Raw genomic sequence first — 57,671 nt, forward strand, 5'->3', positions numbered from 1 at the left:
GGCTGCGTATTCTACGCTTTCCCGTCTCGGCGTCAAGTGTTTTTTCAAACTTTCTTTTCGCCTTGAACTCAGTGTTAATAACCACTTCATTCAACCTAACCCGGTGACCGCTTTCGCTGTCTGCCGTGTCAGTGGATGCGCATTATAGGCACCATGAGATTTAGTGCAACCCCTTTTTTGGCTATTTTATTGAAAAAGGGTTTAAGCGAACACTAATCAAACAAAAGCGTGTATATCCGGTTAAAAAGCCAACATAACAGCCAGTATTCTTATCTAGATATGCTTTTCTTGTTGTTGTATTGCCTAGGTTTCGCTGATGAAAGGTTTGCGGTTTAATTATTGATGCGCCGTTAATATGCACCTTTGATTAACTGCGGGCTTCGCTCAATACAACTAACTCTGCCTCCATTGCGCGGTTATTTGTATAACCATGAGTGAGGTTTGATCCAATTGGCATCATGTTTATACACACTCAATAGTACAAAGCTGTTTATCGCGATGAGTACAAAGCTATTTTAAGCGGGATTAACGATAATACTGCGAGAGGATGGTAAAACGCTTGAGACCCTAGGATTTGTTACAGGCCGATGAATAACACTTTTTGTTAGCGCTATTCATCATCAAGATAAAACAACGTTACTGCTATGGGTAAGTGGCTATTCAGCTTTATCTTTAGTCGATGTTGATTCAATGTTGTTGATGTCGCCTTCATCTGCACTGTCTCGTGGCTGCTCATCTTTATTACTGCTTGCGACTGTGTCACCAAGAACGTGTTCTACTTTTAACTTTTTAATGGTTTTAATCGTAATAAATGGCCCTGACAGTGCGTATAGATAAAAACTTAAACATAAGATAATTGCAGGTTCCACTGATATCACGACAAAAATACCCACCAGCAATAGCATCACAATAAAATTAACTTTACCTCGCCAGTCTACTTCTTTGAATGAATGATACCTAAAGTTACTCACCATCAATAACCCGGCCAATGCTGTGATAAAAGCTGCGATATAGCTAATATCTGTTGGATCGACTTCATATTTACTGCCGCTCCAGATACTTCCTGCAATTAATGCTGCAGCAGCTGGACTTGCAAGCCCTTGGAAATAGCGTTTATCAGCGACACCCACTTGAGTGTTAAAACGAGCTAATCTTAATGCTGCACATGCACAATAGATAAATGCAGCGAGCCAACCTATTTTACCTAAATCTTGCAAAGCCCAGTTATACACGAGTATCGCAGGAGCCATACCAAAAGACACCATATCTGCCATGCTGTCGTATTCTGCACCGAAATCACTTTGTGTATTGGTGAGCCTTGCGACTCTTCCGTCGAGTCCATCACAGATCATTGCAATAAAGATTGCTATTGCTGCTAATTCAAAGTGACTATTCATGGAAGCTATCACCGCATAGAAGCCAGAAAACAGGCCTGCTGTGGTAAATAAGTTAGGTAATAAGTAAATACCTTTATTTTTTGCTGTTTGATTTGATGAATTTTGCATACACTTTAAACAATATCTTTTAGATGTTGGATTTATATTCAAGATAGCATATTTTGAATCAATCAAGCATAGCGTCAATTTAGCCTTGGGAACTCACATGGGAATTTTTCGTTTAGTTACTAGTTTAGCCGTACTCGCGTTTAGCTGTTCTTTGTACTCCGTCACTATATATACCTGGGTAGATAAAGCAGGCGTAGTGCATTACAGCCAACAACCGCCAAAAGATGTCGATGCCAAGAAAATTTTCACTGAAGATATGGAACCGGCAAAAATAGGGACAAGTACACCTCAGAGAAAAATGGAACAAAAGCCTGAGGAGTCTGAACTAGCCAAGTCTGCAAAAATCATTAATGAAAAAGATAAACAACAAGCCAATGATATTTGTGAGAGTGCTAAGCACAGCTTAAATGTACTAAAAACGCACACAGATTTAAGCCAACAAAACAAAGAAACCGGTGACACTTCAAAGTTGACCGAAGAGCAAAGACAAGCAGCGATAGCTGAAAACACAGAACGAGTTAAATTGTTTTGTAAGTAACCTAAAATGTTGAACGTTAAAAAATCAAAAGGGAGCGCAAGCTCCCTTTTTGTTTTTACTTTTGTTGCATTTGATATTAGTGATTATTGCTCAAACACTAACTGACCATTAACCACATCAACGTTAATCATCTTACCTGGCAACAATTGACCGCGAAGTAATTTTTGCGCTAATGGATTTTCGACTTCCTGCTGCAATGCACGTTTTAATGGACGCGCACCATAAACAGGATCAAAGCCCGCTTCAGCAATGAATGACAGTGCGGCATCGGATAATTGGATATCAAACTCTTTTTCCACTAAACGTTTGCGCAGTAGTTCAAGTTGAATACTGGCAATATGCTTAATATTGTCTGCATCTAATGGATGGAACACCACAGATTCATCGACACGGTTTAAAAACTCAGGACGGAAGTTTTGCATTACCACTTCCATTACGCTCTGCTTCATTTCATCATAAGTGGCTCGACCAAAGCTTTCTTGAATTCTGTCGGAGCCTAAGTTAGATGTCATGATGATAACGGTGTTTTTAAAATCAACCGTACGACCCTGTCCATCCGTTAATCGTCCGTCATCTAACACTTGAAGCAGGATGTTAAACACATCTGGATGTGCTTTTTCAACTTCATCAAGCAAAATAACCGAATAAGGTTTACGACGAACAGCTTCTGTTAAATACCCGCCCTCTTCATAACCAACATATCCGGGAGGTGCACCCACTAGGCGTGACACGGTATGTTTTTCCATGAATTCAGACATGTCGATGCGCACCAATGCAGATTCAGTATCAAACAAAAACTTAGCTAACGATTTACATAACTCGGTTTTACCGACCCCGGTTGGACCGAGGAATAAAAATGAACCTATTGGACGTTGTGGATCTGCAAGCCCAGCACGACTTCGACGAATTGCATTAGACACTGCATCGACAGCTTCATTTTGGCCGATAACACGTTCATGCAATGCGTCTTCCATGTGCAATAATTTTTCTCGCTCGCCTTCAAGCATTTTTGATACCGGAATACCGGTTGCTTTTGAGAGCACTTCAGCAATTTCAACGTCAGTGACTTTATTACGCAGTAAAGTCATGTCTTGCATTTCAGCTTGTGATGCTAAATCAAGCTGCTTTTCAAGCTCAGGGATCCGTCCGTATTGCAATTCAGACATACGAGTTAAATCACCTGCACGTCGAGCAACTTCCAAATCCATTCGAGCTTGCTCAAGATCGGCTTTAATATGTTGAGTTCCAGCTAATGCCGCTTTTTCGGTATGCCAGATCTCATTCATCTCAGCAGCATTGATTTCGACTTCTTTCAACTCATGTTGTAAAAAATCTAAACGTTTGCGGCTGGCTTCATCAGACTCTTTACTGAGTGCTTGTTCTTCCAACTTAAGTTGAATCGCACGGCGTTCTAATCGGTCAAGCGCTTCGGGCTTAGAATCTATCTGCATTCTAATACTTGAAGCCGCTTCATCAATTAAGTCGATTGCTTTGTCGGGCAATTTTCTGTCAGAAATATAACGATGTGACATCGTCGCTGCAGCAACAATGGCAGGATCGGTAATCTCCACATGATGATGCAATTCATAACGCTCTTTTAATCCACGTAAAATGGCAATCGTGTCTTCAACGCTAGGCTCATCGACAATCACTTTTTGAAAACGACGCTCTAGTGCGGCATCTTTCTCAATATATTGGCGGTATTCATCCAGTGTGGTTGCGCCGACACAATGTAAATCGCCACGTGCTAAGGCAGGTTTTAACATATTGCCCGCATCCATTGCGCCCTCGCCTTTACCGGCGCCGACCATGGTATGCAGTTCATCAATAAAGAGGATGACTTGACCTTCTTCTTGAGACAATTCATTTAATACCGCTTTTAAGCGCTCTTCGAACTCACCGCGATATTTAGCTCCCGCAATTAACGAGCCCATGTCTAATGATAAAACACGTTTGTTTTTAATCCCTTCAGGGACTTCACCATTCACAATACGTTGAGCTAATCCTTCAACAATCGCGGTTTTACCAACACCAGGCTCACCAATTAACACCGGATTATTTTTCGTGCGGCGTTGCAGAACTTGAATTGTGCGGCGAATCTCTTCATCACGGCCAATCACAGGATCTAACTTTCCTTGCTCAGCTCGCTCGGTTAAATCAACGGTAAACTTTTTCAACGCTTGGCGTTGATCTTCTGCGTTAGGATCATCCACTTTTTGGCCGCCGCGCATGTCTTCAATGGTTTTTTCCATTAATTCTTTGCTCGCACCAGAATCTTTTAGCGCTTTTGACAGCGCATCGTTACCTTCTAATGCCGCTAACACAAATAGCTCTGATGAAATGTATTTGTCTTTACGTTTTTGCGCCAGCTTGTCGCACAAGTTAAGTAAGCGGATTAATCCTTGAGATAATTGAACATCTCCGCCTGTGCCATCTACCTGAGGAAAACGTTCTAATTCTTGAGTAACGGCAGAACGAAGCGCGCTAACGCGGATCCCTGCTTGCGTTAACAGTGGATGTATTGAGCCAGAATCTTGATTTAATAGCGCCATCATTAAGTGAATGGGTTCGATAAATTGGTGATCGCGCCCCAAAGCTAATGACTGGGCATCAGAAATGGCAATTTGAAACTTATTAGTCATACGATCGAGTCTCATATAACCTCCTAGGATCTGATACTTATTGAGTGGGAAATTAATTCAGAAATGAATAATCTGTTAACTTAAAGATGGGGGCAATTAATGTGATTTCAAGCTTAAAACTTAATCTAGATCAATAAATCGTTTGTTTTTTGAACTTAAACGCATTGTTAAGGTTTTAGCCAAATAAACGAAGCCATACGGCCGGTTTGTTGATCACGACGATACGAAAAATAGTTAGGGTCATTAAAAGTACACACATTAGCATTGAATACTTGCGACACACCCATTTGCGATAAACGTAGCGTTGCAAGACCAGCCAAATCAGCAAGATACTTATTATGGTTAAGCATAAAGTATCGCGAAGCTTGAAGGTGTTTTTGCATAAAAGCATCACGCACTTCAGCGCCGACTTCAAAAGCATCTGGTCCAATTGCTGGGCCAAGATAAGCGATTAATTCCGCCCGGGGGGAACTAAATAAGGCAACCGTTTGCTCAATCACACCAGCGCAAAGACCACGCCACCCAGCATGCACAGCTGCAACTTCAGTACCTTGTTTATTGCATAACAACACAGGCAAACAATCTGCTGTCATGACGACACAAACATCACCTACTTTATTACTGTAACTTGCGTCTGCTTTGATCGGTGAAAGACTTGTCGAATCGATTAACGATTCATTTCGTGCTAGATGCGGCATATTCACCACATCAACACCATGCACTTGGTCAAGCCACAATGGTTCGGTCGGTAACGCTAGTTGTTGGCATAACGCAGCACGATTAGCTAAAACATGTTGATGATTATCACCAACATGCAACCCTAAATTTAAACTGTCGAATGGCGGTAAACTATAGCCGCCATGTCGATCAGTCATCGCAATTGCGACATTATCGGGTAAGGACCAATCGTGCTTAAGCACTATAAATACTCGATAGGATTTAACAGAGTATCTTCACGCAATGCTTTTGTTAGCTCAACCATGTCATCAGGGATCGGCGCATGCCAAGTCATGATTTCACAGGTAAATGGATGAGCAAGTTCTAAACGTACTGCATGCAGCGCCTGGCGGTTAAAGTTTTTGAGTAGATCAAAAAACTCTGGGCTGGCATTTTTAGGGGGTCTTGGACGACCGCCGTATACTGGGTCGCCAACTAAAACATGACCAATATGTGCCATGTGCACACGAATTTGGTGAGTACGACCGGTTTCAAGACGCAAACGTAAACGAGTATGAGCACGGAATTTTTCAGCAACACGGTAATGTGTCACCGAAGGACGACCACCATGAATTACCGCCATTTGTGTCCGTCTTGTCGCATGACGTTCAATAGGTTCATCAACCGTGCCACCCGCCGTCATAGTGCCAAGAACCACGGCTTCATATTCACGTACGATATCGCGCGCTTGCAATGCTGCAACCAAATGAGTTTGTGCTTCAACCGTTTTAGCCACAACCATCAAACCTGTTGTGTCTTTGTCTAAACGATGGACAATACCGGCTCTTGGTACATGTTCAATATCGGGGCAATGATGCAATAACGCATTCATTAATGTGCCATCGGCATTACCCGCACCAGGGTGAACAACTAAACCCGCTTGCTTATTTACAACAAGAATATGATCGTCTTCATAAATAATATTTAAGTCGATATCTTGCGCCTTAGCACGCACTTCTTCTTCAAGTGTGGCTGCAACTTCTATCAACTGAGACTCGAAAACCTTTTCCCGTGGCTTGTCGACTGTGATACCGTCAACAGTAATTGCACCAGATAGGATCCATTCCTTGATGCGTGTGCGCGAGTAGTCAGGGAACAAACCAGCTAATGCTTGGTCTAATCTCAGACCGGTTTGTGTTGCTGTTATCTCGCTTTTTAGATTAATCTCTTGTGTCATAGGAACCGTACCCCAGTTTAGGGGTCCAAAGTGAATGTGCTATCTGTTACAATCGGATGTTTTCTATTTTACCGTGAAATGGAAAAATTCTTAACAACAACTTAAAAAGAATTGAATTCAAGTATGTATAAATTTGCCCAAGGTGCCGCCCTAGTATTACTTTCACTGGCTTTAACAGCCTGTAGTAGCAGTCCAGAAGAAGATGAATTTGCAAAAAAAGCATCTCCTGATCAGCTCTATACTCAAGCAAGAACATCAATGGAATTAGGGAATTACTCTAAAGCCGTGCGTTCGCTTGAAGCGTTAGATTCTCGTTATCCGTTTGGTCCGCACAAAACTCAAGTTCAATTAGACTTGATTTATGCGTATTACAAAATGGACGACGCTGCCTCAGGAATTGCTAACATTGATCGCTTTTTACGCCTCAATCCAACGCATCCCAATATTGATTACGTGCATTATATGCGTGGTTTGACCAATATGCAGGCAGATAATTATTTATTTCACGATTTAATGAATATCGATCGTACCGATCGCGACCCTAAAAATGCTCAAGATGCATTTAAAGATTTTGATCGCTTGATTAAATCTTACCCAAACAGTAAGTATGCGGCCGATGCACAGCATCGCATGCAGTTTCTGAAAAACCGTTTAGCGCAGTATTCTATTCAGGTCGCTGAGTATTATATCAAAATGAACGCATGGAGTGCAGCTGCAGTGCGTGCGCAAAACGTAATGGAAAAATTCCCTGGTACACCCGCAACAGAACGTGCATTAGAAATTATGTCTGAAGCATATGGTGAATTAGGCCAAGAGAAGTTACAACAACACATTAAAATGGTGATGAGAACTAACTTCCCAAACAATGAAATGTTAACGAACTAATCGAAGTTAACCTTAACATTGAATACTAAAACGCTCTTAGGAGCGTTTTTTTATGTCTGTAACGACATTGCCTTTGTCATAATCTATTCAGAACATCTCGTAAAACAGTCATTTTTATTCCAATGACGATAAATGCTTCAACAAAATATATTTGAATCGTGGAAAATTTTTTTCGTGATTCATACCACACAATGGATAAATTAACGCCGATACGGGCAAAATACGTTCAAACGAATCGATTTTTAAGATAAATAGTAAAAACCAGTTGACTCAACAGGCCAAAACCCTTTAAATTGCGTCCGTCGCCCGAATAGCTCAGTCGGTAGAGCAGAGGATTGAAAATCCTCGTGTCCCTGGTTCGATTCCGGGTTCGGGCACCATATATACATTGGTGGCTAACGCGACTAATAAAAGATTACAAAAAGCCTCGCATTGCGAGGCTTTTTTGTTTTTAGCGATTAATGTTATACCAGTACAACCCAATTACATTGGTTCGATATAATCCACCATCAACTGCACTGTCTGGTTACCACGAAACTCATTCACATCAAGCTTATAAACAACTCTTGCCTGCTGGATCGTTGCGTCTGGCCAAATGGCTAAATCGATATTAAACGCAATACCATCGAGCATTAAGGTGCCACATGGCGTTTCAAGCAGTAATTTTAAATGCTTCTCACCCACAATACGTTGCTGAACCACTCTGAAAACACCATCAAATAACGGCTCTTCAAATGATTGCCCCCAAGGGCCAGCATTACGTAATACAAATGCCGTATCTAAGCTCATCAACTCTACAGCCAACTCACCATCAGACAATAACTCACCGGTTAACTGCTCATAATCTAAAATATCTCGCACGGCATTATCATACGCTTGCTTAAACAGCTCAAATGCATCGGCTTTAAGCGATAAGCCTGCCGCCATAGCATGGCCACCAAACTTAATGATCATTCCTGGGTGCTGGCTATTGATGCGTTCAAGTAAATCACGCATGTGTAAGCCTTTAATTGAGCGAGCCGACCCTTTAATTTCACCTTCACCAGCATCGGCAAATGCAATCACAGGACGATGGTAGCGGTCTTTAATCCGTGATGCCAAAATACCAATCACACCTTGGTGCCAATCTTCTTGAAATATCGCAATGCCCCACGGTAAATCATCTTCATTAAGCGACACATTCTGTAAACTCTTAAGCGCCTCTTGTTGCATGCCGGTTTCCAGTTCACGACGCTCTTGGTTTAAGCCATCAAGCTCAGCAGCCATTCTTCTGGCTCGCATGATGTCATCACATAATAGCGTTTCCACCCCTAAGGCCATTTCATCTAAGCGCCCTGCAGCATTCAAACGGGGGCCAACAGCAAAGCCAAAGTCAGCTGCCACCATTTTTTCAGGACTGCGTTTGGCCACCTCAAGTAACGCAGTGATCCCCACACGACAACGGCCACTTCTTACCCGCTGTAAACCCGCATTAACCAATATACGGTTATTGGCATCTAGCGACACCACATCAGCAACGGTGCCCAGCGCAACAATGTCTAATAGTGTGCCTAAATTTGGCTCAGCAATATGATGTTGTTGATACCAATTGCGTTGTCGTAACTCTGCCCGCAATGCCGACATTAAGTAAAAGGCCACACCGACACCAGCTATAGACTTACTGGCAAACTCACACCCTGGTTGATTAGGATTCACTATCACATCAGCATTAGGCAGTGTTTTACCCGGTAGGTGATGATCGGTTACTACCACCTGCATGCCAAGCAACTTAGCCGCAGCAACACCTTCAATGGATGAAATACCGTTATCCACAGTAATGAGCATATCTGCTGCTTTTGAATAGGCCACAGCAACAATCTCAGGACTTAGGCCGTAACCATAATCAAACCGATTAGGGATTAAATAATCGACTTTTTTAGCGCCCATCATCCTTAACGCCAACATACATACGCTAGTAGATGTTGCACCGTCGGCATCAAAGTCACCGACAATTAATATCGACTTCTCAGCCGCGATGGCATCAGCAATTAACACTGCTGCCTCAGACAAGCCTTTCATGGTTTCAGGACGAAGTAACTTCGTTAACACTAATTCGCAGTCTGCCTCTGTTACACCACGACGAGCATAAAGTTGCTTTAAAAAAGGGGGTAATGCAGAAGGTAAATGCGAATCATCAACCTGAGGACGACGGACTATTTTGTGTGACAAAGAGACAACCTTATTCGAACAATGAATCAATCAGCTCAGTTTTTAATATGATAATTAAATAATAAAATCACGGCTTAGCTTGTCTGACTCACTGACATAAATTGAATTAAAATGAATAACAAAAAGGTGAGCCTAGGCTCACCTTTAATTTTACGCGGTTAATAACGGCAGAATTAAAGACTTGTTTCAATGGTCCGTAACAAGTCAGCAGGTGATTGATATCCTGGCACCATAGTTCCGTTTTCTAACACTAACGCAGGAGTACCATTAATACCAAACGACTGGCCTAACTGATACTGCTTTGTAATATCGATATCACAGCTTGCTGCTTTAACATTGCCACCATTTTTAGCTTCTGTCATCGCTTTAAGCGGATCTTTTGCACACCATACCGCTTGCATTTCATCAGCGTTTGCAGAGGGTACACCCGCACGCGGGTAAGCTAAATAACGAACGGTAATCCCTAAATCGTTATACCCTTGCATTTGGTTGTGTAACTTACGGCAATAGCCGCAATCAACGTCTGTAAATACGGTAATAACATGTTTTTCATCTTTGGCTTTGTAGACCAACATGTCTTTTTCAAATGGTTTAAGCATTTCTAAACGCGGACCGGCTAATGCAGCCTCGGTTAAGTTTTTCATGCCCTGTTCTAAGTCGTACAAGTTTCCGTGAAATAGCTTAGTGCCATCTTTAGTCACATAAAGCACGCCACGGTCGGTCAACACTTGATAAAGACCATCGACAGGAGAAGATTGGATCAGCGAAACATTCACACCCAAGGTGTCGGTCAGTTTCTGCTTTAAAGCAGATTCGTTTGGTACATCAGTTGCGGGTGCAGCAGACACAATAGGTGCAATAACAATACTGACAGCGAGGGCAAATGCTTTGGTTAACTTCATGATAATTCCTAAATTACACGGGTTCAAAATGTATAGACCCGACTTCGTAAGCAAAACTTACAGATTTAATTAAATGAACGCAACAAATACTCAAAATCTTAAATGTAAGGATTTGAAACCTCACAAGGACAGCTAACCACGGGGATGATGCTGACTATGCAGTTGCTGCAATCGCACTTTAGCCACGTGAGTATAAATTTGCGTCGTTGATAAATCACTGTGACCGAGCAGTAACTGTACCACACGTAAGTCGGCACCATGATTCAATAGATGAGTAGCAAATGCATGGCGCAATGTGTGTGGCGACAAATGACACGAAATCCCAGCCCGAGAAGCATAAAGCTTAATACGATGCCAAAAGGTTTGCCGCGTCATCATTTGCCCACGCCGAGATGGAAACACAACATCAGATTGCTTCATATGTAATAATTCGCCCCGAGCAAAACGCATATATTGCTCAACTTCTGCTACCGCTAACTCTCCCAGTGGCACTAAACGCTCTTTGCCCCCTTTTCCCACCACCCTAACTAACCCTTGGCGTAAACTAATTTGCTCCATTGTTAAGCTTACCAATTCGGTTACCCGTAAACCGGTGGCATAGAGCAGTTCTAACATCGCTTTATCACGGCATTCGATTGGGTCGTCACTGCTAGGCTCAGCCAGTAAACTGTCGATTTGAGCTTCTGACAAAGAATCGGGTAACTGACGCGCTAATTTGGGAGATTTGATAAGCGCGGTAGGATCTTCACTGACCAACGCCTTAACCAACAAATAACCGTAAAATCGACGAACACTACTTAACATTCTTGCGGTGCTGCTTTTAGCAAAATTTTGCTCAAACCGTGCCGTTAAATAGTCGCGCAATAAACCTTGGTCGACAGTTAATAAATCAACGCCTTGAGCTAACACGAAGCGCTCAACATGTTGTAAGTCAGTTCGGTATGAAGCCAAGGTATTGTCACTTAACCCTTTGGTTGACCAAAGGTCATCTAAAAATTGGTTAATTAACGGATTGGGCTGATATGCAGGTTTAACCAAAATAAAGTCTCAAACTGGGTAAAAAAAACGACGTTAGATAAAATATCATAACGTCGTCTTATTGTTTGCCTTTATTCACTTACAGTGTGAACGTTGGCCCATGGCTGTCGCTAAATTTTACGCAGTGGCAGCATTGTTTTTAGGTAAAAATAAACACACTAAAGCTGTTAGTGCTGTAGGTAATAACCACGCCATGCCTTCTTTATGCAATGGCATAAAATCTAGGAAACTCATGTCCATACCGGCAGTTTGTAAGCCGTCAAATATACCAAAAAATAGCGCCACACTTAAAATAACCCGATGCGAAAACGCAGGACGAGCAAAACGCTCCGTTAAAAATGTTACTAATACGAGGGCAATCGCCACCGGGTAGATGGTCATTAATACCGGAATACTGATACTGATTAATTGCGCCAAACCAACGTTTGCAACAGTGGCACAAATTGCGCTTAAAACGACGACTAACAGTTTATATGACAAGCTAGGCATGAGTTCATTGAAAAATTCAGAACATGCTGTTACTAAACCTACCGCGGTGGTTAAACAAGCCAAAGTCACCACAATCGACAACATTAACGAGCCGATACTGCCAAAATGATGGGTAACATAGTTTGTTAATATTTGACCGCCGTTATCAGCACCAATCGCAAAATCACCCGCTGAGGCACCAAGATAAAATAGAGATACATAAACAAAAGCCAAACCACCTGCGGCAATAAAAGCGGCTCTGACTAGGTATTTCGTTTGATCCGCCGCGTCGTTAACACCTTTTTTACGCAGCAAATCAATAATCAACATACCAAACATCAACGATGCCAGGGTATCCATGGTGTTATAACCTTCAATAATCCCTTTGGTGAGTGGGCTATTGATGTATTCGCCAACCGGTTGATTAACTTCAAATCCCGGTAAAATAATCACTGAACTGGCTAAACTGACTAATAACAAAATCAAAATAGGTGTCAGCACCTTACCCACGTTATCCAGTAACTTACCTGGAAATAACGACAAGACCATCACGATAGAGAAGAACACTAAGGTGTAGATAAGTTGGGCGATATTAAACTCTTTACCACCTAACATCATGAGTGCATCAGGATTGGAGATAAACGGTCTGGCACCAATTTCAAATGCAACCAAACCCGTACGCGGGGCAGCAAATGCAGGGCCAATAATGATGTAAATCGCAATTGCTAATGTTGTGGCGGCAAAGGTTGGCAATAACGCCATCACTTTACCGTTGGCTTTTGCTACGGCAATCAAACCAATCAGTGGCATACCCACCGCGGTAATCAAAAAACCGAGCATGGCAAACGACATATTCTCGCCTGCTAGCATTCCTGCGAAGGGAGGAAAAATTAAGTTACCTGCGCCTAAAAAAAACGCAAAGGTCATAAACCCTAACCCTAGCGTATCGGTAAAACTCATCTTGGTTGTTTGCACTACTCGCCTCTTTTTATTGTTATGTTTTTTAACAAACCTAATTGATTATGCGTTAATTAGCTACTCCCGAGCGGAATGCCACTCAGATTTGTAAAGTTAAAAATACACTTTTAAATAGTAAAATCTGCTTTAACAATGACCAAAAACGAGCACTAAGCCCAGTTATAGAAGCCACATCCTTGTCAAAATGGCTTAACTTAGACTTTTTACTCAATTTTATTGGTATTAAGTGGCCAAACTAATATCAAACATCGCTAGACCACACAAGCTTTGGCCGCTGAAATAATAAAAATAACCGTTTTATGCTGAATTTATGTCAACACTTGTGTACATAATAGCCAAACCATCATATTTACATCATTTTTGTATAACATAATTTCAACGCTTAATTGTGGTAGATCATTTAACCGACGACATCATAATCCAAAGCGATTATGATCTCAGTTAACGATTTCATTAACCAATCCATTACAGCTTACCTATGTCTTTTACGTTTAAACAATTCCATATCGATGATGAACAATGTGGTATGGCAGTCAGTACTGACGCCGTTATTCTTGGCGCGTGGGCAGAACTCACCCAATCTCAGTATATTCTTGATATTGGTGCTGGCAGTGGCTTACTCAGTTTAATGGCAGCCCAGCGTAGCCCTGAGCAGACTCACATTACTGCAGTCGAGTTAGACACCGCGGCAGCTAACGCCTGTAAACATAATATTGAACAAAGTCCTTGGCCGCAGAAAGTCCAATTATTTCATGGTGCAATTCAAGACTACCAACAACAATTTGATAAAAGTATCACGCCTTTATTCGATCATATCATTTGTAATCCGCCCTATTTTGAACAAGGCACACAAGCCAAAAATAGCGCCCGTGCCGATGCAAGACATACCAATACCTTGTCTTTTGCAGAGTTACAAAAAGCAATCAGTCAGTTGCTTGCACCTCAAGGCAATGCCAGTATTATTTTACCGCAACAAAGTTTAGCGAGTTTTATTCAGCAGCTCGATGGCCATGGTTTGTTTGTCGCAAAGCACCTTGAGATAATCAGTGCAGAAGGCAAATCGCCAAATCGTTCAATTTTGGTGATACAACATGCCTTAACAACAGAGCGACAAACATACGAAAACACCAGCAAAACACAATATCTACAAATGGCGATACGTAATGAACAATCGGGATACAGCCAAACGATGATAGATTTATGCCGCCCATTCTACTTAAAGCTTTAGCCTGTTGATTAGGTCAGTTATAATACTCAACTATTTTTCAGCGAGACCAGCGCATGCAATTTGAAGATTTCCAGCTCGACCCTAGCTTATTAGAGTCACTCAGGGCCATGGGACATAACACCCCAACCACTATTCAACAGCAAACCATTCCATTGGCCATGGATCAGCGGGATATTTTAGCGCGTGCGCCAACCGGTACCGGTAAAACAGCCAGTTTTTTACTGCCAGCGTTACAACACCTTATCGACTTCCCTCGCCGCTTTGAAGGCCAGGCGCGTATTTTGGTATTAACACCAACACGCGAATTAGCCAGTCAAATTCACCGTTATGCGAGCCATTTAGCGACGGGGCTTGATCTTAATATTGTGATTATTACTGGTGGGGTGCCGTACGGCCCACAAGAAGAAGCGCTTGAAGATAACGTTGATTTATTAATCGCCACGCCTGGTCGATTGATGGAATATCTAGACAAAGATAAGTTTGATGCGACTGAAGTTGAAATTTTAATCATCGACGAAGCAGACCGCATGCTAGATATGGGATTCTCATCAGTAGTGCAAACCATTGCGATTGAAGCCCAAGGCCGTAAGCAGAACATGTTATTTTCTGCAACCTTAGAAGGTAATGGTGTTAATCGATTTGCGCGTGAATTGTTAAACGACCCTGTCGTTGTCGATGTTGAATCACCACGCAGCGAAAAAGCTAAAGTGCACCAGTGGATTCACCTTGCTGATGATAATGCACACAAATTTGCGTTGCTTTGCCACATTTTGCGCCAAGAAAACGTTACCCGCACCATTGTATTCGTTAAAACTCGAGAAATGGTTGCCAGCCTAGAAGGCTTATTGCTTAAAGCCAATATCCCTTGTGCTTTTATGCGTGGCGACATGGAACAGAAAAAACGTTTCCAAGCGTTAGGTAAGTTTTCAAAAGGCGAAGTGAATGTGTTGCTTGCAACCGACGTTGCCGCACGAGGCATTGATGTTGACGACATTACCCATGTTATCAACTACGATATGCCGCGTTCAGCTGATGCATATGTACACCGTATTGGCCGTACAGCACGTGCTGGCGCAAAAGGAACGGCGATTTCTTTAGTTGAAGCACATGACATGCGTATTGTGTCTAAAATTGAGCGTTACATTGAACTGCCACTTAAACGCCGTGTGATTGAAGAGCTTCGCCCAAAGCATAAAGAAGCTAAAGTGCCTGGTAAGAAAAAAGCCAACGCTAAAGATGCAAAAGTGAAGTCTAAGAAGTTTAAGAAAAAGTAATTTTTCACACTTAACTCACCGAAAAAAGCGAATTATTAAGTAATTCGCTTTTTTTATACCCTAAGCAAGATATACCACAGTTAACTAGACGCAATACGGCAAAAAAAAGTCAAGAAGTGTCAAGTTGTGCACAAAAAATACCCAACCAAAGAAGTAATCATAACCCCATGATTATTAATATATAACATTATATAAAGCCGCTTAACCAAACAGTAACCCCTTCCAAAAAGTCACTTTAGGAAACCTAAACGCCAAAATCGGTAAAAAACTAAACTTTGAAACATTTTATTTACATCAAACTATTTAGATAAACCTGAGACTCTGTTAATTTAGGTGTAATGAGTAATAAAAATGAATCTGAATGAACAGGTTAGCCAACGTAGTTAACTGTCTTCGGCATTATTTCAGCATGGATAAGCAATAGAAATGATAAAAAAAATTCTAAGAAGACTGTCACCGCTCTTTATTATCGCAGTGTTTGCTGCCGCAGCCTGGTTATTAATTAATACTAAAGAAGCGCCAGAACAAAAAGACACTCCCATCACAGTACCGATTATCGACGTGCAAACCGTTACGCCTCAAACCTTATCGCTTAACTTACCTTCCTATGGCGTGGTGAACCCTAAATATAAAACTCAATTGGTCACCGAAGTTCAAGGTCGTCTGCTGAGTGTTTCAGCTAATTTTGTTGCTGGCGGTGTTGTCAAAAAAGGCGAGCAACTGGCCATTATAGAGCCATCTGATTATGAAGCTGACCTCATTCAAGCAGAAGCGTCTGTCGCGCAAGCAACGGCTGCGCTAAACGAGGAAAAAGCACGTGGTGAAGTCGCTAAAGTCGAATTTAAAGATTTTGGCAATGGGCTACCACCCGAGCTTGGATTGCGTATTCCGCAGTTGAAAAAAGAACAAGCAAACGTCAAATATGCGCAAGCGGCATTAGCACGCGCCCAACGTAACTTAGAACGTACCGTAATCCGCGCACCGTTTGACGGCATCATCAAAGCACGCAATGTCGACTTAGGCCAATACGTCACCTTAGGCACTAATCTAGGTGAACTATACGACACCAGCATTGCTGAAATTAGATTGCCACTCACAAACGAAGACCTCGCTTATTTGGAATCTGTCGACAATCCAGAAACCGCCGTCACTCTCACTGCGTTACTGGCAGGTAAACAAGTGACCTGGGAAGGCAATATTGTTCGCAGCGAAAACGTCATTGATGAGCAAACCCGTATGGTATACCTCGTTGCCGAAATTCATGACCCTTATCTACGTAACAACAAAACACCCGGTCAATTACCGCTTAAATACGGCAGCTTTGTGAATGCCATCATCACCGGAAAATCGGTTGATGATGTAGTCAAGCTACCACGCCATGTGATTCGTAATGGCCAAGCCGCTGTGGTGAACAAAGACAATATTATCGATATGCGCCAAGTGAATATTATCCGCTCAGATGTTGATAGCCTGTACATTAAAGGCAGCTTTACCGCCGGAGAGCGAGTATCTACCACCAGCATTAACAGCCTTAATGCTGGCCAAAGCGTAAAAGTGCTTGGTGAAGAATCAGCAAAGCCCGTAGCTGAAACTGCTACAACGGCAGGTGAATAATCATGGATACCAATAAAGGAATTATTGCCTGGTTTGCCCGCAATAGTGTGGCGGCTAATTTATTGATGGCCGCGTTACTCATAGGCGGTTTATTCAGTGCTGTGATTATTAACAAAGAAGTGTTTCCAACGTTTGAGCTTAATCTCATCAATATCAATGTGGCCTACCCTGGTGCTGCGCCACAAGAAATTGAAGAAGGGATTAACATAAAAATCGAAGAAGCGATTCAAGACATTAGTGGCATTAAAAAGGTCACATCCGTCGCCAGTGACAGTGTTGGTTCGGTGACCATTGAAGTGGAGGATGGTTACGATGTGCAACAAGTGCTTGATGAAGCGAAACTTCGGGTCGATGCAATTGCCACCTTCCCCGACAACATTGAAAAACCCAATATTTACCAAATAAAGCCTGAAAACAATGTTATCTGGGTGTCGGTCTATGGCGACATGACGCTGCATGACATGAAAGAAATGGCCAAAGCAATCCGTGATGACATTACGGATTTACCCGCTGTAACCCGCGCTAAAGTGACGGGTGTACGTGACTACGAAATCGGCATTGAACTGTCAGAAGACAAACTGCGCGAGTACGGCATCACTTTTACGCAAGTGGCTTTAGCGGTTCAAAACTCGTCTATTGATTTACCCGGTGGTTCTATTCGCGCTCAAGATGGCGATATTTTGTTGCGCACTAAAGGTCAGGCCTATACCGCAGATGACTTTGCCCAAATAGTAGTAGAAACACGCGCAGACGGTAGCCGTATTATGCTGCCACAAGTTGCGACGATAAATGACGACTTCGAAGAGCGTTTAGAATACACCCGCTTTAACGGCAAACCTGCCGCGGTGATTGAAATCACCAGTATTGACGATCAAAATGCATTAGATATTTCGTCACAAGTCAAAGCGTATGTGGCAGAACGTAAAAAAACTTTACCCAGCAATATTGAGCTTGATACCTGGGGAGATTTAACCCACTACTTGCAAGGCCGTTTAAACATGATGCTGTCGAACATGTTTTATGGCGCCTTGTTGGTGTTTATTATTTTGGCGTTATTCTTAGATCTCAAACTGGCCTTTTGGGTCATGATGGGATTGCCAGTGTGCTTTTTAGGCACCCTGTTATTAATGCCACTTGAACCATTTAATATGTCGATTAATATGCTGACATTGTTTGCCTTTATTCTGGTATTGGGGATAGTTGTCGACGATGCCATTGTCATCGGCGAAAGTGCCTACACCGAGTTAGAGGAAAACGGCCACTCATTGGATAATGTCGTAAAAGGGGTGCAAAAAGTAGCCATGCCAGCCACGTTTGGGGTATTGACCACCATTGCAGCTTTTATCCCAATGATCATGGTGTCAGGCCCCATGGGCATCATTTGGAAATCCATCGGTATGGTGGTGATTTTGTGTCTAGCTTTTTCATTAGTTGAATCAAAACTGATTTTACCGGCGCATTTAGCCAATATGAAAATTAATAAACGCAAAGCCCCCAAAAATGTGTTCTCACGCGTTAAATTTGCCATCAACGAATGGCTACAACATTTTATTCATCACACTTATCGCCACTTTTTAGAGCGCTGCATTGGCCGCCGTTATAGTGTGGTTGCCGTGTTTATTGGCGTACTTATTATATCGATAGCCCTTGTACAAAGCGGTAAGGTTCGTTGGGTATTTTTCCCAGATATTCCATCGGACTTCATTCAAGTACAGCTTGAAATGGAAGAAGGCAGCTCAGAGCAAAACACCCTAAAAGTGCTGCAACAAGTTGAAGATGCGTTATACAAAATGAACGCAAAACTTGAAGATGAATACGGCTACGCCATGGTGAAACACAGCTATATCGAGCTTAGCTCGCGCAGCAGTGCCTTTGTGTTTATAGAGCTCACAAAAGCTGAAGATCGCGACGTTGATGGCGTTGCCATAGCAGAAGAATGGCGTAAACAGCTACCTGAGTTACTGTCGGTTAAAAAGTTGAACATCAACGCCAGCACCAACGATGCTGGCGGTGATTTATCATTCCGATTAACATCAAGTGATTTAGACCAGTTATCAGAAGCAGCCAAAGTGCTAAAAGCCAAACTCGCCACCTATGAAGGCGTGTACGACATTACCGATAACTTCTCTTCAGGCTCGCATGAAATACGCTTAAACATCCGCCCAGAAGCTGAAGCTCAAGGGCTGACGCTGTCAGACTTAGCACGTCAGGTACGTTACGGTTTTTATGGCTATGAAGCTCAACGTATTTTGCGTAATAAAGAAGAAGTGAAAGTCATGGTGCGCTACCCATTAGAGCAACGTCGTACCGTGGGCGATCTTGAAAACATGTTGATACGCACCCCGTCAGGTGCTGCGGTACCGTTTTCAACCGTAGCCGAGATTGAGTTAGGAGAATCATACGCGTCAATTACACGTGTAGATGGTCGCCGCGCTATCACCATTACGGCTAATGTAAATAAAAACAACGTTGAACCTTCAAAAGTGGTCGCTGAAATTCAGGAAGATTTTTTACCTGAACTCACCGCTCGCTTTCCTAAAGTGGCTTCGGCATTAGATGGCGGCAGCCTGGATGAGCAAAATGCCATGTTGGGCTTAGCACAAGGCTTTTTCTTTGCCATGTTTACCATTTATGCCCTAATGGCCATTCCGCTTAAGTCGTATACCCAACCATTAATCATTATGTCGGTAATTCCGTTTGGTATGATTGGTGCTTTATTTGGCCACTATATGCTTGGATTATCCATGAGTGTATTGAGCTTGTGTGGCATCGTGGCACTGGCAGGGGTCGTGGTAAACGACTCGTTAATTTTAGTCGATTTTGTTAACCGCGCACGAGAAGAAGGTAAGTCGTTATTGCAATCGGCTATCGACTCAGGTTGTTATCGCTTTAGGGCGATTATTTTAACCTCGCTGACCACGTTTGTTGGCTTAGTACCGATTATTATGGAAAAGAGCTTACAGGCTAAAATTGTTATCCCAATGGCAACCTCACTGGCGTTTGGTATTTTATTCTCGACATTAGTGACGTTAATATTAGTGCCAATTTTGTACATCATTCTTGATGACATAAAACGCACATGGCGACGCTTTTTTAATTGGTGGTGGCAACCTAAAGCACCTACTGAACCACTTGGTCTTGATGAGCAACCTTAAGCACCGCCCGCAGTTAAGTTAAGTTAAGTTAAGTTAAGTTAAGTTAATAGAGCCTACGCCAAGCTTAGGCTACAAAAAAGAGCGAATGTCATCACATTCGCTCTTTTTATTTCAATATTTTATTTTGACTGATTGCCATAAGTGCGAGCTAAGCAACAAAGCACCGGCATAGAGTTAGCTACAATAATGCGATGTTATTCTTGTCATGTTAACCATTATGACCACCACACCCCCCACCTTAGTTTATGATATCGGCAACAACCGTTATCTTAATATCACCGCCAGATGTACCTTAAGATGCCAGTTCTGCCCTAAACACAATGGATCTAAACAAATTCATGAATATGATTTGTCATTAAGTAAACGGATCACTGCAGACGATATTATTCCATTGCTTGGGGATGTAAAAAAAGTTGATGAATATGTGTTTTGTGGTTTTGGTGAGCCTACGCTGAACCTAGAGTGTTTATTGCAGGTAGCTCATGCCATTAAGGCGCAAGGCGGCCGCGTGAGATTAAACACCGACGGGTTAGGTAATCACTTTCATCGACGTAATATTTTGCCAGAACTGAGCCAATGCGTTGACAGTTTATCGATTTCACTCAATGCCGATACCCCACAAAGCTATGAGCAACATTGTCAGCCAAAGCTTGCGGGGTCTTATCAAGCATTGCTTGAATTTATTCAACAAGCTCCGCAGTTTATTCCAGAAGTTCAAGTGAGTGCTATTAACGGTCTAGCGAATGTTGACATAACACGTTGCCGCGCCATTGCTGAACAAAATGGCGCTATATTTAAGCAACGAGAATTAGATAAACTGGGTTAACTCTGGATAAATAATTATCCACATCTAGGCGTTTTGCCTGCGCGAGCTTCATGCTAGTATTGCCATTCAGTGAATGCTAAAAAAGTGGCGCAATGTTTAAACGTACAGCAGTGAGTTCTCCTAACTCGTTATTAATCTCATCACAAGCAGCACGTTGGTCTCAACAACATATTCTGTCTCTGTTAAGTCAATTGCTTATACTGTTAATTACAGTGTTTATTGCCACCCATATGGTCGTTAATCTTGGCGAACGTCGCTTGCAAGAAGACTGGGCAGATCAGCGCTACAGCGAATTGCAAACTGTCGCGTCACTGGCATCAGACAAAGCCGCATTTTTGCAGTTTAGAACCCAAACATTTGCCAAAGCAGAATTACTGCGCCAATACCTGCAAACCCCCTCCAAAACTCAGCAACAAAAAGTCACCGAAAGCTGGGACTCTTTGACACAAAATATTCCAGAGTTATTGGGCCTAGCCTTATTTTCTCCAGAAGGTAAATTACGCTTCTCAACCACTGACAGTTTCGACAATATGCAGATCCCCGCAGCATTACTGGGCTCGGGACGTAATATGGGCGGCAGCGATATTTATACATCGCCAATGTCGTTCACACCAATTGACGGCATACTTGAGCCTTACTTCTATCAATTGTCGTGGATAGAAAATCCCGATCAAAGTATTAAAGGCTACTTAGTTACCTACAACTCAATCACCAAGTTGCTTGAGTCAATTAAGCCGGCCTTTTTTAATCATAATTCGCCATTATTGTTGCTCGACACTCAAGGCTTTTTATACGCAGGCGCTAACCAACCAGAGCCACTCACTAATATGCCCGATAATTTAGGCTCGAGTTTAAAACAAACTTACCCTGACTTATGGAAAGACATGGCCATGAATAACTTTGGCCAGTTCTATAGTACAAATGCGACTTTTGTTTATTTGAAGGTAGAGCTGACCAGCCAATATGAAACCAAAAGAGAGTATTTTTTACTGTCTTATATTCGCCACGATGATATTGCAGCGCGCTACCTTGAGTGGCGAATGGTGATCCTTATTGCTGGGGTACTCATCGCATTATTGGCATCGGCTTTAATCGTATTACGCCACTTATTCGTACTTGAACGACGCGCTAAGCACAACAGTTTGCAACTTAGCCATGGCCTATTTAACAGCGAATTAAGCTGCTTGATTATTAATGATAACGGCCGCATAGGCAGTGCCAACCCTAAAGCATCAAAAGCACTCGGCTTATCGATTGAAACCCTAATCGATCGCAGCTTTCAACGAGTATTAAACCTCGATGATGAGCGCGTTAAACAAATCAAAGAAGCTTTAGCACATCACCAACAGTGGCGCGGCGAAATCAGCATACAAAATACCAATAGCAGCACTTTGCAAACCCACATACGCAGTGAAGTATGCCCGCACAGTAAAGAACATTATTGGTTGGTCACATTTGACGACATCACCATTCTTTACGACAGCCAGCGTCAAGCTTACTTATATCAATTACTCAGTGATAGTGCCGTCGCAACCGCGTTAACGGATGCCAATGGCAAACTGATAAAGTGCAACAGTAAGTTTGATCATTTAATGTCGTTAAATGGGGAAACCAATATTGCCATCACTGAGCTATTGGGTAATGAACTTAACAATCAATGGCAAAATATTTGTGCGCAAATCAGCTTACAAGGCGAATGGACAGCGCAAATCATGCCTTTTACTAAAAGTCGCTACAGCCAATGCTTAAAAACCACTTTAGCGGGTCAGTTAGCTTATGACGGAGATATTGAGTACCTGATTTGTACGTTCGAAGAAACGGTACCAACTGTCGAGGTTAATAACAGCAGCAACGTATTTGGTCATCGCAGCGCAATTGTGTTACGACTTAATGAGCTTGAAAATCACTTTAATAATCTCAGTGAGCAAACTAAAGTGGAGTCGAGCTTAATGGTGATGGAGATTAACCCTGAAGGTATTTTCAGCCATATGGGTAATATGAGCCAATTAGAAAAGCGCCAAAAAGACATTGAGTTACAACTCTTAATTGAGCTGCCATTAAACTATCAAATATCGCAATGGCAGCTAGGTAAATTAGTCATTTTATTGCCCGACACGGATGCGACTAGTGCCTATCAATATGCGCTAAATGTTATGCAATGCTTAACTGAAAATAACCTTTGTGAAGGCATCAATATGGGAATTGCAGGTTACGTATCACCACAAACGCTAGAGCAATATTTGGCTAATGCTGAAATTGCACTTAAGCGTGCTAAACAGTCAGTTGATCAAAATATCTGCCAAGCATTTACCCGCCCAGCTCATACAGACCATCTTAACTAACGGTTAGCTCAATGAATGTTTAGTAGAATAATGACAACCCTGATTCAAGCGGTACTTGGATCAGGGTTGTTTTATTTAAGGCTCTACTTGATGATGGTCCACAACTTGAGTGTCTTCATTTAAGCTGCTTTCTGACTCCAACGTAAAGGGCTGAACGTTATCAGGCAGCTTGCTTTCGGTAATTTCAACAATACTTGAACGATTCATCGTAACTTTAAAGCGCGCATATTCAGGCTGTTGCTTGCCATCACGTAACACCGCAACCAGATTTACCTGGTAACGACGCTCAACAGATTCATTACTGATATTACCGTCGGACTCTTTATAAATTTTAGCTTTACCACGCTCTAAATGACGCGCAAATGGCACTAAGCTGAAGTTCACTTGCTCCTGGATTTGCGAATACCCCGCCTCAAACGGTTTATTGGCAACCTTTGTGGCAATACGATAATGCAACACGGTCGAGTCGACTTTGTTTTGGCTATGACGTTGTTTCATAATCTCAGACACAGTGTCGGGGATGTCTTGCGAACGCATAAACTCAAGCCAGACTAGCTGTTTTGCGACAATCGCCTGAGTGGTGGTATCACGTAAAATACGGCTCCAACGCGGGCGTCCTCGTTGTATAAAGCGCCACATCGCATTACGAAAGTCTTCTTTAAAGATTTCCCTGAAACCGTAAATAACCGCAAGCGTAAGTAATAATGTTAACGTTAGGCCATTAAAAAAGCCTTGAGCTTTAATAATTAACGCCGAAACGACTAACATCACTAACCCGGTGGCAAGACCTGTGACAAACTTTTTAAGCCCTACTCCCAGAGGTTTTAGCTCTTCTTTTAATACTACGCCTTGTTGGATCAAACGGCGCAGCAGCAGCATTTTATTCGAAATCCGATTAGCATCTAGCTGAGTTTGCATCGAATTGTATTTGCACACCATTTCACGGTAATGATTTTCACTGCGACATAAATTCAATACTTTCTCTTTCACGTCGCTAAAATCTGAGCTGCGCGGCGAATACGCTAACGTTTTAAGTAATTGTTGCTCACAAAACCATGAAAGATAATTATCTGCATGTTCAAAATACGATTTCCATTTTGGATCGCTAGGTTCATTTCGACGAAACTTTTTAAGGAGCTGGATCACGACATCGCACAGCTCATCGAGTGCCATATAAAATTCACTGGCATCACTTTTTTGCCGCAGTTCTTTGCCGTCGGTTTCAATGGCGACCGCAAATTGATAAGCAAATAGATTAAGGTATAAACGAAATTCCTCTAAGGTGCGCTTATTTAAACTGATAAAACGCGATTGAACCAACGGCAGGTGTAAGCCTTTAGAATAATAAGAGCGACGCCCAAGAATACCACTGTGATAGTATTCCTCTTCGTCTAGTGTGTGTGAGCCAATACCCATCTCATTAGGCAAATAAAAGTACAAATCAAAGGTACGCTGATCCCCTGGTGCCATTTGATGACTAAATTTGATTGATAATGCTTCTTCTTGTTTTACTTTAACTTTTGCCACAGTTTTTGATTACTTACCGTTTAAATTATTCCCTATGTTATGGATAGTAACCTAATAGGTAATTTATTCAATGTTACTGATGTAGATCTGCAGACGCTATCTGACAAGACCATAAACTGTTGCTTGGAATAAACTTCACTGTGGCGCGAGAATGCTCATTATCGATATTGAGTATTTGTACCTTAAGCGGTAAAGACTCAAAAAGCTGTAATCTATCCCTTGATAATGAAAGCTCATTGATGAGATAGGGATGCAAGATACTCTCGTCTTGCCATTGTCGTGCTTTTATCTGTAACGTTAATTGATAACTTAGCGAACTTAAATCAACCTCATTCACCTCGCCTGTTAATGCGGTAAATTCAGCCACCGTAGTGTTAGAACCTAGTTGATAATGCAATGAGACTTGTTGATGTTCAATGTCAAAGTTCAGCGTTAAATCAGTGGCTATTGCATCCGATTTAAGGGATTGAGCATTAGATAAATATCCATCAGCATGGCAGGTCAAGCGCCATAGATGATGTGGGGTTACCCATTTTTCAAGTGCACTGGCGCCGCTCAACACAAGTAACAAAATACTCAATATCAACGTCAACTTACCGCGTTTTGATTGTACAAAACGACGCGTTTTTCTGCGCCATCGTCGCGTGCGCACTGATAACCTAACCACAAATATGCACCTCATGAAGCCATTGCTGGGTAATAAATGGCAAGTGCATATTTTCTACCCTAACTTTCACATTTTTAAAGCGTCTTATCGGCTCATTAGATTGGGTTAGCATGAAACTCACATAGTGACGATCAGTAGAAATAGCCGCACTAATCGAATCCCATCGCACATCGTGACATAAACGCAATTGTGTGGATAAACACTCGGCATGCAAAATAGCATCTTGCGGGTGTTTCCCATCAAATACCGACAGCTGAACCACTTTGCCATTAGGCGTTACAACCTGTCGCAACACATCGGCTTTGGCAAGCAAGGGGGGAGTAATATGTGACCAGAGAAAAAACAGTAATGCTAACAGTGCGCCAATAATGACGCCATATTGGCCCAACGATAACAAGCGATTTGGTAAATCGAAAATTCTGGGATGTTTAACGTGAGTCATGGGGTATAAAATCACCCCTTGTTCTGGAATATATTCGATTAAGTCATTGTGGCTGTTACACAAATAATCGATGGTATGGTAAATAATACTAACGAGCTCAGTGTGGCTGAGTTGATGGGCAATTTCACCTGAAATCACCACTGCTTCTAGCATACTCAAAGGCACAACTTGGCCCCGATGCTGAACTAATTGAGTTAATACCCAATATTCATTATCGTTTAATTGCCACTGAGTCGAATTTGTTTGATCAACCAACAAACGTCGCTCATTATCAAACCAACAACATCCTATTTGCATCGTCCTTTCTCAGCGTCGCTACTGATAAAAAAAGTATACTCCTAAAGCAATAGACTTATGGGCAAATGGGCCTAAATCAGTAGATAAAAGTCTGGTTCCGTGAACCTAGACTCGAATATGATTATTTTTTGAGCCAGATATCATTGCATGATTACAAATATAGCGAACGCTAATACGCTGAGTTTTTTGCTAAAAAAAGCCATAAAAAAAGCTGGCTAAGCCAGCTTTTTAAGCGTTATCACATTGCATTAAAATGCGTAAAGCAATGTCATGTTGGTTTCAGTATCAGTGCTTTCTTTGCCAGCAAGTGGGTCACTGTTGTAACGTACAATCACTGCAAATTTCATCGCTAATGCACCCACGATGTTTGCCGTAAGTGATGTTTCAGAACGGGCATCTAATTTTTCACCCCAGTCGGCAACAAACTTCTGTTGAAACTTAGACGATTCGCCAAGCTTAGTTTGAAAGTCAACCACGGCGTGAAGAACCACGCTGTCATCACTATCATAACCTTCTGAAATAGCGAGCTCATCATCAAGCTGCTGATAAATATAACCAGGACCCGCTTCTGCTTTTAATGACATTCTTTCGGTGTCAATAAAACGATAACCGTAACCCGCTGAGGTTGTAGAGGTAAAGTCGTAACCGGTGAAAGGGTCTACTTCGTAGTTAGTGTTAGCAAACAAGTAGCTAAGGTCATCAATTTGATAGTCGCCCTGTACACCAAAGAAGTAGCGTTTAGCCGTAACTTCGTCAGTGTCTTCCTTGTATAAACCTTCGGCGACATATTGGTTTTCCCAATTACCTAATTCTTGCTTTAAGGCTAAACGCGCTTTAAAAGAAGAGGTATCGGTGTTACCCGTGGTTAACGTAGCGCCCAATTCAGCTTCGCCTGCAAGAGTCGCATCGCCTTCAACAAACTCACTTCCAGCATGTGCTGCAAATGGCATGGCCAGTGTAATAGCTGCAGTTAGTAGCAGTTTCTTCATGTCATTTCGTCCTTTAATTACGATTTACAAAAACGTTTGGATGGCTATCTTGTCCAAATTTGTTCGCATATTAACACTTTAACCACAAGATTGAAAAAATAGTGACCAAAATCAATATTAACTTGCTTACATGAACCCAAGATTTAATCCTAAAAAATGAATACGAATCATGAGTACGAAACGATCTGCTTAACTCAATAATATTTAAAACGAGGTAACCATATTTAGGCTATTAAGCTTTTTGTTTGCCAACGTCCGCTGCGCCAGCGCCACAACATCGCCAACCCTCTCACCCATTCATCTAACGCTAAAGCAGCCCAAATGCCTAACAAACCAAACTCATAATGAATGCCGAGCAAATATGCGCCAGGTACAGCAATGCACCACATCGAAAATAAGCCCATAAAGAACGGGAACTTAGCATCTCCGCTCGCTCGTAATGCATTAATCACAATAAGATTAAATGTTCGCCCAGGTTCCATCACCAACGTGAGTATAAATAATTGGCCAACAAGCAAAGCGATGTCTGCTTCATCGGTAAATAAGCTCACAAGATTTGGGCCCCATATCGCCACAAATAATGCCACTATCGTGGTAACAATTAGGCCTAACTTTAATGCGCGATACATTTGGTGCTCCGCGGCTTTAAGCTTTTTCGCGCCCACCATATGACCAATAATGATTTCGTTACCGATACCAATCGATAATCCAAACAGTAAAATGAACATACAAATTTGAAAATATAACGACTGTGCTGCCAGCGCTTTATCACCCATTAATCCCACAAATGAGGTGACCACCATAAATTGCAGCATCCATGACACGTTTTCACCCGCCGCGGGCAAGCCAATATGGAACACTTTTTTGAGCATCTTTGTTTCTGGGCGCAATATGCTTGGAATATGTAACGTAATGCCGGTATAGCGCACAAACAGCACCGCCATAATAGTCATGCCTACAAGTCGCCCCGCAACCGTACTAATCGCCACTCCAGCGACGCCCATTTGCGGTAAGCCAAACCAGCCGTAAAGCAGTAATAAATTACCCACAAAAGTAATCACGTTCATCGACAACGTAACCCACATGGCTTGTTGAGTAAATCCATGGGCACGCATGCCTGCGGCTAAACACATTGCCATGGCTTCGGGAATAAGACACAAGCCGACAATTTGCAGATACAACTCTCCATCTGCCATTAATTCTGCGGGCAGGTTCATTAAATTCAACATCATAGTGGAGCCGGTTAAAATACCCACGGCAGCCACTAATCCCACTAAAAAGTTAAACCCAATAGATGAGTACACCACAGCACTGGCCGCGGATTTATTTTGTGAGCCCAAATATTGGGTAATCACCACACTCGCGCCAATACTGACGAAACTAAATAACGTAATCGCCAGTTCAAACACCATATTACCGACCGATAAAGCGGCTACACCTTGGTATGACACATGGCTGATCATAAACGTGTTAATTGCTGCGGTTAAAAAATGCAGCGCAAAGTCCACAAACAGTGGCCAAGTCAATGAAAACAATGATAAAGGCTTGTCTGAATTTGAATGCATTAGGTATTCTACTGTGAAATTGAAATTGCGATCTAGATAGGGTTATATCAATAAAACATGACATTTTAAGGGCGCAAAGCATGCGTAATGACGTATAAAAAAACAACATTTTTCGTAATTTATTTACAAAAAAATGGCCCACTGAATTCAGTGGGCCATTTAATAACAATATTAGCTAACTTGGTTTACATGATTTTTGGATCAAGTTCACCAGATTGATACGCTTTATACATAGCTTGTAAAGACTTAGGCTTAATTTTAGACGCCATACCCGCACAGCCAAACGCTTCGTAACGAGTAGTACAAATGTCTGCCATTGCTTCCATCGATGCTTTTAAGAATTTACGTGGATCAAATTCAGCAGGATGTTCAGCTAAGAACTTACGAATAGCACCTGTTGACGCTAAGCGTAAATCAGTATCGATGTTCACTTTACGCACACCGTGCTTGATACCTTCGACGATTTCTTCTAATGGTACGCCGTAAGTTTCTGGAATTTCACCACCGTATTGGTTAATGATCTGCAACCACTCTTGCGGTACCGATGAAGAACCGTGCATAACCAAATGAGTGTTTGGAATACGTGCGTGAATTTCTTTAATACGGTCAATACGCAGTACATCACCGGTAGGCTTACGGCTAAACTTGTAAGCACCATGGCTAGTACCAATTGCAATCGCTAATGCATCTACATGAGTGTCTGCAACAAAACGTGCCGCTTCTTCTGGTGTTGTAAGCATTTGATCCATGCTTAAAATACCTGATGCGCCAACGCCATCTTCTTCGCCTGCCTGGCCAGTTTCTAAACTGCCTAAACAACCGATTTCACCTTCAACAGACACACCACACGCATGTGCAAATGCAACCGTACGACGAGTCACATCAACGTTATAGTCATATGACGCAGGTGTTTTACCATCCGCCATTAACGAGCCGTCCATCATTACTGATGACATGCCTAACTGAATTGAACGCTGACAAATGTCAGGATCAGTGCCGTGGTCTTGATGGATACAAACCGGAATATCAGGATACTGCTCAAGAGCAGCAGCCATAAGATATTTTAAAAACTGTGGGCGAGCATATTTACGCGCACCAGCAGATGCTTGCACAATCACAGGGCTGTCTGTTGCTTCAGCCGCTTGCATAATGGCACGCATTTGTTCAAGGTTGTTTACGTTAAATGCAGGGACGCCATAACCATGCTCAGCAGCATGATCAAGCAGTTGTCGTAGAGAGATAAGAGCCATTTTGTTCTCCATTAATAGGGTGATTACTCACCTAGGTCGCTATCGTTTGGACGGATTTTTAACTCTGCCACCACCGACATCCTGTCGATGATGACAAAGCATTTTTTTATAATAATTATTATTAGGTATTACAACACAAATGCTGAATACGTGAACTTAAGCGCCACGTTTTTCAAGCATTGCTACAGCAGGTAATTCTTTGCCTTCTAAAAACTCAAGGAAAGCACCACCACCAGTAGAGATGTAAGACACTTTGTCAGCAATATTATATTTATCTACGGCTGCGAGCGTGTCGCCACCGCCTGCAATAGAAAATGCTTTCGAATTGGCAATTGCTTGCGCAATACGTTTAGTGCCTTCACCAAATTGATCAAACTCGAATACGCCCACAGGGCCATTCCAGACTATCGTACCGGCTTGTTCAATTATTTTTGCCAGTGCTTCTGCGCTATCAGGACCGATATCAAAAATCATATCGCCATCAGTGACATCAGCGACTGATTTAAGTGTAGCCGAGGCCGTTGGGCTAAACTCACTGGCCACAACCACATCTGTTGGTACCGGAATATCACCACCACGGCTTCTCGCATTTGCCACAAGACGCTTAGCTTCTTCAACCAAGTCTGCCTCATATAATGACTTACCGACTTTATAACCTGCAGCAGCAATAAAGGTATTAGCAATACCGCCACCCACAACAAGCTGGTCAACTTTGGTCGACAGGCTTTCAAGTACCGTTAACTTAGTTGATACTTTTGAGCCACCCACAATGGCTACCATTGGGCGAGCAGGATTATCAAGCGCTTTGCCTAATGCATCTAATTCTTGTGACAATAGTGGGCCAGCACAAGCAACAGGAGCATAAACACCTACACCGTGGGTAGATGCTTGAGCGCGGTGAGCGGTACCAAAGGCGTCCATGACATAAACATCACATAAAGCCGCCATTTTTTTAGACAGGGCTTCATCGTTTTTGCCTTCGCCTACGTTAAAACGAACGTTTTCAAAAACAACAACTTCGCCAACATTCACATCAACGCCATCAAGATAATCACTCACTAAGCGCACTGGGCAATCAAGCGCTTTAGCTAAGTAATCGACTACCGGCTGCATTGAATATTCTGCATTAAACTCACCTTCAGTTGGGCGACCTAAATGCGACATCACCATTACGGCGGCGCCTTTTTTCAGTGCGAGTTGAATGGTTGGTAATGATGCACGTAAACGCGCATCACTGGTCACAACGCCATCACTGACAGGTACGTTTAAATCTTCACGAATAAGCACACGCTTATTTTGCAGATCTAAATCTGTCATATTAATAATTGCCATAATTAGCATTTCCTTTTTAAGTTAAAAACAAATCTTGTATTGAGTTAGATGACGACTAGGTTTACAAATCCTAATGCTCATCTCTCAAGTAACCGGCTTAGCGCCCATTACTAAAATATTTGACCTTATTGGTCGGGTTGCTTTGCTTGGATCATCGCTAAGCTCGTATCGAGCATGCGGTTCGCAAAGCCCCACTCGTTATCGCACCATAAAAGTAATTTGACTAAATGTCCGGCGCTTACACGTGTTTGGGTACCATCAACAATACTTGAGCGTGGATCGTGGTTAAAGTCGCACGACACCAACGGCTCGTCAGTATAACCTAAAATACCATTAAAACTGCCGTTTGACGCACGTTGCAGCACACTGTTAATTTGTTCAATATTGACTTTTTTCTCTAACGTGACTGACAGGTCGATCGCGGTCACATTGATGGTTGGCACTCGAACAGATATGGCCTCAAACTTATCTTTCATGTGCGGCAAAATACGCTCAATGCCTCGCGCTAATTTTGTGTCTACCGGAATAATAGATTGGCCCGCTGCGCGCGTTCGACGTAAATCATCATGATAGGCGTCAATCACTTGTTGGTCGTTCATTGCTGAGTGAATGGTAGTAATGGCGCCACTTTTGACTTCAAAATGTCTGTCTAACACATCGATAACCGGCACAATACAATTGGTTGTACATGACGCATTAGAAATAATGGTGTGCTCAGGGCGCAATAAATCATGATTAACACCGTATACGATGGTGCCATCAACATCGGCTGACGATGGGTGACTAATCAACACTTGTTTGGCGCCGGCATGAATATGCGCTTCGCACGCTTGGCGTTCAATTAAACTGCCTGTCGCTTCATACACTATATCGATATCGAGCTCTGCCCAGGGCAATAAATTGGCATCTGCTTGATTGAGTAATTGAATGCTGTCATCGCCAATCAGTAACTTATCGCCATCGAGTTTAACGGCATACTGAAAACGACCATGAGTGGTGTCATATTGAGTGAGATGACAAATAGCCTCAGGCTTGGCGAGCTCATTAATGGCCACTATCTGAATTTGCTGACGTTTTCCAGACTCGTACAATGCACGAAGAATTGAGCGGCCAATCCGGCCATAACCATTAATTGCAACTCGAATCATTTAGGGTCCAGAGTAATTAATCAACGCACAAATGGGGTTACGCATAAGTAACAATCCACTAAGCGATTGATTTATTTTATCAAATTACGTGAAATTGCAGGCATAAAAAAACGACCTACAATTGCATTGCAGGTCGTCATTATACAGATTAAACACTTAATAGATAAGTGTTTAATGGCACGCTATTATCCTAAAGACTGGACAGTTTTTACTACATTATCAACAGTGAAGCCGAAATGCTTAAGTAAGTCACCGCCTGGCGCTGATTCACCAAAGGTGGTCATGCCCACTACGCCGCCGTCAAAACCAATGTACTTGTACCAAAAATCAGCATGCGCAGCTTCAATTGCCACACGCTTAGTGACTGCTTTTGGTAGCACTGATTCTTTATATGCTGCATCTTGCTTATCAAATTCAGTCGTTGATGGCATAGAAACCACACGCACTTTTTGACCTAGCTTAGTTAACTCTGCAGCAGAATCCATGGCTAATTGCACTTCACTGCCAGTCGCAATCAAAATCACATCAGCAGTGCCTTGACAATCAGACAGTACATAAGCCCCTTTAGCCACGTTAGCTAATTGCTCTGCGGTACGCGCTTGGGCTTTAAGACCCTGACGACTAAAGATTAATGATGTAGGTGCATCACGGCGTTCAATGGCCGCTTTCCAAGATACAGCAGTTTCCGCAGCATCACATGGACGCCATACCGCCATATTTGGCGTTAAGCGTAAGTTTGCAAGTTGCTCAACCGGCTGGTGAGTTGGGCCATCTTCACCTTGACCGATAGAGTCATGGGTATAAACGAAAATGTTTTGAATGCCCATTAATGCTGACATACGTACTGCGTTACGTGCGTACTCCATGAACATCATGAAGGTTGCGCCATAGTTAATAAAACCACCATGTAACGACGCGCCGTTCATAATACCGCTCATACCGAATTCACGTACACCATAATAGATGTAGTTACCGGCAGGATCGTCTTGAATACCTTTTGAACCAGACCAAAGCGTTAAGTTTGAACCCGCTAAGTCTGCGCTACCGCCAAGTAATTCAGGCAACATAGCACCAAAGAAACCAATGGCATTTTGAGACGCTTTACGGCTAGCAATACCTTCAGCTTTATCTTGGCTTTCTTGGATAAACGCTTGTGCTTTAGCTTCGAAATCTGCAGGTAAATCGCCTTTTAATACACGACGATCATATTCAGCAGCTAATTCTGGGAACGCAGCTTGGTACGCAGCAAACTTATCATTCCATAATGATTCGTTAGCCACACCTTTTTGCTTAGCATCCCAACCAGCATACACGTCAGACGGAATATCAAACGGCGCATGTGGCCAGTTTAAGAATTCACGTGCGGCTGCAATTTCAGCATCACCTAGTGGCGCGCCGTGACAGTCATGGCTGCCAGACTTGTTTGGCGAACCAAAACCAATAATGGTTTTGCAGCAAATCATAGATGGCTTATCTGTTACAGATTTAGCTTCTTCAATTGCTGCACGGATAGCATCAGGATTATGACCATCAACACCAGCAATAACATGCCAGCCGTAAGCTTCAAAACGCTTAGGGGTATCGTCAGTAAACCAACCTTCAACATGACCATCGATAGAAATACCGTTGTCATCCCAAAATGCCACTAACTTACCAAGGCCTAATGTACCGGCTAATGAACTGGCTTCGTGAGAAATACCTTCCATTAAACAACCGTCACCTAAGAAACAATAAGTGTAGTGGTCAACAATATCGTGACCAGGACGGTTAAACTGTGCAGCTAGGGTTTTTTCCGCAATCGCCATACCCACAGCGTTACTGATACCAGCACCTAAAGGACCCGTTGTGGTTTCAACACCAGGGGTATAACCATATTCAGGATGACCAGGTGTTTTAGAATGCAACTGACGGAATTGCTTTAGCTCTTCGATAGGCAATTCATAACCAGATAAATGCAGTAAAGAGTAGATAAGCATAGAGCCATGACCGTTTGACAGAACAAAACGATCGCGATCGACCCAGTTAGGATTAGTTGGATTGTGCTTTAGAAAATCATTCCATAGCACTTCGGCGATATCAGCCATCCCCATTGGGGCACCTGGATGACCAGAATTGGCTTTTTGAACCGCATCCATACTTAGGGCGCGAATAGCGTTAGCGAGTACTTTACGAGATGACATGCTCTCTCCTGCTTGTTTGTAAGGTCTAACGGGCAATTGTGAAGCCATATTTTCCCCTACAAGGCGATGTGACGCAAATTAAAATTTCTCTCATTACATTTTTTGTCGCTAATAAAGCACATTTTTGACCACTACAGGTCTCAAAACAGCTCAATTTTATACACCACCTCTCAAAAGTAAAAACCAATCTGAGACATTGATGTTTTGAGTAATTATTTATTGACAGTCAAGCTAAAAAGCAACTCAACATCAGTAAAAAAACATATTACATCTTTAGCTAATACCCAATAACCAACCTTAACATTGTTCAATTAATGACACCAAAGTGATTAAAACAGAACAAAATAAAACTTCAAAAACCTTTTTAATCAGAAAGTTAATTAACCTCAAAGCTAAACACTCTCCTTATAAATAAAAAATATTCATGCACCACTGCACAATTCTCCAGTTAAATTCGTATTAGGGGGTGTTATCGATTTCGATTTCGACTAAAATAGACGTCTAGACGTATATTCAAATGCAACCAACGAGATTCTCCTATTATGGCAAAGCACTTGTTTACCTCTGAGTCTGTCTCAGAAGGTCATCCAGATAAAATCGCCGATCAGATTTCTGATGCGGTATTAGACGCAATACTTGAGCAAGATCCTAAAGCTCGTGTTGCGTGCGAAACATATGTTAAAACAGGCATGGTATTAGTCGGTGGTGAAGTCACCACTTCTGCTTGGGTCGATATTGAAGAAATTACCCGTAAAACGGTACGCGAAATCGGTTATACCAATTCAGATATGGGTTTTGATGCCGATTCATGTGCAGTTTTAAATGCGATTGGCAAACAGTCTCCAGATATTAACCAAGGTGTTGACCGTTCAGATCCGGCAGAGCAAGGCGCGGGCGATCAAGGCTTAATGTTTGGTTATGCCAGCAATGAAACCGACGTATTAATGCCAGCACCAATTACTTATGCTCACAAATTAGTGAAGCGTCAGTCTGAAGTTCGTAAAGACGGCACCTTGCCGTGGTTACGCCCTGATGCAAAAAGCCAGGTCACTTTTGCATACGACGACGGCAAAATTATTGGTATTGATGCAATCGTACTGTCAACTCAACACCGTGAAGATGTTACCCAAGCTGACTTGATTGAAGCCGTAATGGAAACCATTATTAAGCCGGTATTACCTGCACAGTGGTTAAATAAAGACACTAAATACTTTATTAACCCTACCGGTCGTTTTGTCATTGGCGGCCCTGTGGGTGATTGTGGTTTAACAGGTCGTAAGATCATTGTTGACACCTACGGCGGTATGGCACGTCACGGTGGTGGTGCTTTCTCTGGTAAAGACCCATCAAAAGTAGACCGTAGCGCAGCTTATGCGGCACGTTATGTTGCTAAAAACATTGTTGCTGCCGGTCTTGCTGATCGCTGTGAGCTTCAAGTGTCTTATGCAATTGGTGTTGCAGAACCAACCTCAATCAGTATCGAAACATTCGGTACAGGTAAAGTGTCTGAAGAAGTATTGATTAAGTTAGTACGTCAACACTTTGAATTACGCCCATATGGCTTAACCGCGATGTTAGATTTGGCTCGCCCAATCTACCAACAAACGGCAGCTTATGGACACTTTGGTCGCGATATTTTCCCATGGGAAGCGACAGACAAAGCTGAAGCATTACGTGCTGACGCCGGTTTATAATTAACCGAGCTGTCCAGCCTACACAAAAACCGCCGCATGGCGGTTTTTTGTTAACATTAGAAAAATAAACATTATGATAAACATCCGCTGGGTAGAGACTAACTTACCCACTCAATATGAGCATTGCGCTGCATCGTTGCAGCAAATAAAGCAGTGGTCAGCAATTAAGTTGTTTTATCGCCAACATATGGCTTATGCCAGAGTATCGAGCAAAGAGTCTGTTGCGGTTATTTATCAAGAGGATGTTAAAGCACTCGATACGGCTAATCCGCAAGCGTTGCCACACAATGAGGTAAATTCAACTATCACCTCTGGTCGTGAAGGTTTGGAGTCTCGCGAAATCATTGCTGCTGTAAGAATTAAACATGTAGGTCAATATCAGCTGCTCAGCGGCTTATTAGTGGCGCCGCACCTGCGGGGTAAAACGCTAGCGACTCAACTACTTCAATTTATTGCGCCCACATTAATACCGCAAAAGTGCTTCCTTTTTACCGATATCAGCTTGCAGGCGTTATATCAGCAGCAACAATTCCAGTGGTTACAACCCGCTCTTATAGCTCAAGTTCCTGCAGAGATAATGCAACTGTATCAGCGTTATCACAGTGAAAGCAGGCCGCTTATTATTATGCAGCTATCGTGAAACGGTAAACATGATGAGCATATAGCAGACGTTAGCAGTGATCAAAATGGGCACTTTCAACACACATAAACCCAACTTGTTGCATCGTCATTACAGGGATATTGAGACTCGTTAATGATGTCATATCAATTCGTTCAATCTCAGTAAACAACACAATAGAAGCACAATAGGAGTTGGTTAACCCGCAAAATAGCCATGCATCATGCCAACGCACAAAATACCCTGTCTCCATTGAAGTATTGACAGGCGATATTGACATCTTAGCTTCAACGCATTGATAGGGTTCATTAATCTCAGACAACACTGCAACAACCAGCTTCATGTTATCAAAGGCCGACAGCGTCAGCGCCAAATACGGTTCAAAAAGTGCGTTAAAACGAGTTATCATCGGTGACCCTCTGCGGCATTAATTTAAGCAGCCGTGACATCGCACACGGCCACTGTATGGAACAACCGCTTACTTTTGTGTTTCAGTGATCAGCAATTGATAATCACGCTGCTCAAAACTAAAGCCTTCTAATATCTGCATAGCCGCTTTATTTTGGTGCGCAGCGAGTGAACGAGCATTATCGGCGGCAATATAGGTCACCATAAACGGATAACGGTCTTTTAAAAGCAATTTAAGTTCGTTAACCATCGCCTCAAATATACCATTACCTCGATATGATTTATTAATCCAAACAGGCCCATATTGGCAGGTATTGGTGGTCGATAAAGGACGTCCTTCAAAATCAGCAAATTTAATCCGTTGGATAATATTACGATACAATGGCTGAGAAGAAACAAAGACCCATTTCGCGGCAACAACATAACCGATAATGTCGCCTTGTTGTTCGGCAACCACTATCCAGTGCTGAATAATTAATTGTTTAACTTCGCTAATGGTTAACGGATGAGCATGTAAAATGCCGTTAGGGGTGGTTAGTTCGTCATCAACATGGGCACGTTCTAAGTGCGCGATGGCTTTGGCGTCGGTTAATACAGCTTTACGGACGATGAATGACAATGGTTATTCCTTTGAATTGAAAGAAGAAGGTTGTTTTTGTGCCCACTCGATAACCAGTGCAACAGGTAACGGCGACATAATTAACGTGCCAATCCCAATGAGCAAGGCAATCACTAACATGCCACTCACTTGCTGGCCAAACTCTGTCTGCAGGTATAAATACACACCCACCAGCAACATAGCGATGCCAATAAAGTGTAAAATTTTGAGTAGTTTGATCATATGGTGTACCCGTAAACAGGTTAAATTATGTTAATTAAACCAATAATTAGGTTATTATCCCCCTAAATGCGCTGAACAAATAGTAGAATAATGGCTTTTGTTATTTTAGGAACATTAACAACATGATAAAGCCTATTCTTACTGCCGCCGTTTTACTTTTTGGCCTCAGTGCTTGTCAAAACCCAGCATTACAACTCTCAAGCGATCAACTCATTGGCACATGGCATGTCGAAACTGTTCTCGATACGCCTGCTATTTACCACAGCCCAGCCAATATCGTGTTTGCTCAAGACGGACAACTCACGGGTAACAATAGCTGTAATCAATTTTTTGGCCAATATACTCAACAAGGTAATCTGTTACAGCTCACCACCGCTGGCGCCACGATGAAAGCATGTATCGATTCATTAATGGCGCAAGAAGCCGACTTAATGCAAGCAATATCATTAGTACAGCATGCAGGTTTTTCTAATGGGAAGCTCAATTTACTGGCTAAAAATGGTGATACTTTATTAGTGCTTAGCCGCTTAAATGACTTAGGCGAACCACCAAAAGCACTGTAATCGCCATATCGAGATGATAATTGTTCATATAACCCGCAAGGTGTCAGCATTAAGTTCCACTCTTAATTTGAATTTTTATTCAGAAAATATGATTCTTTCTTGACTTAATAAGTGGATATATTCAAAATGTACAAGTTTTTTGAATAACAACTATAAGATGAAATATCATTATGCCAGCGACAAGAAATCAGGATGAGCTCGTTAAAACTTTTAAAGCGATTCTGAAAGAAGAGCGTTTTGGAAGCCAAAGTGAGATTGTTATTGCGCTTCAAGCCGAAGGATTCGGCAATATTAATCAATCAAAAGTATCTCGTATGCTTAGCAAGTTTGGCGCGGTACGTACACGCAATGCTAAACAAGAAATGGTGTACTGTTTACCAGCAGAGCTAGGTGTACCAACAGCTGGCAGCCCACTAAAAAATCTCGTGCTAGATGTTGATCATAACCAAGCCATGATTGTGGTAAGAACCAGTCCTGGTGCTGCACAATTAATTGCTCGCTTACTCGACTCTATAGGTAAGCCCGAAGGTATTTTAGGCACTATCGCAGGTGATGATACTATTTTCATCTGCCCTGCCAGCATCAAAACAATTGATGACACACTAGAAACCGTTAAATCTCTGTTTAACTACACAGAATAATAAAGCACTTAAACTGAATTTTAATTCTAGCATTAAGCCGAATTAAACAATGTTGAGATTTAAAAAAGCAATGCCTCGGCATTGCTTTTTTATTGCCTAACGGTAAACCCTAAACAGCAGAGAACCGATTATGCGTCGTCAAACTGGGTTAAAAAATCCAGCGAAGGAACAAAGAAAGACGACCCGGTTAAGGCTTTGGTAAACAGCATTAAATGGTCATGATTACCATGAGCATCACCGTGCACCATACTGCGTAACATTTTCTCAAAATGTTCTGGTGTTTTGCACACAGAAATGAACACTAATCCCTGCTCTTTTACCGAACCAAAAGGCATGCTCTGGCGCAAAATCTCTAATGAGTTACCTTGATCATCTTTTAAATTAACCCGCTTTGTATGGCTTGTTAACGGCTTATCTTCAGATTCATATTCAATATCGTCGACCTTAGTACGGCCATAAATATCTTCTTGTTTTTTTAGAGGTAATCTATGCCACTTGCTGAGGTTATGTTTGTATTTTTGTACATGCACATAACTACCTGAAGTGAACTCAGGATCTTCATTACCCACTAATGCGACTTGCTGACGATGACGTCCTTTCGGATTTTCGGTGCCATCGACAAAGCCAGTTAAATCACGGCTGTCCATAAAGCGGAAACCACGTTCTTCATCAACGAGTTCAACCAAGTCTTCAAACATTTGGTTAATCTCATTGGCCACTAAATGCAAAATATCGTAGCGATCACAGCGGATATGCACAAAAATATCATACTCCATTGCAGGTGCGTCACGGTTACCTTCGTTCATCGCCGGAAACGGTTTTAACAATGCAGGGCGTGCTTGAGGATAAAAAGTATCCCAAAAGTTAGCGCCAATCCCCACAAAGCCATTAAAAGCACTGTCGGCATATTGGTCCGTGAGTTCGTATATGTATTGCGCCACATTAGCAATTGATGGGCGTAACTGCTCTTCAACACCATCAATAGCGTTAAACATCAAATACACACTGTGTAAATTCCCTTCTGCGCAAATTCCTAACTGTTCACGAGGCATAACTTGGTTACCCATATAAACTCATCCACCTTAATACTGTTTGTCGGCCTAAATGCTTATTACTTAACAAATTGATGATATTAGATTTGTAATCATTAAGCCAAATCACTTTAGCCTAAATAACCACAAATTACTTGAAGTACACTCACATTTAGATGATTAACTGCCATTCACAGTCAATTATCACCGCAGCAAGCAAATAACGACTAAGTTGAGCAATATGTTAATCAAGAAAAACCACCAGTGGGTGCTCGGCAACGGTAAGGCTGACTCGCTGGCCCGCTGCAAAACTCATGATTGGACTGCTCACTTCTATATAAATATCATTTAACTTAACTTGGTAATGACACACTGAGCCTAAAAACCGCCGATCGATGACTTCCCCGAGGCCCTTTGGATCGGCTTGCAGCATCATTTGTTGTGGCCTTAATAATAATTGCCCCTGCGCCCCAACAGCATGGCTTAACGCAGTAGAACTGGTTAGCACACCTAATGGACTCTGTACCTGATGACTGCTTAATAACGTAACGGGTAAATAATTTGTGGTACCCAAAAAGTCTGCGACGTAACGGCTATTGGGATTGGCATACAAGGTTTCTGCGGCGCCATGTTGAACGATATGCCCTTGCTCAAATAACGCGAGTTTATCGGCAAACACAAATGCTTCATCTTTACTGTGAGTCACAAACACCGCACTGACGTTACGCTGTTTTAATATCGCGCGGATCTCTAACATCATCTCATGCCTAACTTGTGCATCAATGTTAGAAAAAGGCTCATCAAGTAACATGAGTTCGGGTTGGTAAGCTAATGCACGCGCAATCGAAACTCGCTGTTGTTGCCCGCCAGAAAGCTCATGAGGATAACGCCCTCCTAGCCCGGTTAACTTAACCAATTCAAGCATGTCCTCTAATCTTGTTTGGCGCTCAAGCTTATTTAAGCCTTTCACACCGAACAAAATATTATCGCCCACCGTTAAATGCGGAAACAGCGCATAATCTTGAAAAATCATTCCAACACCGCGCTGTTCACTGGCAATGAAAATACCTTCACCACTGAGCACTTCACCGTTAATTTTTATACTGCCCTGGCTAATTCCCTGCAAACCCGCGATGGCTTTTAATAATGTGGTTTTACCGCAACCGCTTGGGCCTAACAAGGCAACAATTTCACCTTGTTGTAGGGTTAAATTTAACTGATGTAATATCACCTGACCTTGATAGTCACTGCTGACATTGCTGATAGATAAAGTCGACATATTAGTGTGACTGCTCCAACGAACGATTTAAATAAATCAATGGGATTAACCCGACAATAACAATCACAATGGCCGCTAATGCACCATGTTCTAGCTTTTCATCCGAGACAAATTGAAACACATACGTAGCCAGGTTTTCGAAGCCTATTGGGCGTAGTAATAATGCTGCGGGTAGCTCTTTCATGCTTTCAATAAACACCAATAACGCACCGGCAAACATGCCTTTGCGTAATAACGGCAAGTGCACACGCCGCAATAATTGCATCGGCGATTGCCCCAACGTAATGCTCGCCATGTCTAATGAAGGTGAAATACGCTTGTAACTGTTTTCTAAGCTGCCAATCGCGATGGCGACAAAGCGCACACAAAAAGCAAATATCAGCGTAAATACACTGCCAGTAAATAATAACCCAGGGCCTTGAGCACCAAACCATTCCATTACATCATTAATGGCAAAATCGATATACGTCAGTGGTACCAATACACCAATGGCTAAAACGGTGCCGGGTAATGCATAACCAGTACTGCTGAGGCGTGAGGCTAAATGATCACTTGAACGTGGGCTCACACGCCTTAAAAACATTAAAAGTACCGCTAACACCACACAAACGGCACTGACGACAGCGGCAATATACAAGCTATTTAAACTGTATTGCCAAAAACGTACATCCCAACTCTCGGCAAAGTAATCAATGGCATAACTGCATAACACGGCAAACGGTAATAAAAATGAGAGGGTTAATAAGCTTAAACAGTAGCCCCATGCAGTCCAAGCTTTTACTGAAGTTAAACGATACCTGTCGGACTCATCTAATCTCGCTTGTTTTTGAAATAGCTGTTGTTTACGCCGAGCAAAACGCTCTACACCCACCATGCTAAATACCACTAATAACATGATTGCAGAGAGTTTAGCTGCCGCGGTTAAACTGCCATAACCTAGCCAGGTGTCGTACACCGCCGTGGTTAATGTCGGTACCGCAAAATAGCTGACAGTGGCAAAGTCAGCGGCGGTTTCCATGGCAACTAATGCAACGCCAACCGCTAAAGCAGGCCTTGCCATAGGTAAAGCTAGCCGCCAAAAACTACGCCAAGGTCCACAGCCCATAACTTTAGACGCGTGCAGCAAGTTCGATGATTGCTCCATAAATGCGGTGCGGGCTAACAAGTAAATATACGGAAATAACACCAGCGACAATACAATGGCTGCGCCGCCAATACTGCGAATGGCAGGGAAATAATAATCATGAGGCGTTTGCCACTCAAACCAAGCCCTCAATGCACGTTGCACGGGGCCCGCGTAATCAAGCATATCGGTATAAACATAGGCGACAATGTATGCTGGCATGGCTAAAGGTAATAATAACAACCATTGAAAATAACGCCGACCAGGAAACTCACAACGAGCAATAAACCACGCCGCAGGTAAAGCAATGATTAGTGAGCCTAAGCCTACTAACAACATTAATATCAGGCTATTGAAAATATAGGTGGGTAATACGGTATTAAACAGATGAGAGAATACCGCTTCGTCTGGCAATGTTGCCTGTACGATTAATGCTAAAAGTGGTAACAGTAATATTGCTGTTATCACATAACCAGTAAGCGACCAGCTTCTGGTTAACCCTAAAATCATAACGTTTACCGAATTAATTACGGCACACTATTAACGGGTAATAATGTGCCGACACTGTTGTTATCTGAAATTTTCCCTATAACTCAGTTACAGATCAAATTTAACTTCATCAAGTAATTTAACCGCGGCTTGATGGTGCTCTGCTAATTTATAGATAGGCAATGAATCCGCTTTAAAATCACCCCAAGATGCCACAAGTTTAGACGGTGGTACATCTGCTTTAACTGGGTATTCCATGTTGACTTCGGCATACATTCCTTGGGCAACATTTGAAGTTAAAAACTCCATTAACTTAACTGCATTGTCTTTATGAGGCGCGTGTTTTGCTAATGCCATACCTGATACGTTGATATGCGCGCCACGGTTTTGCTGATTAGGGAAATTAATGTTAACGGCCTCTGCCCAGCTCTTTTGGTTTTTATCCATCAACATATTACCGAAGTAGTAGCTGTTACCGATGGCGATATCACACAAACCTTCTTTAACCGCTAACACTTGGTCACGATCATTGCCTTGTGGCTTACGCGCAAGGTTGGCTTTTACGCCTTCTAGCCAGGTTTTGGTTTGCGCTTCCCCATCATGGGCAATCATCGAGGCCACTAAGGCGACATTGTAAGGATGTTTACCACTGCGAGTACAGATTTTACCTTTGTATTGTGCAGAAGCTAAGTCTTCATAATTAATATCAATCTTACCCGTGCGCTCTTTTGAAGAGTAAACGTTACGTACGCGCATGGTTAAGGCAACCCAATCGTTTTTCGGCGAACGATATTGAGCAGGAATATTGTCATTAATGACAGGGCTATTGACAGGGCTAACCAGATCTTTCTCAACCAACTCCATCAAGCGAGAAAAGTCAGATGTGAGTACCACATCAGCAGGCGATAAACGGCCTTCGCGGGCAATACGTTCAGCAATACCGTCTTTGGCAAACACCACGTTAACCTTAATGCCTGTTTGCTCAGTAAACTGCGCTAAGATTGGCTCAACTAAAAATGCTTGGCGATACGAATAAACGGTTAGTGGTTCAGCAGCACTGACCGAAAAAGCCATTCCGGCTAACCCTAACAATGCGACGTTATTAAGCAATTTCATTGTGGCACTCTCCTGTGATCAAGCTTTAATAAGCCCTTTAGAATGTAAGTGATAATAATTATCAATTGCATGCATAATAAATAAACGTCACATATTGAGCAAGTGCTGTTTGATTTTTTCGTATTTTAAGTCAACAGAATGTAAACAGCGTAGCCTCTGCACCAGTTTCAATTGGTCAAAATTGCAAGTTACCAATATTTCTCAACGGTAACCTGCCCAGGTGCTCTTCGTAAGTTCTTAGTGAGACCTTTATCCATTAACGCTGTTTGTGCATCACTGATCATCCCTGGATTGCCACAAATCATCACTTGGGAATGTTCGGCATTAATGCCTAAACCGGCTTTTTGTTCAATCAAACCACTGCTCAGACCGTCAGGGATCCGGCAAGATAATCCGTCAGGAAATGCTTCGCGAGTCACAATGGGAATAAAGACAAATTGTTGCGGGTGTTTTACTTGAAGCTGCTTAATGGTGTCTAGATAAGCTAAATCTTCAGCTAGCCTGACGCCATAAACAAGCACCACTTTCTCAAACCGTTGCCAAGGCGCTTGTGTGCCTAGCATTGAAATAAACGGTCCTACGGCTGTGCCAGTCGACAAAAACCATAAGTGTTTACCTTGTAATGCGCCTTGGGGAATTTCATCTAAGGTCATAAATCCGGTGGCTTTAGGGGTTATTTCTATGGTGTCGCCTGGGCTGAGGTTTTGTAAATCTGGCGATAACTGACCATCTTCTACTGCCACCGCAAGCACTTCAACATAATCGGTGCCGGGTGGGTTAACGAGGGAGTAAGCCCGGGCGACGCGCTTGTCATCGCGTATTTGACTTAACTTAATAAATTGCCCTGCAATAAAGGGCTCAATATCAGCTTTAATACGCAAAGAAAATAATTTGTCATTCCAGTCTATGCGTTTAATGACGGTACCGTTAATCCACATGGCGATTATCCTTTGAGATTGGTATGAATAATAATACCAATCTATACAGATATTTGCTGAATGAACAGTCTAAGCGTGTTTAGGATATAAAATTCAACCTCTTGAAGAGGGCGAAAATGTCATTACGTAAGCTTAAGCCTCTTTTGCTTCTGCTTTAGCAGCGTTAGCATCTAGCCTGTCTTGTGCAAATTGAGCCAGTTTTTGCTGGATCAATTCATACGTTTGATCAACACCTTCGGCAATGTCACCTTGCAATACTTTGAGTCCAGACAAAATATCACTGGCTTCTTTAAAGCCTTGATCGATGGCGTCGCCAATTTTCACCATAAAGCTACTAACTTGGTCATCAAACCCCATTGATTGATTTTGTTGCTGATGGGTAGCAAAAAACTTTGTCGCAAAACTCACGATGCGATCAGCGGTAGCTTCAGGTGAATAATCAATGCCTTCTTCGGCATTTTTTTGTACCGAATTTTCGCCTAGGGTCGGTGCGAGCTCTTCGTTAATGGCTTCAATAGCTGCGCGATAAAGCAGTGCCATCGACTTATCACCCGCGGCAATGCTCACTTCTTCTTGCGCAGCTAAAATCGAATTATTCATCATTTGACGGCTAATTTGATTGTTAGTCATTTTAGGCTCAGCGGTGGCGTTTTTTGTTGCTTGTTGGCTGGCTGTCGTCTGATTGTTAGTTTGATTGTTAGTCTGCGAGTTCACACTCGCGTTATTGGTGCTTTTAATATCCATAATCTTGACTCACTTACAATGGCAGATAGCTTAATTATCGACCAAAAAATTTATTTCTGAAGTCATCGTTGTCATATTTTCACATCATTTTCGTCGAGTAACGTTAGCCTACTGATTAGTATCATCAATTTAACTTGCTCAAAGACATGTCTGCTAATATGGTAATAAAAATATTTGTTAAACAAGGACAGCATCATGCCGCAACAACATTGGTTTATGTGGGGAATAGACATTTTCTCAGGTCTATTTTTGGTGCTATTTTGGCTATTATTGATTGCAGTGGTTTATATGTATATCGCAGATAAACTACAAACTAAACAGGCAATTAGGCATAATTACCCTGTGATTGGTCGCTTTCGGTATTTATTTGAAAAACAAGGCGAGTTTTTTAGACAATACTTTTTCTCTCAAGACCGTGAAGAACTGCCTTTCAATCGTGCTGAACGTAGCTGGGTTTATCGTGCCGCCAAAAATGTTGATCGCACCATCGCATTTGGCTCAACCCAAGTATTAGATAAGCCTGGCACTGTGATGTTTATGAACTCAGCCTTTCCTATCAGTGATCATGACCAGCATAACACCGTCGCAGTAACCTTAGGGCCAGACTGTCAGCATCCATACAGCACTAACAAAATTTGCCATATATCAGCAATGAGCTTCGGCGCCTTGTCTCGCCCTGCAATAACGGCATTGTCGCATGGCGCCGCGCAAGCGGGTTGCTGGTTAAACACCGGTGAAGGTGGATTGAGCCCGCACCATTTAAAAGGTCATTGTGATTTAGTCTTTCAAATCGGTACGGCTAAATATGGAGTGCGCAACGAACAAGGTCATTTAGATCCTAAAAAGCTCGCCGAGGTAGCCGCTCATCCTGAAGTAAAAATGTTCGAAATTAAATTAAGCCAAGGGGCCAAACCAGGTAAAGGCGGGATTTTGCCTGCCATTAAAGTCACCGAAGAAATTGCAGCGATAAGAGGCATACCTGTAGGTCAAGATTCTATTAGTCCAAATGGTCATATCGAATTTACCTGCGTAGCCGATATTCTTGACATGATTAATCAAGTACGTGACATCACCGGTAAACCAACAGGGATTAAAGCCGTATTAGGTGATATCACTTGGGTGAACGATTTATGTGATGAAATTGAACGGCGTGGTATGGGATCTGCGCCTGACTTTTTTACCCTCGACAGTTCAGACGGTGGCACTGGCGCAGCACCTCAGGCATTAATGGATAATGTAGGATTACCCCTAAAACAAAGCTTGCCTTTATTGGTCGATTTACTCAATGAACGCGGTTTAAAGCAGCGGATCAAAATTATCGCCACGGGTAAATTAGTCATGCCATCTTATGTTGCATGGGCCTTAGCGACAGGAGCTGACTTTATTGCCTCCGCCAGAGGCAATATGTTTGCTTTAGGGTGTATTCAATCGCTACAGTGCAATAAAGACACCTGCCCTACCGGCATCACCACCCACAATACACGCTTACAACAAGGGTTAGACCCTAAAGACAAGTCTGCACGAGTCGCTAATTATAATCATTTTCTGCATTATGATTTAACGATGATAGCCCATTCGTGTGGCGTTACCGATCCAAGACATCTTACCCGTCACCATGCCCGTATAGTGCAAACCACGGGCGTTGCCGTGACACTCGACAAACATTATCGACACATGCAATAGCGCAGCTAACTTATACCCAAACTACCTGAAGATGCTCGATTTCAGCAAGAATTTACACGCGTTTAGGCAAGGCATTGATTGCGGGTAATGGTCGTTCCCTTTCCAAAATCAATAACGCAGCATAAACGCGTGTAAAACTTGCCCTTTGGGAGTTTCACCGTATTCCCCGGATTATTAAATCAAGAGCGTTGTTGCGTTAATTTATAAGGTACCTACATTATCGCATTAACGCGCCTAGTATTGAAAACACGGTGAAGCTCTGAAACACGTCTCTTCAAGTTGATTGGGTATACTAATTAGGTAGTACTGATATATCTTTTTTTGTACAGCATGGCTTTGCTGAAAATACTAATAGGGTGTAGAATAGAAGTTGATATTGATCACATTAATCTAGGTTGATGTGATTTAGGAACACTTGTAAGCCAAGGATCATATGTTGAAAGTTGCAGCGGAAAATATACCTGTTAACGAAAAAAGCTTGAGTGCTAGCTGTAAAAACTGCGATCGCATGATTGAGATCGAAGGTGAACTTGTGTGCTTTGAACACGGTAAGATTAAGCGTTTAGTATTAGACACATCTCCAAAGTCTTTGATCCAAATGGTGTGTATCGGTTGGCGTAAAAAATAACCTTTTTATATCAGCAATGCCTACTTTAGCGTTATTGTTCAGTTAATAGGCATATCACACTTACCCAATCACATCTTTTATCCCAGTATCATCTTTTCATTAATATCTATACCTAAATGAGTATCAATTCTGTTACATTTTTTAAGTTAAGTAAGATATGAGTCAAACATATTGGGGATTAAAATAGGCACGAAATGTCGTCTTTGCAGTCTATATCTCTACTTTACAATATTCTCATTTTGCTGTTTTTCAACAGCCTTAGCTAACGTCAGCCCACGAGTAGTAACGCGTAACCCTGCACACAAATCATTGTAAACAATCTCAATAGCATCATCTGACATATTTCGCGTTTTCAGCATGGCCATAATCGCAAACCAATCTGTTGTCACTTGATGCCGGGTGCCTTCAAGCGCCGCTATCAACGCAATATTATGCACAAGTCACCTCCACACATCATTTTGCACCTTAATTTAAAACTAATTGATTAATAAGATATTTAGAAAACAAAGCAGTATATCGCAAATAGGTTATATCATTGATATTGGGTATCCCCAATCAAGCTAAAAAATGCATGATTCAGAGCATCTTCAAGCTAATTGGCTATAAGGGTAACTGCGTTAATCTTTGTCGTCAAAACAAACATTCATTATAAATGTAACAATACTCATCTATCGCCAATAAAGTTCAATCACGAGAATACAGCACTCATAATCGTACTGACCCCGTTAACCCTTTTCATTAATTTGCCTGCAACTCATTTTGTTCATGTTGAATATGCCATAAACGTGAATACAAGCCTTGTTGCGCTAATAAACTACTATGAGTGCCGTGCTCAACGATACATCCTTTGCTGAGCACCACGATTTGATCCGCATCGATAATGGTCGACAAACGGTGCGCGACGACTAAACTCGTGTGGCCTTTAGCGGCATCACGTAATGCACTTAATATTGCTTGCTCTGAACGAGAGTCTAATGATGATGTTGCCTCATCAAACACTAAAATAGGCGCGCCTTTTAACACTGCCCGCGCAATAGCGACGCGCTGTTTTTCACCACCCGACAGCTTTAAACCTCGCTCTCCAACTTTGGTGTCACCTTTATCCGGGAGAGATTCAATAAAGTCGCTTAAATGGGCTAGTTGAGTCGCTTGCTTAATGTCCTCTTCTGTCGCGTCTGGGCGACCATAACGAATATTCTCATAGATTGAATCGTTAAATAACACAGTATCTTGTGGCACCACAGCAATGGCTTTACGCAATGCGAGTTGAGTCAAATCACGTATATCGACACCATCGATGGTAATTGCACCACTTTTTACATCATAAAAACGGAACAGAAGCTTAATAATGGTCGACTTGCCAGCCCCACTGTCGCCGACGACAGCAATTTTTTTACCTGCGGGGACATCAAAACTCACCTGCTTTAAAATAGACCGTTGATCAAATTGAAAACTGACATCATTAAATTTTATAGCACCAATACTTGGACTTAGTGGTGAAGCGTTATCTTGATCTTCTACTTGCGGTACATTAGCCATAATATCAAACATACGTTCGATATTGGCTAATGCGCCACGGATTTCACGGTATACAAAACCTAAAAAATTAAGCGGAATAAACAACTGCATCATAAAGGCATTAATCAATACAAAATCACCAATGGTCATCACATCCATTGCGACTTGGTGTGCTGCTAATGCCATCATTGCGGTCATTGCTATAGCAATAATCAATGCCTGGCCACCATTAAGAGCCAATAACGATAAGCGGTTTTTACGCTTAGCAACTTCCCATTGGGCTAGCGCATCATCATAACGCTGTGATTCGTAGTGTTCGTTATTAAAATATTTTACCGTTTCATAATTCAACAAGCTGTCTATCGCACGGGTATTAGCAAGTGAGTCAGCTTTTGCTGCATCGCGCACATATTCGGTGCGCCACTCAGTTGCTCTTATCGAATAGCCAATATAAATAATCACTGAAACTAAGGTGATGAGTGCAAAGTTAATACCGTAATTAAAAAAGAAAATGCCGATAACTAACGTAATTTCGAGCAACGTAGGCACAATATTAAACACCATAAAGCGCATTAAAAAGCTCACACCACTCGTGCCTCGCTCAATATCACGAGACAAACCACCGGTACGGCGATCAAGATGAAAATCGAGATCTAAGCGATGCAAATGATCAAACACAGTCAGCCCTAAACGACGAATAGCGCGTTCTGTCACCCGGCCAAATAAGGTGTCGCGCACCTCACCAATAATCACGTTTAAAAAACGAATAGCACCATATGCGACAACCAAACCAAACGGCACTGCTAAGACCTGTGCTGTACTTGACTTATCTAAGGTGTCGACAAGATCTTTCAGAATAAACGGTAAGCCTACGCTCGCAATTTTAGCAATAACTAAACACAACATGGCCAATAATACGCGGCCTTTAAACTCAATGAGATACGGCCATAATAATCGTAAAACATGCCAGTTTAGTTTCCCTACTGGGCCCTCAAAATACGCAGAAGGTCTCATCGTGACTCCAATGTTAGGCCGCTTAACGTGGCAATGTGTTCATGAGGTTTATCAATATTGTCTTATTATAAAGCATTTTCTTATCAGACTTGCGTCACATTCTACTTGATTAAACACGAAGGTATAATAAGCCATTTCACTTGTTACCATTAAATAATGTAGCACTTTAGACTTACCGCGTTAGCAATAAACAAACACTTTTATACTACTATCTGGTTTTATTTCATCATTTTGTGCTTTTAAAGCCCAAATAGAGTTATTTCTGTGGATATTATTTGATACTCTTCAGGTATAAAGAAACGACTGTTTGGTTATAAGCAAACAACGATTTACAGTTTGAAGGATGCTTTATGTTGGATAGCACGAAAGTTCAATACCCACCATTACAACTAATACAAACCTGGGTATGGATGATGATTGAATCAGGTAATCCTGAATTACAAGATAAAGGCCGCGATAATCTTATTTCAGCCTTTGGCAGCTTGGCAAAAGCAAATGAATATTTAGTCGAACAGGTAAAAAAATAAGGCGCATATTGCGCCTTATTTTTTATTAATATCAATCAGTTACTTTTTCGACGCTCAATCACACTTTGGCTGAGTGTCGCAAGTAATGACTCGGTATCTGTCCAACCTATGCAGGCATCGGTAATACTTTGTCCATAACACAGCGCTACACCTTCCACTAAGTCTTGACGACCTTCCACCAAATGGCTTTCAACCATCACACCAAATATAGCTTGATTACCGGCAGAGATTTGCCCCGCGACATCATCAGCAACGAGCATTTGCTTTTTATAATCTTTACTACTGTTTGCATGGCTAAAATCGATCATAATATTATCGGCAACATTCGCTTTTGCCAATTGCACAGAGATATCTTTGACATGCTCGGCGCTGTAGTTTGGCTCACGGCCACCGCGTAAAATAATATGACAATCAGGATTACCCTTGGTCGACACAATCGCAGAGTGGCCAAACTTGGTAACCGATAAAAAATGATGTGGTGCATTTGCTGCACCAATTGCATCGATTGCCACTTTAATCGTGCCATCGGTACCGTTTTTAAACCCAACAGGACAAGACAAGCCTGATGACAGTTCACGATGTACTTGTGATTCTGTAGTGCGAGCACCAATCGCGCCCCAGCACATCATGTCAGCCACGTACTGCGGAGTAATCATATCGAGAAACTCACCCGCCGTAGGCATGCCATGCTCATTTAAATCAACAAGAAGCTTACGAGCAGTACGTAAACCATCATTTAATTGAAAGCTATTGTCCATATAAGGGTCATTGATCAATCCTTTCCAGCCAACGGTAGTACGAGGTTTTTCAAAATACACTCGCATCACAATTTCAAGCTGATCTTTATATTGTTCACGCAATGCCACTAAACGTTGGCCGTACTCAAGTGCTGCAACCGGATCATGAATAGAGCAAGGACCAATAATCACTAATAGACGGTCGTCCTTTCTGGTCAAAATATGATGGATATTATTACGCGCATTAAACACGGTTGCTGATGCATTTTCAGTTGCCGGAAATCGTTCAAGAATCGCGATCGGAGGTAGCAATTCTTTTATTTCATCGATACGAATATCGTCATTTTGATAATACATAATGGTTACAACTCCGGCAAAACCTACTGGAACTATGATTCAATAGATTGAAAAACAGAAAATTTAATTCATAAAAGTGATATAGAAAACGAGTAGAGTACATCAGGAAAATGAACAAGAATCTTCAATTTAACCAGTATTTATCGACAAATCAATCAAGTATTATTCATCACAGCCGATAATAAGTCATCGTTACCATTAACGTTAAGTTATGTGCTGAAAAGTCATACTCGAACAATCTAACCGCATTGACAACGGCACACTTTGCAACAATATTCTAACGGTTAGTGTTTATTTTAATGAGCTCAATGACATCATCGTAGAACTCTAACAATCGATCCCTAACACGCAATACTTATCAGAGTGACGTCATTACAAGGAAGTGAGTTTTCAATACATACGTTTTAATGAGTCAGTAGCAATAGAAGGAAGTTAACGTTTGAAATTTGGCATTATTTTTTTGCTCATCACGCTTAGCTCATTTATCGGTCAAGCCGTTTCAACGGTCACCGTTGTTGCCGATCCGACAGAAACGATTCATCCTTCTGAAAAAGCCCACCCATTAGTTGACCAGCATGCAGAGCACTATCAACAAGCATCCTTACCAAGTTTAAAACAAATCAGCTTCTCAACAAGTAACAGCATAGCGCCCTATTTTTTTGCTGATAAACCACAGGGTGTGCAATATGACTTATTGGTTGCCGCGCTTGAGCTTAACGACATTGCAATTAAAGAGCTGGTGCATGCGCCGAATCTACGCGCACAACGATTAGTGAATACTAAAAAAATCGATTGCATGGTGAATACACCAGATAATGTCGAGGGGATGTTTTACACCCAAAGCTTAATTGAGTATCAAAATAGTGTATTTTATTTAACTAAAAATCATTTACAGGTTAATAATGTACAAGATCTTAAACCCATCACTATTTTGGGATTTCAAAACGCAAAACATTACCTTGGTGACGAATTTGAAACATTAGCAACAGGCAGCTCAAGCTACAGCGAAATATCAAATCAAAAAAGTCAGGTAGTCATGCTGTTTAATGGTCATACACAATCAATTGTGCTCGAGCGTCGTATTTTTGAGTATTATCGCCACCAACTACGTGACAAACTCAATACCAGCCTCCCGGTGACTGAAGTGGCATTATTTGCTCCTGCTGAACGCAAAATTGCTTGCCATGACAAACACACTGCCGCCATAGTAGACCGTGCAATATCAACGCTAAAGCAGTCTTATCGTTACCAAGAGATCCTCGATTTAGCAGAGCAAAATAGTTACCAACCCGCGCAATATTACAATCAACTCACTCGATAACGCGTTAAACAACTGAATAGATAAATCTTGAATCAACTCAGCATTAACATGTTAACGCTGTTTCATTGCTTGTAACTTACTTTGGTAGCGCTGTTTATTATTGCCATCACTTAACGCTAAAGCCCGTTTCATATTTTTCTCTGCCAAGCGCTCCTCACCCGTTGCCCAATATGCTCGCGATAAACCAAAATAAAACTCATGGCGATAATCTGCTTTTTCAACGGCACGTTTGTACCACACCAACGCATCTTGATATTGTTTATCAAAATAGGCTTGCTGAGCCATATCAAAATAATAAAAAGGATTATTAATACGTGCCAGTTCAAGCACTTTATGCACTTGCGCCCACTCTTCTAAGCGATCTTGCTCGCCTAATATTAACGCCAAATTATACAATGTAGATAAGTCGTGCGGGTCAACATTCAGTGCGGTGCGATATACCCGCTCGGCGGCATCGTTGTCACCTTTATGGCGATAAATAACGGCAAGTGTATTAATGGCAGCAACATAACGTGGATGTAAAATGATGGCTTTTTTCACCAGAGCATAAGCCCTGTCATAATCACTGTTAATTAAAGCTTCAGCAGCAATATTGTTGTAATACATAGCGCTAAGTTGGCGTTTATTGACCTGCTTTTTCTTGTACGCTCGAACCGAACGCTCAGGTAAAAAATCAACCAACACCTCTGCCCCTCTAAATAGCACGGTATGATTATTTTCTGGCGGCATCAAACTCAAATTAACATGGCCATTGACCAAGAAAAATCCGCCGCGACGGTCCCAAATAGGTTCAACATCAATATCGTTAAACTCAACCGGTACGCCTAACACGTCAGCTAGCGCAGCAGACAACACAACCAAAGACATACAATTGCCTTGTCGATTTAATACGGTTTCACTGGCAGGACGAGTGTAATGATCACGGTATTCAAATCCCCCCGCCTGTGCTCCAATGTATTGCGCTAACCATTCATTGGCTAACTTATTGTGACTACGAAGAGAATTTTCAGCTTGATATTGACGTCTAAATTTAGCAACAAAGGACGCAGGCAAACGATAAATATCATCCACATTAATGGTGCTTACAGGCGTAAACAGCTCATCTTTAAATAGGGTCTGTACATCAAGTTGCTTAACTGCTGATGAGGTAGACTGACAAGCGTTTAAGCTGCATATTAAGCCGATTAAGATAAATGACCTGACTCTCAGTACTTTAGCACTTGCCGTGATTAGCCTCAGAGCGATAAAGCTTAATATTTTTACACTAGATAAAAATCCATTTTGATTCGGGCATAATGCCTTTTTGGCGCTCCTGCTTGGGTGATAAGCGAACATAATTCAACCCTCAGATAGGAATAAGCTATCTAAAAGCGTAGTCAATAGTCCTAATTTCAGCCACTAATTGACACTCATTGCGCAGAGTATTGCTTAGAGTGTTGCGCACTATGATGATTATTTGGGTAAAGAAGGATTGCGTTGATAAGGGTCAATTTCGATAAATAATTGTTGGTCTTGATATTGATAAGGTCGGTAATGATGTTGACCACATTGAAAGTAGAGGTAGGTAGTATCGACAGAAATACAGTTTAACGGGAGAGATTGCAAAATATTTAATTGCTGTTGTTGTCTCATTAACTGTTGCCATTCATGTTGCAACAAAACCTCGTTACGCACCGCAAATGCATCGAATGCTTCAGAGGATTTACGCACCACAACATTGCCTGCATTCACAGCAAAACTCAACATCACCAATGATATTACGCAAGCCAACTTAAATTTATTCACCATTGCCACATGCCTCTTTATACCATTGCGTGTTAGTAAATGATCTCTCAGCTAGAATTTAAAAGGGCTTAAACAAGGCGTATGACTGAATGAATAGTTGTTCTCTTTCGAAGTCATGCAACGCAGTGTAAGCCCTTTTAAAACTCGCCACAAAGGAATGCCCCAGCCGCTTTTGCTTTGCGTTCTCGCTATTTGAAAGGGAACAACCATTACTGCATAGCGACGCCTTAATCAAACACCGCTGGATGCATTCTGAGTGGTCACTTATTAATGCGCAATGGTATTATTTAAATCATATGTCACCAACTTACTACAAATATAAAAAAACAGAACCCGAAGGTTCTGTTTTTATACATCATTGACGGATCTAATTAACTTGCAGATTTAACACTCACAAACTCAGGGTATGCATCAACACCACAGTCAGACACATCCATACCGTTGTATTCTTCTTCTTCTGTCACTCGAATGCCCATGGTCATTTTTAACACAAACCATACGAGTAACGATGCAGAAAATACCCAGGTAAAGATAACTGCTGCGCCATATAACTGACTACCAAAGCTTGCATCGGCATTTGATAAAGGCACTAACATTAAGCCTAAGAAACCGGCTACACCGTGAACAGAAATCGCACCGACTGGGTCATCAATTTTGATACGGTCTAATGCGATGATAGAGAATATAACCACGGCACCTGCAACTAAACCAATCACGGCAGCCATTAAGAATGATGGCGATAATGGGTCTGCGGTAATGGCAACTAAACCAGCTAACGCGCCGTTTAAAATCATGGTTAAGTCGGCTTTGCCCCAAACTACCTTACAAACTAGTAGAGAAGAGATTGCACCAAAGGCCGCGGCGGAGTTGGTATTAACAAAGATTTTAGCTACTGCGGTTGCGTTTTCAGCATCAGACACTAATAACTGTGAACCACCGTTAAAACCAAACCAACCCATCCATAAAATGAACATCCCTAATGTCGCCATCGGTAAGTTTGAACCAGGAATAGGATTAATTTGACCGTTCGCGCCATACTTGCCTTTACGTGCACCGAGTAACAATACACCCGAAATTGCAGCAGCCGCACCAGCCATGTGCACAATACCGCTACCAGCAAAGTCAAAGAAACCGGCTTCTGATAAAAATCCGCCGCCCCATGTCCAGTAACCTTCAACTGGGTAAATAACGGCTGTCATTACTACAGAGAATGCTAAGAAAGACCACAGTTTCATACGTTCTGCTACTGCACCAGATACGATAGACATCGCAGTTGCCACAAACACAACCTGGAAGAAGAAGTCAGACTCTAATGCATGGTCTGCATCGCTTGCTTGTGAGCCTATTAACGAACCAAACGATGGCAAAATACCACCTTCAGTATTGTCGACGTACATAATGTTGTAGCCAACAAGCAAAAACATGGCACAAGCGATTGAGTATAAACACACGTTTTTAGTTAAAATTTCTGTGGTGTTTTTAGAGCGGACAAGTCCTGCTTCTAACATGGCAAAACCAGCAGCCATCCACATGACCAACGCACCTGAAATTAAAAAGTAGAAGGTATCTAATGCGAAACGTAATTCAGTTACTGTGAGCCCTAATTTTGTTAATTCTTCCATAATTGCCCCCTATAACGCTTCGTTATCAAGTTCACCCGTACGGATACGGATCGCTTGTTCTAATTCAGTCACAAAAATTTTGCCATCACCGATTTTACC

The 57,671-nt window shown here is 42.1% G+C and carries 49 protein-coding genes and 1 tRNA gene (1 of these 50 running past the window's edge); 17 read left to right on the top strand and 33 right to left on the bottom strand.

The features are described 5' to 3' along the window. Window positions 1-656: 656 nt before the first annotated feature. Window positions 657-1,505, bottom strand: a complete 849-nt coding sequence (gene pssA / locus AC19MX_RS16050) for a CDP-diacylglycerol--serine O-phosphatidyltransferase (RefSeq protein ID WP_498299176.1) — start codon at window positions 1,503-1,505, stop codon at window positions 657-659. A gap of 97 nt (window positions 1,506-1,602) precedes the next feature. On the opposite strand from pssA, the gene AC19MX_RS16055 reads away from it, so the two are divergent. Further along, window positions 1,603-2,043 carry a DUF4124 domain-containing protein gene (locus tag AC19MX_RS16055; protein ID WP_498299177.1) on the top strand — a complete coding sequence of 147 codons (441 nt, stop codon included), beginning with the start codon at window positions 1,603-1,605 and terminating at the stop codon, window positions 2,041-2,043. Between the two features lie 83 nt (window positions 2,044-2,126). Here AC19MX_RS16055 and clpB read toward each other — a convergent pair whose 3' ends face one another. The 3 genes from clpB to rluD all read right to left on the bottom strand — a co-directional run bounded on the left by clpB (window position 2,127) and on the right by rluD (window position 6,579). Then, complete coding sequence (clpB, locus tag AC19MX_RS16060) at window positions 2,127-4,700, bottom strand: ATP-dependent chaperone ClpB (protein WP_498299178.1); 2,574 nt, start codon at window positions 4,698-4,700, stop codon at window positions 2,127-2,129. Window positions 4,701-4,852: 152 nt separating this feature from the next. After that, window positions 4,853-5,605, bottom strand: a complete 753-nt coding sequence (gene pgeF / locus AC19MX_RS16065; RefSeq protein ID WP_498299179.1) for a peptidoglycan editing factor PgeF — start codon at window positions 5,603-5,605, stop codon at window positions 4,853-4,855. Beyond that, window positions 5,605-6,579, bottom strand: coding sequence for a 23S rRNA pseudouridine(1911/1915/1917) synthase RluD (gene rluD, locus AC19MX_RS16070; protein ID WP_432402428.1), 975 nt, complete (start codon window positions 6,577-6,579; stop codon window positions 5,605-5,607). Before rluD ends, pgeF begins: the two co-directional genes overlap by 1 nt. A 123-nt stretch (window positions 6,580-6,702) precedes the next feature. Between rluD and AC19MX_RS16075 the strand changes: the two genes are divergently transcribed. Beyond that, complete coding sequence (locus tag AC19MX_RS16075) at window positions 6,703-7,464, top strand: outer membrane protein assembly factor BamD (protein ID WP_432402430.1); 762 nt, start codon at window positions 6,703-6,705, stop codon at window positions 7,462-7,464. Window positions 7,465-7,768: 304 nt separating this feature from the next. Then, a tRNA-Phe gene (locus AC19MX_RS16080) sits at window positions 7,769-7,844 on the top strand. Window positions 7,845-7,947: 103 nt separating this feature from the next. Here the strand turns inward: AC19MX_RS16080 and recJ are convergent. The 4 genes from recJ to brnQ all read right to left on the bottom strand — a co-directional run bounded on the left by recJ (window position 7,948) and on the right by brnQ (window position 13,040). Beyond that, complete coding sequence (gene recJ, locus AC19MX_RS16085; RefSeq protein WP_432402432.1) at window positions 7,948-9,672, bottom strand: single-stranded-DNA-specific exonuclease RecJ; 1,725 nt, start codon at window positions 9,670-9,672, stop codon at window positions 7,948-7,950. A gap of 173 nt (window positions 9,673-9,845) precedes the next feature. Beyond that, window positions 9,846-10,574 carry a bifunctional protein-disulfide isomerase/oxidoreductase DsbC gene (dsbC, locus tag AC19MX_RS16090; protein ID WP_498299180.1) on the bottom strand — a complete coding sequence of 243 codons (729 nt, stop codon included), beginning with the start codon at window positions 10,572-10,574 and terminating at the stop codon, window positions 9,846-9,848. Between the two features lie 132 nt (window positions 10,575-10,706). Further along, the gene (xerD, locus tag AC19MX_RS16095; protein WP_498299181.1) at window positions 10,707-11,612 is read right to left on the bottom strand and encodes a site-specific tyrosine recombinase XerD; all 906 of its coding nucleotides are present in this window, start codon (window positions 11,610-11,612) and stop codon (window positions 10,707-10,709) included. Window positions 11,613-11,729: 117 nt separating this feature from the next. After that, a complete protein-coding gene (gene brnQ / locus AC19MX_RS16100) occupies window positions 11,730-13,040 on the bottom strand; it encodes a branched-chain amino acid transport system II carrier protein (protein WP_498299250.1) in 1,311 nt (436 codons plus the stop codon). A gap of 496 nt (window positions 13,041-13,536) precedes the next feature. Between brnQ and AC19MX_RS16105 the strand changes: the two genes are divergently transcribed. The 6 genes from AC19MX_RS16105 to AC19MX_RS16130 all read left to right on the top strand — a co-directional run bounded on the left by AC19MX_RS16105 (window position 13,537) and on the right by AC19MX_RS16130 (window position 23,497). Then, a complete protein-coding gene (locus AC19MX_RS16105; protein ID WP_498299182.1) occupies window positions 13,537-14,286 on the top strand; it encodes a tRNA1(Val) (adenine(37)-N6)-methyltransferase in 750 nt (249 codons plus the stop codon). 53 nt (window positions 14,287-14,339) lie between these two features. Next, window positions 14,340-15,560, top strand: a complete 1,221-nt coding sequence (srmB, locus tag AC19MX_RS16110; protein ID WP_432402440.1) for an ATP-dependent RNA helicase SrmB — start codon at window positions 14,340-14,342, stop codon at window positions 15,558-15,560. Between the two features lie 426 nt (window positions 15,561-15,986). Then, window positions 15,987-17,174 (top strand): efflux RND transporter periplasmic adaptor subunit, encoded by a 1,188-nt coding sequence (locus AC19MX_RS16115; protein WP_498299183.1) that lies wholly within the window; start codon window positions 15,987-15,989, stop codon window positions 17,172-17,174. A gap of 2 nt (window positions 17,175-17,176) precedes the next feature. Continuing rightward, window positions 17,177-20,329 (top strand): efflux RND transporter permease subunit, encoded by a 3,153-nt coding sequence (locus tag AC19MX_RS16120; RefSeq protein ID WP_498299184.1) that lies wholly within the window; start codon window positions 17,177-17,179, stop codon window positions 20,327-20,329. Window positions 20,330-20,546: 217 nt separating this feature from the next. Continuing rightward, window positions 20,547-21,155 carry a TatD family nuclease-associated radical SAM protein gene (locus AC19MX_RS16125; protein ID WP_498299185.1) on the top strand — a complete coding sequence of 203 codons (609 nt, stop codon included), beginning with the start codon at window positions 20,547-20,549 and terminating at the stop codon, window positions 21,153-21,155. Between the two features lie 92 nt (window positions 21,156-21,247). After that, window positions 21,248-23,497, top strand: a complete 2,250-nt coding sequence (locus AC19MX_RS16130) for a PAS domain-containing protein (protein ID WP_498299186.1) — start codon at window positions 21,248-21,250, stop codon at window positions 23,495-23,497. Window positions 23,498-23,572: 75 nt separating this feature from the next. Here AC19MX_RS16130 and AC19MX_RS16135 read toward each other — a convergent pair whose 3' ends face one another. The 9 genes from AC19MX_RS16135 to tkt all read right to left on the bottom strand — a co-directional run bounded on the left by AC19MX_RS16135 (window position 23,573) and on the right by tkt (window position 34,894). Then, entirely contained in the window at window positions 23,573-25,024 is a 1,452-nt protein-coding gene (locus AC19MX_RS16135) for a hypothetical protein (RefSeq protein ID WP_432402450.1), read from the bottom strand. Between the two features lie 73 nt (window positions 25,025-25,097). Next, on the bottom strand, window positions 25,098-25,676 hold the full coding sequence (locus AC19MX_RS16140; protein WP_498299187.1) for a hypothetical protein: 579 nt from the start codon (window positions 25,674-25,676) through the stop codon (window positions 25,098-25,100). A gap of 7 nt (window positions 25,677-25,683) precedes the next feature. After that, complete coding sequence (locus AC19MX_RS16145) at window positions 25,684-26,391, bottom strand: hypothetical protein (protein ID WP_498299188.1); 708 nt, start codon at window positions 26,389-26,391, stop codon at window positions 25,684-25,686. 287 nt (window positions 26,392-26,678) lie between these two features. Then, the gene (locus AC19MX_RS16150; RefSeq protein WP_498299189.1) at window positions 26,679-27,419 is read right to left on the bottom strand and encodes a DUF481 domain-containing protein; all 741 of its coding nucleotides are present in this window, start codon (window positions 27,417-27,419) and stop codon (window positions 26,679-26,681) included. Between the two features lie 224 nt (window positions 27,420-27,643). Further along, window positions 27,644-28,984, bottom strand: coding sequence for an MATE family efflux transporter (locus tag AC19MX_RS16155; protein ID WP_498299190.1), 1,341 nt, complete (start codon window positions 28,982-28,984; stop codon window positions 27,644-27,646). A 185-nt stretch (window positions 28,985-29,169) separates the two neighbouring features. Beyond that, entirely contained in the window at window positions 29,170-30,234 is a 1,065-nt protein-coding gene (gene fba, locus AC19MX_RS16160; RefSeq protein ID WP_188958423.1) for a class II fructose-bisphosphate aldolase, read from the bottom strand. Between the two features lie 156 nt (window positions 30,235-30,390). Then, window positions 30,391-31,566 (bottom strand): phosphoglycerate kinase, encoded by a 1,176-nt coding sequence (locus AC19MX_RS16165; protein ID WP_432402460.1) that lies wholly within the window; start codon window positions 31,564-31,566, stop codon window positions 30,391-30,393. 125 nt (window positions 31,567-31,691) lie between these two features. Beyond that, a complete protein-coding gene (gene epd, locus AC19MX_RS16170) occupies window positions 31,692-32,714 on the bottom strand; it encodes an erythrose-4-phosphate dehydrogenase (protein ID WP_498299191.1) in 1,023 nt (340 codons plus the stop codon). 185 nt (window positions 32,715-32,899) lie between these two features. Then, window positions 32,900-34,894 carry a transketolase gene (gene tkt / locus AC19MX_RS16175; protein ID WP_498299192.1) on the bottom strand — a complete coding sequence of 665 codons (1,995 nt, stop codon included), beginning with the start codon at window positions 34,892-34,894 and terminating at the stop codon, window positions 32,900-32,902. Window positions 34,895-35,436: 542 nt separating this feature from the next. On the opposite strand from tkt, the gene metK reads away from it, so the two are divergent. Next, window positions 35,437-36,588: a methionine adenosyltransferase gene (gene metK, locus AC19MX_RS16180; RefSeq protein ID WP_011636133.1), complete on the top strand. Its 1,152-nt coding sequence runs from the start codon at window positions 35,437-35,439 to the stop codon at window positions 36,586-36,588. 73 nt (window positions 36,589-36,661) lie between these two features. Then, the gene (locus tag AC19MX_RS16185) at window positions 36,662-37,228 is read left to right on the top strand and encodes a hypothetical protein (RefSeq protein ID WP_498299193.1); all 567 of its coding nucleotides are present in this window, start codon (window positions 36,662-36,664) and stop codon (window positions 37,226-37,228) included. A gap of 31 nt (window positions 37,229-37,259) precedes the next feature. On the opposite strand, the gene AC19MX_RS16190 is transcribed toward AC19MX_RS16185, so the two are convergent. The 3 genes from AC19MX_RS16190 to AC19MX_RS16200 all read right to left on the bottom strand — a co-directional run bounded on the left by AC19MX_RS16190 (window position 37,260) and on the right by AC19MX_RS16200 (window position 38,456). Continuing rightward, window positions 37,260-37,616, bottom strand: a complete 357-nt coding sequence (locus AC19MX_RS16190; protein ID WP_498299194.1) for a hypothetical protein — start codon at window positions 37,614-37,616, stop codon at window positions 37,260-37,262. A 69-nt stretch (window positions 37,617-37,685) separates the two neighbouring features. After that, window positions 37,686-38,234, bottom strand: a complete 549-nt coding sequence (locus AC19MX_RS16195) for a GNAT family N-acetyltransferase (RefSeq protein WP_498299195.1) — start codon at window positions 38,232-38,234, stop codon at window positions 37,686-37,688. 3 nt (window positions 38,235-38,237) lie between these two features. Continuing rightward, window positions 38,238-38,456, bottom strand: a complete 219-nt coding sequence (locus AC19MX_RS16200) for a hypothetical protein (RefSeq protein WP_432402472.1) — start codon at window positions 38,454-38,456, stop codon at window positions 38,238-38,240. Between the two features lie 122 nt (window positions 38,457-38,578). On the opposite strand from AC19MX_RS16200, the gene AC19MX_RS16205 reads away from it, so the two are divergent. Both AC19MX_RS16205 and argR read left to right on the top strand, forming a co-directional pair. After that, on the top strand, window positions 38,579-39,019 hold the full coding sequence (locus AC19MX_RS16205; protein ID WP_432402474.1) for an META domain-containing protein: 441 nt from the start codon (window positions 38,579-38,581) through the stop codon (window positions 39,017-39,019). Window positions 39,020-39,189: 170 nt separating this feature from the next. Beyond that, complete coding sequence (gene argR, locus AC19MX_RS16210; protein WP_432402476.1) at window positions 39,190-39,660, top strand: transcriptional regulator ArgR; 471 nt, start codon at window positions 39,190-39,192, stop codon at window positions 39,658-39,660. A gap of 128 nt (window positions 39,661-39,788) precedes the next feature. Here argR and AC19MX_RS16215 read toward each other — a convergent pair whose 3' ends face one another. From AC19MX_RS16215 to AC19MX_RS16240, 6 genes are all read right to left on the bottom strand, one after another. Beyond that, the gene (locus AC19MX_RS16215; RefSeq protein WP_432402478.1) at window positions 39,789-40,727 is read right to left on the bottom strand and encodes a Dyp-type peroxidase; all 939 of its coding nucleotides are present in this window, start codon (window positions 40,725-40,727) and stop codon (window positions 39,789-39,791) included. Window positions 40,728-40,935: 208 nt separating this feature from the next. Further along, window positions 40,936-41,970, bottom strand: a complete 1,035-nt coding sequence (locus AC19MX_RS16220; RefSeq protein WP_432402480.1) for an ABC transporter ATP-binding protein — start codon at window positions 41,968-41,970, stop codon at window positions 40,936-40,938. A gap of 1 nt (window position 41,971) precedes the next feature. Further along, the gene (locus AC19MX_RS16225) at window positions 41,972-43,603 is read right to left on the bottom strand and encodes an ABC transporter permease (protein WP_432402482.1); all 1,632 of its coding nucleotides are present in this window, start codon (window positions 43,601-43,603) and stop codon (window positions 41,972-41,974) included. Window positions 43,604-43,690: 87 nt separating this feature from the next. Further along, window positions 43,691-44,698 (bottom strand): Fe(3+) ABC transporter substrate-binding protein, encoded by a 1,008-nt coding sequence (locus tag AC19MX_RS16230; protein ID WP_498299196.1) that lies wholly within the window; start codon window positions 44,696-44,698, stop codon window positions 43,691-43,693. A 188-nt stretch (window positions 44,699-44,886) separates the two neighbouring features. Continuing rightward, window positions 44,887-45,636 carry a ferredoxin--NADP reductase gene (locus tag AC19MX_RS16235; protein WP_432402486.1) on the bottom strand — a complete coding sequence of 250 codons (750 nt, stop codon included), beginning with the start codon at window positions 45,634-45,636 and terminating at the stop codon, window positions 44,887-44,889. 132 nt (window positions 45,637-45,768) lie between these two features. Beyond that, window positions 45,769-46,380, bottom strand: a complete 612-nt coding sequence (locus AC19MX_RS16240) for a DUF5610 domain-containing protein (protein ID WP_498299197.1) — start codon at window positions 46,378-46,380, stop codon at window positions 45,769-45,771. A 195-nt stretch (window positions 46,381-46,575) separates the two neighbouring features. Between AC19MX_RS16240 and AC19MX_RS16245 the strand changes: the two genes are divergently transcribed. Together AC19MX_RS16245 and AC19MX_RS16250 are read left to right on the top strand one after the other, a co-directional pair. Then, window positions 46,576-48,063 (top strand): FMN-binding glutamate synthase family protein, encoded by a 1,488-nt coding sequence (locus AC19MX_RS16245; RefSeq protein WP_498299198.1) that lies wholly within the window; start codon window positions 46,576-46,578, stop codon window positions 48,061-48,063. Between the two features lie 433 nt (window positions 48,064-48,496). Next, window positions 48,497-48,691 (top strand): hypothetical protein, encoded by a 195-nt coding sequence (locus tag AC19MX_RS16250; protein WP_498299199.1) that lies wholly within the window; start codon window positions 48,497-48,499, stop codon window positions 48,689-48,691. A 218-nt stretch (window positions 48,692-48,909) separates the two neighbouring features. On the opposite strand, the gene AC19MX_RS16255 is transcribed toward AC19MX_RS16250, so the two are convergent. Both AC19MX_RS16255 and AC19MX_RS16260 read right to left on the bottom strand, forming a co-directional pair. Then, window positions 48,910-49,128 carry a hypothetical protein gene (locus tag AC19MX_RS16255; RefSeq protein WP_188958389.1) on the bottom strand — a complete coding sequence of 73 codons (219 nt, stop codon included), beginning with the start codon at window positions 49,126-49,128 and terminating at the stop codon, window positions 48,910-48,912. Between the two features lie 301 nt (window positions 49,129-49,429). After that, window positions 49,430-51,223 (bottom strand): ABCB family ABC transporter ATP-binding protein/permease, encoded by a 1,794-nt coding sequence (locus AC19MX_RS16260; protein ID WP_498299200.1) that lies wholly within the window; start codon window positions 51,221-51,223, stop codon window positions 49,430-49,432. A 350-nt stretch (window positions 51,224-51,573) separates the two neighbouring features. Here AC19MX_RS16260 and AC19MX_RS16265 point away from each other — a divergent pair, with 350 nt between their 5' ends. Next, window positions 51,574-51,750 (top strand): hypothetical protein, encoded by a 177-nt coding sequence (locus AC19MX_RS16265; RefSeq protein ID WP_160053507.1) that lies wholly within the window; start codon window positions 51,574-51,576, stop codon window positions 51,748-51,750. A 35-nt stretch (window positions 51,751-51,785) separates the two neighbouring features. On the opposite strand, the gene aroG is transcribed toward AC19MX_RS16265, so the two are convergent. After that, window positions 51,786-52,844: a 3-deoxy-7-phosphoheptulonate synthase AroG gene (aroG, locus tag AC19MX_RS16270; RefSeq protein WP_498299201.1), complete on the bottom strand. Its 1,059-nt coding sequence runs from the start codon at window positions 52,842-52,844 to the stop codon at window positions 51,786-51,788. A gap of 439 nt (window positions 52,845-53,283) precedes the next feature. On the opposite strand from aroG, the gene AC19MX_RS16275 reads away from it, so the two are divergent. Then, entirely contained in the window at window positions 53,284-54,165 is an 882-nt protein-coding gene (locus AC19MX_RS16275) for a transporter substrate-binding domain-containing protein (RefSeq protein WP_498299202.1), read from the top strand. 51 nt (window positions 54,166-54,216) lie between these two features. On the opposite strand, the gene AC19MX_RS16280 is transcribed toward AC19MX_RS16275, so the two are convergent. From AC19MX_RS16280 to AC19MX_RS16295, 4 genes are all read right to left on the bottom strand, one after another. Then, window positions 54,217-55,500, bottom strand: a complete 1,284-nt coding sequence (locus AC19MX_RS16280; RefSeq protein WP_498299203.1) for a tetratricopeptide repeat protein — start codon at window positions 55,498-55,500, stop codon at window positions 54,217-54,219. Between the two features lie 117 nt (window positions 55,501-55,617). Continuing rightward, on the bottom strand, window positions 55,618-55,953 hold the full coding sequence (locus tag AC19MX_RS16285; protein WP_498299204.1) for a hypothetical protein: 336 nt from the start codon (window positions 55,951-55,953) through the stop codon (window positions 55,618-55,620). A 368-nt stretch (window positions 55,954-56,321) separates the two neighbouring features. Continuing rightward, entirely contained in the window at window positions 56,322-57,572 is a 1,251-nt protein-coding gene (locus tag AC19MX_RS16290) for an ammonium transporter (protein ID WP_498299205.1), read from the bottom strand. Window positions 57,573-57,581: 9 nt separating this feature from the next. Next, on the bottom strand, window positions 57,582-57,671 hold the final stretch of the coding sequence (locus AC19MX_RS16295; RefSeq protein ID WP_432402506.1) for a P-II family nitrogen regulator. Its footprint extends 249 nt past the window's final position; 90 of the gene's 339 nt are visible here — the last part of the coding sequence; its start codon lies off the right edge, out of view — the gene reads right to left on this strand; it ends in the stop codon at window positions 57,582-57,584.

The organism is Shewanella sp. MF05956 (assembly GCF_059758055.1).

Excerpts from the sequence above, each read along its gene's own strand:
- AC19MX_RS16125 (WP_498299185.1), top strand. The coding sequence starts at position 20,547 with ATGACCACCACACCCCCCACCTTAGTTTATGATATCGGCAACAACCGT.
- AC19MX_RS16150 (WP_498299189.1), bottom strand. The coding sequence starts at position 27,419 with ATGAAGAAACTGCTACTAACTGCAGCTATTACACTGGCCATGCCATTT.
- AC19MX_RS16285 (WP_498299204.1), bottom strand. The coding sequence starts at position 55,953 with ATGGTGAATAAATTTAAGTTGGCTTGCGTAATATCATTGGTGATGTTG.
- AC19MX_RS16265 (WP_160053507.1), top strand. The coding sequence starts at position 51,574 with ATGTTGGATAGCACGAAAGTTCAATACCCACCATTACAACTAATACAA.
- AC19MX_RS16055 (WP_498299177.1), top strand. The coding sequence starts at position 1,603 with ATGGGAATTTTTCGTTTAGTTACTAGTTTAGCCGTACTCGCGTTTAGC.
- AC19MX_RS16075 (WP_432402430.1), top strand. The coding sequence starts at position 6,703 with ATGTATAAATTTGCCCAAGGTGCCGCCCTAGTATTACTTTCACTGGCT.
- brnQ (WP_498299250.1), bottom strand. The coding sequence starts at position 13,040 with ATGAGTTTTACCGATACGCTAGGGTTAGGGTTTATGACCTTTGCGTTT.
- AC19MX_RS16235 (WP_432402486.1), bottom strand. The coding sequence starts at position 45,636 with ATGTGGATTAACGGTACCGTCATTAAACGCATAGACTGGAATGACAAA.
- AC19MX_RS16205 (WP_432402474.1), top strand. The coding sequence starts at position 38,579 with ATGATAAAGCCTATTCTTACTGCCGCCGTTTTACTTTTTGGCCTCAGT.
- rluD (WP_432402428.1), bottom strand. The coding sequence starts at position 6,579 with ATGACACAAGAGATTAATCTAAAAAGCGAGATAACAGCAACACAAACC.
- aroG (WP_498299201.1), bottom strand. The coding sequence starts at position 52,844 with ATGTATTATCAAAATGACGATATTCGTATCGATGAAATAAAAGAATTG.
- AC19MX_RS16165 (WP_432402460.1), bottom strand. The coding sequence starts at position 31,566 with ATGGCAATTATTAATATGACAGATTTAGATCTGCAAAATAAGCGTGTG.
- AC19MX_RS16130 (WP_498299186.1), top strand. The coding sequence starts at position 21,248 with ATGTTTAAACGTACAGCAGTGAGTTCTCCTAACTCGTTATTAATCTCA.
- AC19MX_RS16155 (WP_498299190.1), bottom strand. The coding sequence starts at position 28,984 with ATGCATTCAAATTCAGACAAGCCTTTATCATTGTTTTCATTGACTTGG.
- AC19MX_RS16245 (WP_498299198.1), top strand. The coding sequence starts at position 46,576 with ATGCCGCAACAACATTGGTTTATGTGGGGAATAGACATTTTCTCAGGT.
- dsbC (WP_498299180.1), bottom strand. The coding sequence starts at position 10,574 with ATGAAGTTAACCAAAGCATTTGCCCTCGCTGTCAGTATTGTTATTGCA.
- AC19MX_RS16120 (WP_498299184.1), top strand. The coding sequence starts at position 17,177 with ATGGATACCAATAAAGGAATTATTGCCTGGTTTGCCCGCAATAGTGTG.
- AC19MX_RS16220 (WP_432402480.1), bottom strand. The coding sequence starts at position 41,970 with ATGTCGACTTTATCTATCAGCAATGTCAGCAGTGACTATCAAGGTCAG.
- AC19MX_RS16225 (WP_432402482.1), bottom strand. The coding sequence starts at position 43,603 with ATGATTTTAGGGTTAACCAGAAGCTGGTCGCTTACTGGTTATGTGATA.
- AC19MX_RS16215 (WP_432402478.1), bottom strand. The coding sequence starts at position 40,727 with ATGGGTAACCAAGTTATGCCTCGTGAACAGTTAGGAATTTGCGCAGAA.
- AC19MX_RS16190 (WP_498299194.1), bottom strand. The coding sequence starts at position 37,616 with ATGATAACTCGTTTTAACGCACTTTTTGAACCGTATTTGGCGCTGACG.
- fba (WP_188958423.1), bottom strand. The coding sequence starts at position 30,234 with ATGGCTCTTATCTCTCTACGACAACTGCTTGATCATGCTGCTGAGCAT.
- srmB (WP_432402440.1), top strand. The coding sequence starts at position 14,340 with ATGCAATTTGAAGATTTCCAGCTCGACCCTAGCTTATTAGAGTCACTC.
- AC19MX_RS16240 (WP_498299197.1), bottom strand. The coding sequence starts at position 46,380 with ATGGATATTAAAAGCACCAATAACGCGAGTGTGAACTCGCAGACTAAC.
- AC19MX_RS16185 (WP_498299193.1), top strand. The coding sequence starts at position 36,662 with ATGATAAACATCCGCTGGGTAGAGACTAACTTACCCACTCAATATGAG.
- AC19MX_RS16115 (WP_498299183.1), top strand. The coding sequence starts at position 15,987 with ATGATAAAAAAAATTCTAAGAAGACTGTCACCGCTCTTTATTATCGCA.
- argR (WP_432402476.1), top strand. The coding sequence starts at position 39,190 with ATGCCAGCGACAAGAAATCAGGATGAGCTCGTTAAAACTTTTAAAGCG.
- clpB (WP_498299178.1), bottom strand. The coding sequence starts at position 4,700 with ATGAGACTCGATCGTATGACTAATAAGTTTCAAATTGCCATTTCTGAT.
- tkt (WP_498299192.1), bottom strand. The coding sequence starts at position 34,894 with ATGTCATCTCGTAAAGTACTCGCTAACGCTATTCGCGCCCTAAGTATG.
- epd (WP_498299191.1), bottom strand. The coding sequence starts at position 32,714 with ATGATTCGAGTTGCAATTAATGGTTATGGCCGGATTGGCCGCTCAATT.
- AC19MX_RS16105 (WP_498299182.1), top strand. The coding sequence starts at position 13,537 with ATGTCTTTTACGTTTAAACAATTCCATATCGATGATGAACAATGTGGT.
- pssA (WP_498299176.1), bottom strand. The coding sequence starts at position 1,505 with ATGCAAAATTCATCAAATCAAACAGCAAAAAATAAAGGTATTTACTTA.
- AC19MX_RS16280 (WP_498299203.1), bottom strand. The coding sequence starts at position 55,500 with ATGTTCGCTTATCACCCAAGCAGGAGCGCCAAAAAGGCATTATGCCCG.
- AC19MX_RS16200 (WP_432402472.1), bottom strand. The coding sequence starts at position 38,456 with ATGATCAAACTACTCAAAATTTTACACTTTATTGGCATCGCTATGTTG.
- AC19MX_RS16260 (WP_498299200.1), bottom strand. The coding sequence starts at position 51,223 with ATGAGACCTTCTGCGTATTTTGAGGGCCCAGTAGGGAAACTAAACTGG.
- AC19MX_RS16230 (WP_498299196.1), bottom strand. The coding sequence starts at position 44,698 with ATGAAATTGCTTAATAACGTCGCATTGTTAGGGTTAGCCGGAATGGCT.
- AC19MX_RS16250 (WP_498299199.1), top strand. The coding sequence starts at position 48,497 with ATGTTGAAAGTTGCAGCGGAAAATATACCTGTTAACGAAAAAAGCTTG.
- AC19MX_RS16290 (WP_498299205.1), bottom strand. The coding sequence starts at position 57,572 with ATGGAAGAATTAACAAAATTAGGGCTCACAGTAACTGAATTACGTTTC.
- metK (WP_011636133.1), top strand. The coding sequence starts at position 35,437 with ATGGCAAAGCACTTGTTTACCTCTGAGTCTGTCTCAGAAGGTCATCCA.